Genomic DNA, 57671 nt, shown 5'->3' with positions numbered 1-57671 from the left:
TTTGTTAACGACACCAAAAAGGAAGAGCAGAAGAAAGTGGAGGCCAAAGGGAAAGACAATTCGGAGAATGATGAGAATATTGAAGAAGTTGAGATAAAATAGAGAAAGATGTTTGAAGGATTAACATTTAAAAACCCTGAACTGTTCCATATTTTATGGGTGCTTATACCCATGGTGGCATGGTATCTTTTCAGGCAGAAAAGATTTACCGCAAGCATCCAGGTTTCATCCACTGCTTCGGTATTAAAGGCCCCAAAAACTATCAGGCACTACTTACGCCATTTGGTATTTATCTGCCTGTTAATAGCCATTACATTTTTTGTGGTGGTGTTGGCGCGTCCGCAGTCGTCGAAAAACTGGGAAAAAAGCGAAACCGAAGGAATTGACATTGTTATTGCCCTTGATATCTCCAGCTCGATGCTGGCACAGGATTTTCAGCCCAACCGGCTGGAAGCAGCTAAAAATGTGGCAATGGAATTTATTTCGGGACGCGAATACGACCGCATGGGACTGGTAGTTTTCGCCGGCGAGGCATTTACACAGTGCCCGCTAACCACCGACCGCGCAGTATTGTTAAACCTGTTTAAAGATATTGAAAGCGGCATGATCGAAGATGGAACGGCTATTGGTAACGGACTGGCCACATCGGTTGCCCGCTTAAAAGACAGTGAAGCTATTAGCCGGGTAGTAATTCTACTAACCGATGGCGAAAATAACCGCGGAGAAGTAGCCCCGGTTACTGCAGCCGAAATTGCTAAAACATTTGGAATAAGAGTATACACCGTGGGGGTGGGAAGCATCGGAACTGCCCCGTACCCGGTTCAAACACAGTTTGGCGTGCAGCTGCGCGATATGCCCGTTAAAATTGATGAAGAAACACTGCAGGAGATTTCATCGTTAACCGATGGAAAATATTTCAGGGCAACCAGCAACACCAAGCTCGAAGAGATTTATAAAGAAATAGACGCTTTGGAAAAATCAAAAATAGAAGTGCGCGAGTTTAGCCGTAAATCGGAAGAATTTATGCCATTTGCCTTGATAGGGGCACTGTTTTTGATAATAAGTTTGTTTCTGCGATTAACAATTTTTAGAAGTATCCCATAAGAATGGAGTGAGTATGGAAATGTTTAGGTTTGGAAATATCGAATATTTATGGGGGTTGCTAATAATTCCACTGTTTGCACTGTTTTTTGCATGGTCGCGTATTGCGCGAAAACGGGCACTTAAAAAGTTTGGGCAGCAAGAAATCCTGCAACAGTTAATGCCCTACAGTTCAAGCAACAGGCCAGTTGTTAAATTTATTATTCTGATGCTGGCTTTGGCGTTTTTTATTGTTGGAATTGCACGTCCGCAATTTGGTTCGAAGTTAAAAACAGAAAAACGCGAAGGGGTGGAATTAATGATTGCCCTTGATGTTTCGAACAGTATGATGGCCGAAGATATTCAACCCAACAGGCTGGAGCGTGCCAAAAGAGCCATTTCGCGATTGGTTGACCGCTTAAAAGATGACAAAATTGGTTTGATTGTTTTTGCCGGCGATGCTTACACGCAATTGCCTATTACCAGCGACTATAACTCAGCCAAGCTTTTTTTAAACTCGGTAAACACCCAGATAGTGCCTAAACAAGGTACAGCCATTGGAGCAGCTATTGAATTGGCGCGTCGATCGTTTACGCCAAACGGCGAAGCCAATAAGGCCATTGTAATTATTACCGACGGAGAAAACCACGAAGACGATGCTTTGGCATCGGCACAGGCTGCCTTGGATGAAGGTGCCATTGTGCACACCATTGGAATGGGCCTGCCATCGGGCTCGCCAATACCGGTTTTCAGAAACGGCCAAACCGATTACCTGAAAGACAGGGACGGCAATGTTGTTGTTACCAAGCTAAACGAACAGATGCTGGAACAAATTGCAGCAGCCGGCGGTGGTATTTATGTGCGGGCAAACAATGCCCAGGTGGGGCTAAATGCCTTGTTCGACGAAATAAACAAAATGGAAAAACAAGAAATGGAAACACGTAGCTACTCCGAGTACGACGATCAGTTTCAGTATTTCTTTGCACTGGGGTTGTTTTTATTGTTGCTTGAATTTGTAATTCTTGAACGTAAAAACAAGTATTTGAAACATATTAAGTTGTTTGGATAAAAAAAGGAGAGCCGGAAGCCGACAAACAGAAGAGCAAAACAACCAATTACGAGTAAAAAAGTACAGGTACAATGAGAAAAATATATTTCATACTATTTCTGCTAACAATTTCAGGAATTGTTTTCGGACAAAACGAACGAAAGCATGTACGCAGTGGAAACAAACTTTTTATGGAAGCCGTGCGCGATACCATGCGTATTGATTCGGTAAAATTCAGTAATGCAGAAACCGAATACCGCAAAGCACTGGAAAAAAGACCTGAGGACTTAAAATGGAATTACAACCTGGCCGATGCCTTGTATAAACAACAAAAATTTGAAGATGCGGAAGGAAAATTCTCGGAACTGGCCGAAAAAATGGAAGATCCGCTGGAACGGGCACGGGCAAACCACAACCTGGGTAACACACAGTTAATGCAGGAAAAACTCGACGAAAGTATTGAATCCTACAAAAAGGCCTTGCGTGAAAACCCTGAAGACATTGAAACCAAATACAATCTGGCCTATGCACAAATGCTGAAAAAGAAACAAGAACAGCAACAACAAAACCAGGATCAAAACAAGGATCAGAATAAAGACCAGAATAAGGACCAGGATCAAGATCAAAACGATCAGAATAAAGATAACCAGGACCAAAACAAAGACCAGAACAAGGATCAAAATAAGGATCAGCAAGACCAGAACAAAAACCAGGATAAGCAAAATCAGGATCAAAACAAAAATAAAGACCAAAATAAAGACCAGCAGCAACAACAGCAACCACAGCAAAATAAAATATCCAAACAAGATGCCGAGCAGTTGTTACAGGCTTTGCAAAACGACGAACGCGATATTCAGGACAAAGTAAAAAAAGCCAAGGCAGCAAAAGCCAAACGTTCGCGATCGGAAAAAGAGTGGTAGCTAAACAGGATGATATTTAATTTAAGGATTGTTGATTAAAAGAATACGGACAGAAGCAATTAAACAAAAACAATAATTTTGTAGGCTTTGAAAGGATGATGAAAAAACTGATAACATATATATTTTTTGTTTGTGTGGCGATAGCTGCCCGGGCTGAACAAACCCGCTTTACCATGTCGGCGCCCAATGCGGTTGAAATGGGCCAGCAATTCCGATTAAGTTTTCAGCTTAACGACCGCGGAAGCAACCTGCAACTTCCGCCCGGATTGAGCGACAATTTCCAGATTCTGATGGGGCCAAGCACCGGCCAATCAACCAGTATACAAACTATTAACGGTAAAACCACCACCGAAATTACCTATTCGTACACCTATATCCTTCGTGCCAGGGCCGAAGGTAAATTCGAAGTCAGACCGGCCTCTGTGGAAGTAAACGGAAAGGTATTTGAATCAAACTCGCTAACTATTCAGGTGGTAAAAGCACAAGCTTCAACCCCGGCACAAAGTGGAACCAGCCAGGCAGAACAAGGAACAACTCAAAACATTGACCTGGACAAAGACAACCTTTTTGTACGTGTTGATTTGAGTAAGCGTAATGTTTATCGGGGCGAGCAAATTATTGCCACAGTTAAATTGTATGTCAATCCTAACGTACCCATACATGGTTTTGATGATGTAAACCTGCCTACTTATGAAGGTTTTTATACCCAGGACATTGAAATTCCGCAACAAATCAATTTTACACGCGAGGTATATAACGACAAGATTTACCAGGTTGGAATTCTGAAAAAAACCATCCTGTTCCCGCAACAAAACGGACGTTTAACTATTGAGCCTTTTAGCATGGCGCTGTTGGTACGCCAACGGGTAAAAGCCCGAAGCTTTTTTGATGATTTTTTTGATAACTACCGTACAGTTAAAGCCCGCGTAACCAGCGATGCAGTTGCCGTTAATGTTAAAGACCTGCCAACAGCACCAGCTCATTTTATGGGTGGTGTGGGGAACTTCCAGTTAAGCTCAGAAATAAGCAGCACCAATGTTTCAACCAACGATGCGGTAACACTAAAAGTTAGAATCTCGGGTAACGGCAACATTCGTCTTGTTCGTTCGCCAAAGCTTGAATTACCAAGCGATTTTGAAGTTTACGACCCGCGAACAACCGATAATGTTTCGGCAACAAACAATGGTGCTACCGGCACAAAAACCATCGAATACTTATTTCAACCACGTTTCGAGGGCGACTACACTATTCCTCCAATCCGTTTTGCCTATTTTAACCCGGCAACCGGGAAATACGACACCAAGGCTACCGAGTCTTATACCCTGCATGTTGAAAAAGGTACCGAAGAGCAAAATACAACCGTGGTTAGTTCGCTACGAAAAGAAGATCTTCAGCTCATCGGACAAGATATCCGCTATATTAAATCAGGCAAAGCGATGTTGCAGGTAAAAGGATATACTTTTTACGGAAGCACCATCTTTTATTTAATCTATCTGATTAGTGCCGTTCTTTTTGTTGTGCTGTATTTCGTGTACCGTAAAAAGGCCCGCGAGAACGCGAACATTGCACTGGTACGTAACAAAAAAGCCAACCGCGTAGCAACAAAACGTTTAAAAGCGGCTGCCACATTCATGAAACAGAATAATAATGAAGCATTTCACGATGCCATATTAAAAGCTTTCTGGGGGTACTTAAGCGATAAACTCAGCATACCTATTGCCGACCTTAACCGCGAAAATGCCGTATCAAAACTTAAAGACAAAAATGTTTCGGACGAAGTGATACAAGATTTTGAAGAAGTGGTAGAACAATGCGAATTTGCACGTTACGCCCCGGTAGGAGGCGCCGAAGCACGACACGATTTGTATAAGAAGGCCGAAACCACCATGAGCCGTTTTGAAAAACAAATTAAACGCTAGAAAACAATGAAAAAAATTATAATATTTCTGTTAATTATAGTTCCGTTTTTTGTTTTCGCACAGGAAACAAACGAGCAACTTTGGGAAAAAGCCAATGCATTTTACACCACCGAAGAATATCAGCAAGCCGTTTCATCGTACGAGCAGATACTGGCCACCGGTGAAGAATCAGCTAAATTATATTTTAACCTAGGAAATGCCTATTTTAAAACCGGTGACATAAACAACGCCATATTAAATTACGAACGGGCAAAGGTACTGGCTCCGCACGACGAAGATGTGGCTTTTAACCTGCAAATTGCCAACCAATACGTTGTAACTAAGGTTGAAGAGCTGCCAAAACCATTTTTTCTGCGTTGGAAAGAATCGGTAATAAATAAATATCCAACCGACACCTGGGCCTTCATAAGCATTGTATCTTTTGTGCTATTTTTATTGCTTTTGGGCGCCTTTCTATTTAGTAAACGGGTTGCTTTAAAACGCATCTCCTTCTGGATTGGTATTTTTTCTGTTCTGCTGTCAGGCTTTGCCTTTTCGCATGCCGCACAACAAAAAAACAAAATAAACAAGCGCAACCATGCCATTGTATTTTGCCCAAGGGTAACAGTAAAAAGTTCGCCCAGCGAAACCGGAACCGATTTATTCCTGATTTACGAAGGACTGAAGCTGGAAGTAACTGACCAGCTGAATAGCTGGACGGAAATAAAATTGGCCGATGGGAACCAGGGCTGGCTTCCTGACTCTTGTATTGTGCGGATTTAAAACGCTCAAGACCTACTTTAAGTCCAAATGACAGGATTTTTTCTTTAACAAAAGTGGTAATCCTCTGTTTTACAGCAGCGAGACAGGCTCTGGTAAATCCGGTTTCATTTTTCAACTTTTTGGATTGGATTAATATTGTTATATTAACAACATTAAACACTTAACCGTTTAATGTATGAGGTTCTACAATAAATGTGCATTTAATATCTCAAAAGTTGTTACAACTTCCTACAGTACTTCTTTTTCATTCGCAACAAATCTGTTACAAAAAGAGCAGCGCGATGCCATATACAGCATTTATGGATTTGTGCGGTTTGCCGATGAAATAGTTGATACCTTTCACGAATACAACAAGTCTTATCTCTTAGACCGATTTGAAGCAGATTTTAAAGAAGCCATTCAACGGGGAATAAGTTTAAACCCCATTCTTCAATCATTTCAGTTAACAGTAAAAAAGTATCATATTCCGCAGGCATATATTGATGCTTTTATTACAAGTATGCGTTATGATCTGGAAAAAAAAGAATACAAAACAAAACTGGAGGCGGAACAATATATTTATGGTTCGGCTGATGTTGTTGGGCTGATGTGTTTAAAGGTATTTTGCAACGGGAATAATAAAAAATACAATGAATTATTGCTTCCTGCAATGAAACTCGGCTCTGCCTTTCAGAAAGTAAATTTTCTGAGAGACCTGCGCGAAGACACTGAAACTTTGGGACGACATTATTTTTCGGAGTTGAGCAACAGAGAATTTTGCGAAGAACAAAAGAATAGAATTGTTAAAGATATTGAAGCAGACTTTGCAACCGCTTACAAGGGTATTAGAGAATTGCCCGGGAAATCGAAACTGGCTGTTCTGTTAGCTTATTATTATTACCGTTTATTGCTCAACAAACTACGAAAAACGCCTGCCGCAACAATTATGCAAAGCAGGGTTCGAATTCCGAATTATAAAAAACTTCTGATTATGCTAAAAGCACAAACACTTTATAATCTTCGACTTGTATGACGAATAAAAACAAAATGGAAAAGGTTATTCTGGTTGACAAAAACGACCAGGTGCTTGGCGAGATGGGAAAAATGGAAGCACATGTAAAAGGGGAGCTTCACCGGGCTATCTCTGTTTTTATCGTTAACACAAAAGGCCAATGGCTTTTGCAACAACGTGCCTTCAATAAATACCACTCAAGCGGACTTTGGAGCAACACTTGTTGCAGTCACCCTTTTCCCTCGGAAGATTCAATAGAGGCAGCCAACCGCCGCCTAAGGGAAGAAATGGGAATGGCAACCGGCCTAAAGAAGATATTTGATTTTACCTATAAGGAAGTACTGGAGAATGAACTAACGGAACACGAATTGGATCATGTATTTATTGGGCAAAGCGATGAAACTCCAACACCTGATGCCGACGAGGTTTTTGCGTGGAAATACATTGATTTCGATCAACTGGATAAGGAAATAATTCAAAATCCGGATAATTACACCGTGTGGTTCAGAAAAATATATAAACGTGTAAATGAATATTTAAATCAGTAGCAGTGAATATCGTAATTGCCATTATTGCTTTTTGTTTTATGGAATTTGTGGCCTGGTCGAACCATAAATATGTTATGCATGGTTTTTTATGGAAATGGCACCGCGATCACCATATAAACGATCATAAAAAAAATGCATCGCAAACCGAACTTTATAAACCGGGTTTCGAGAAAAACGACTACTTCTTCCTGGTTTATGCGCTTCCTGCAATTATTGTTTTGCTTATCGGCTTTTTATTTAACCTGCAGGCCTTAATTGCTTTGGGAATTGGGATTAGCGCCTATGGCCTCACCTACTTTCTGTTGCACGATGTAATGATACATCAACGGCTGCATATTCCGTTTCTTATTCACACCACAAACCGCTATTTAAAAGCAGTCCAAAAGGCACACCTTGCTCACCACAGGGGAAAAAACATACATGATTTTGATAATTATGGATTATTGCTCTTTCAATTCCGATTCTTAAAAAAATAAATGTCACTATATTTTATACTACTTACAGCTACAGGTATTTTTCCAATTGCACTGAGTTTTGATAAACGACTTCAGTTTTACAAACGTTGGAACAAGGTTTTGCCGGCAATTCTGCTTGTGGCTGGGCTGTATATTGCTTTTGATATACGTTTTACCAAACAACAAGTCTGGGGCTTCAATCCAAGGTATTTATCCGGCTCAAATTTATTCTCGTTGCCACTTGAAGAGATTTTGTTTTTTATTGTAGTTCCATACGCAAGCCTATTTTTGCACGAATCAATTCTCGAATACTTTCCAAAACTCAGGTTAAATTCGTATTTAACTAAAACCCTGATGGTGGCCTTTCTTCTTTTTTGCCTTGCAATTGCCATTATTAATACCGATAAAACCTATACCTTTTATATTGCTTTAAAACTGGCCGTTGTGCTCATATTGGCGCTAATAAGTAAGAGCGAAATACCCCGTTCATTTTTTATTACATTTCTCGTAATCCTGGTGCCATTTCTGCTGGTGAATGGAATTCTAACAGGTTCTTTTATTGCTGAAGAAGTGGTTTGGTATAATGACAATGAAAATATGGGATGGCGCTTTTTTACCATTCCGATTGAAGATTTTGCCTATGCTTTTAGCATGATTTTGTGCAACTTGCTACTAATTGAACAATTTTCTAAAATAGAAAAGCGGAATGATTAACCCAAAAAAAATAGCAGCAACAATACAATCACATTTTAACTATGTGGTATTCTTTTTAGTTGTATTTTATACCGTTGGCGTGCTTGGCTTGTCCCTTTCTGCTAGCCAGTCCTTTTTTATTCGTTTAACCCCGTTCGCCTTGTTATTAAGCAGCTTTTTTGTAGCGTTTTTTCATGCTACTTTTTCAAAAACAACGGTATTAATTTTCCTTCTCATTTATGTGCTCAGTTTTTTTATTGAATTAATAGGTGTACAAACCGGAATCATCTTTGGAGAATACAAATACGGACACGGCCTTGGTATAAAGGTAGCCAATACCCCGCTGATTATTGGGCTAAACTGGTTGTTGCTGGTTTATACATCAAACGCAATTATGCAACAAATCAATTGCCATCCGCTAATAAAAGTTACAGGGGCGGCATCTCTTCTGTTACTTTACGACATCTTATTAGAACAGGTGGCGCCCAAAATAGCAATGTGGAGTTTTTCAACAGCAAATATTCCACTACAGAATTACCTCGTATGGTTCTTATTAGGACTTTCTTTTTCCGCTCTTTTACACCTGTTTAGAATAAACACAAAAAATAAAATAGCACCATATGTATTTGTAATTCAGGCGGTATTTTTTTTACTGCTACTACTAACTTTAAATTAAAATTTTGATTATCAAGGCAAAACATCATTTTTTCCTCGATCCGTTTTTCAGGTATTATGTACTTTGGAAAATGAAACGAAGTTTTCAGTCCTTTTCTGTCGTTGGAAAGGTGCACGACAACGGGCTGCCTGTTCTGCTAATTTGCAACCATATTAGCTGGTGGGATGGCATATGGACCTTATACACCAATCAACAATTATTTAAAAGAAAATACCATTTTATGATGCTGGAAGAAGAGCTTCGAAAAAACTGGTTTTTTCAGTATACCGGTGGTTTTTCTGTAAAAAAGCAATCGAGGACAATTATTGAAACACTTGATTACACGGCCGAATTATTGGGCAATACAAACAACCTGGTGCTTATGTTTCCACAAGGAAAAATAAACAGCATGCACAAAAACAGCTTTGTTTTCGAAAAAGGTATTCAAAAAATATTGGAACGAACAAAAAATGAAATTCAGATAATATTTCAGGCCAACTTTGTCGATTACTTATCTACTGCCAGGCCTCAGGCTTATTTTTATGTCGGCACTTATTTGGGCACGAAAAAGGTAGAATTAATCGAAAAATCCTACAACCAATTTTATCAACAATGCCTGAATACGCAGGCGCAAAAATCCGAATAGCTAAATGATTATAGCAGCCTGGATCATATTAATTTTTACCGCATTACAACTTTGGGTTGTCTTAATTAATACCTTTTTCAGCCAGCCGTTAAGGGCCCAATCCGAACAAAACTATCCTTTGGTTTCTATTTTAATTCCGGCCCGCAACGAAGAAGAAAATATTGGCCTTTTGTTAAATGATATCCTGCAGCAGAATTATCAAAATTTTGAAATTTTGGTTTTTAATGACCAGTCGGTTGACAGGACGGCCGAACAGGTAAAAAATGCTGCACAGAATGACAAAAGAATTCATCTCGTGAATTCTTCAGGACTGCCCGATGGATGGCTGGGTAAAAATTATGGATGTTATAGTTTGGCACAAAAAGCAAAAGGAGACTATCTGCTTTTTCTTGATGCCGATGTGCGCATAGCTGGCAATATTCTCACTTCAACACTACAAAAAATGCAGAGGTACAAATTAGGGCTCCTATCAATTTTCCCAAAACAAAAAATGCGCACCTGGGGCGAATACATAACTGTTCCTAATATGACCTTCATTCTGCTGTCTCTTTTACCGCTAATTTTTGTTCGGGTACTTCCTTTTGTTTCAATGGCAGCGGCAAATGGCCAGTTTATGCTTTTTAACGCCCAAACCTATCGGAAGCACCAACCGCATGCTACTTTTTGTAATAACAAGGTTGAAGATATTGCCATTGCTCAGTATTTAAAACAGAACAAAATTAAAATTGCCTGTTTACAGGGAAACAACAACATTGCTTGCCACATGTACGGTTCTTTTTCTGAGGCGGTGAACGGGTTCTCAAAAAATGTTATCATGTTTTTTGGCAACTCAGCAGTTCTCGCTGTTTTATTCTGGCTTATTACCACCTTCGGATTTATTCCGGTAGTGCTTGCCATGCCCAAATCTTTGATGCTTACCTATTTTATTATTTTTCTATCCATTCGTATTTTGGTAAGTTTAACGAGCCGGCAAAATGCAGCAAAGAACGTACTGCTAATAATTCCGCAACAAATAAGCCTGGGTATATTCATTGCAACAGCATTTCGAAATAAAACAAATAAGTCGTTTACATGGAAAGGACGAAACATTTCATAGTAATTCTGCTCCTTATTGTTGCAATGTCTGGTTTTTCGAGGGCAACAAATAAAGATAAAATATACCGGGCTTATACAAGCAACCGCATGGATAACTGGAAAACCGTAATGGACAGTATGGAGTTAAATAAAAGCCGCGACACAACCTATCTTATCGAACTGGTTAACTACCAATACGGTTACATTGGCTATTGTCTCGGTATGCGAAACAAACAAGCCGCCAAAACGTATCTTGATCTGGCTCAAAACAACCTCGCCGTATTGGAAGAACAAAGTTTTCCCCCTGCTGTTATCCATGCCTACAAGGCTGCTTTTTACGGATTTAAAATTGGCATTCATCCATTTAAAGCACCGGTATTGGGTCGGCAGTGTGTAAAACATGTAAACCAGGCATTACAACTAAATAACAAGCTGCCTTTTGCACACATACAATACGGAAATACCTATTTTTATATGCCGGCAGTATTTGGCGGGTCGAAAAAAGTAGCCATCGAGCATTTTTTAATGGCTATAAAACTGATGGAAAAAGAACCTGATTCACTAAAAAACGATTGGAATTATTTGAGTTTACTTAGTACAACAGGGCAATCGTATGAAGAGATGGAAGAATACGAAAAAGCAAAAGCTATTTATGAAAAGGTATTAAAAATTGCCCCGGATTTTCAATGGGTGAAAGACGAACTATATCCGAATATAAAAACAAAACTGGCAGAAAAATGAAACGAGCATGAAAGGCATATTAAAATTCATCGCGCGTTTCATCTAATGCAACTGAAGAAAACAATTTTAACGAAATGAAAAAGAAGGTTTTGGTAGTTGGTGCAGGCATCGGAGGGCTGGCCACAGCAATCAGGTTGGTAAAAGCAGGTTATCAGGTTGAGATCCTGGAAAAAAACAATCAGCCAGGCGGAAGGCTCAACCAAATTAAAAAAGACGGGTTTACTTTTGATACCGGCCCCAGTTTTTTTAGCATGTCGTACGAGTTTAAAGAATTTGCACAGGATTGTGGTATTCAACTGCCATTTGAGTACGTAGAACTCGATCCGTTATACACGGTAAATTTCAGAGGCGACGATAAAACCTATTTTTTGTATAAAGATATTGACAAACTGGCTGAACAATTTGCAGACATTGAACCCGATTTTAAAGAAAAATTCGAGCGTTACATTAAAAAATCAGGAGCACTTTTTCACGATACCGTTGACATCGTTATCAAACAAAATTTCGATTCGCTGGCCGGATATGTATGGGCTTTAATGCGCGTAAACCCGGTGCATATCCCAGTGTTGTTCAAAAGTTTCTGGAAGCACGTAACCAACTACTTCTCCTCTGCACAAGCCCAACAAATCATATCTCTTGTTGCATTTTTCCTTGGGCGCACCCCCTTTGATACCATGGGAATTTATAGCTTGCTATCATACACCGAATTTCAACACGATGGATATTTCAACGTAAAGGGGGGAATGTATAAAATTATTGAAGGTTTTGTTGAAGTACTTAAAAACGATAATGTACACATCCATTTTAATACTGAAATTAAAGACTTTAAAAAGTCAAACGACACTTTGAAAGCATTAACCGACCAAAATGGCAAATCGTGGACAGCCGATTATTATGTTATTAACTCGGATGCTGCCTGGTTTAGAGGAAATATTTTTAAACGCAGAAAATATGCACCCGAAAAGCTCGATAAAATGAGCTGGACAATGGGTTACCTTACCTTTTACATCGGGTTAAATTGCAAGCTCCCACAAGTTAATCACCACAACTATTACCTCGGCACCAATTATAAAGATTACGCTGAAAATGTGATGAAAAATCCGGGTACACTGCAAAAACCTTACTATTATGTAAACGTTTTATCAAAACACAACGAGGAGTGCGCTCCCCAGGGTTGCGAGAGCCTGTTTTTTGTTTGCCCCGTACCCAACTTATATTTTAAACAAAACTGGTCTGATAAAGATGAAATTGTAGACAGTATACTACAGGATTTTTCTAAACGAATTGACAAAAACATTGAGAAACATGTTATTTCCAGAACCATTTATACACCATATGAATGGCAACAACAATTTAACTTACATCGGGGAAGCGGATTGGGCCTGTCGCACAGCATGAACCAAATTGGCATTATGCGTCCCCGTAATATCGATGAAAAATTTAAAAATGTTTTTTATGTGGGCGCCTCTACTGTTCCCGGAGCAGGTATTCCAATGGCCATTATCAGTTCTAAATTAGCCTATCAACGAATTGTAACCAACAACAAATAAAACACCATCAACACACTGGCTAAGTGAAATATACAAGTTTTGCACAATTTTAAAATGCAGTTTCTGGATTTAACCTTTTCAAAAAGCATTCTATTAAACAGTAAAAAATGGCTTGCCAATGTGATATTTATTACCAACTCACAGGAGATAAAATCTTTTATTTAATGCAACAGAATATCGATTTCAGTGAAACACTATAGTAATTTTCTATAGGAATTCATGCAACTTTTCACGATATTTATTGTTAGTAAAAGCGACATAATAATACGCCGACAATTTTCAAAAAAACTAAATTTCTTATGTTTGATTTAGACTTAGTAAAAAAAGTATATTCAGAACTCCCTGAAAGGGTTAGCAAAGCAAAAGCTGTTCTGAATAAGCCAATGACTTACGCAGAAAAAATTCTTTATTCTCACCTGTTTGCAGCGCAGGAATTAGCTGCTTTTAACCGAGGAGCAGATTATGTAGATTTTGCTCCCGACCGGGTAGCCATGCAGGATGCAACTGCACAAATGGCCTTGCTTCAATTTATTAACTCCGGGAAAAAACGAACTGCAGTACCATCAACGGTACACTGCGACCACCTCATTCAGGCGCAGGTGGAAGGAAAAACCGACCTGTCAGTTTCAAAAAATGCCAATAAGGAAGTTTTTGATTTCCTGGAATCCGTTTCTAATAAATACGGAATAGGTTTTTGGAAACCCGGAGCAGGAATTATACACCAAGTGGTTTTGGAAAACTATGCATTCCCCGGTGGAATGATGATTGGAACCGACTCGCACACCGTTAACGCGGGTGGCCTTGGAATGGTTGCCATTGGTGTAGGAGGTGCCGACGCCGTTGATGTTATGGCAGGAATGGCCTGGGAGTTGAAAATGCCCAAAATGATCGGAGTAAAACTTACCGGCAAATTAAGTGGCTGGGCAGCACCCAAAGATGTGATTCTGAAAGTGGCCGGAATTCTTACCGTTAAAGGTGGTACCGGGGCCATTATCGAATATTTTGGTGAAGGCGCAAAATCGCTTTCGGCAACAGGAAAAGGAACCATTTGTAACATGGGCGCTGAAGTTGGTGCTACCACCAGTATTTTTGCCTACGACGAAAGTATGGAACGTTACCTGCGGGCTACCGGACGTGCTGAAGTTGCTGAACTGGCCAATGGTGTAAAAGAACACCTTGATGCTGACCAGGAGGTGTATGCCAACCCTGAAAAATACTACGATGAAATTATTGAGATTAACCTCTCGGAACTGGAGCCACACATTAACGGGCCTTTCACTCCCGACCGTGCCACGCCTGTTTCAAAAATGAAAGCAGAAGCAGAAGCGAATGGTTGGCCAATGGAAGTATCGGTTGGATTAATTGGTAGCTGCACCAACTCTTCTTACGAAGACATTTCGCGTGCTGCATCAATTGCCAAACAAGCTGAAGAAAAAGGCTTGGTAACAAAAGCCGAATTTACTGTTACTCCCGGATCGGAACAGGTGCGTTACACCATCGAGCGTGATGGGTTTATCGACACCTTCGAGAAAATTGGCGGAAAGGTATTTGCCAATGCGTGCGGTCCGTGTATCGGCCAATGGGCACGCCCCGGAGCTGAGAAAGGAGAAAAAAATACAATTGTACATTCGTTTAACCGTAACTTCTCGAAACGGGCAGACGGTAACCCGAATACCCACGCCTTTGTAACATCACCCGAACTGGTAACTGCACTGGCTATTGCCGGACGTTTGGATTTTAATCCGGCAAGCGATACGCTTACCAATAAAGACGGAGTTGAAGTTAAACTCGACCTGCCTACAGGCGAAGAATTACCTTCAAAAGGTTTTGACGTGGAAGACCCGGGCTACCAGGCACCGGCAGCCGATGGCGCAGGTGTAGTTGTTAATGTTTCGCCCGAATCAAAGCGTTTGCAACTGCTGTCGCCTTTTGAAGCCTGGAACGGAGAAAATATAGCTGGAGCCAAACTTTTAATAAAAGCACAGGGGAAATGCACTACCGACCACATTTCGATGGCCGGACCGTGGTTACGTTTCCGTGGTCACCTCGATAACATTTCGAATAATATGCTGATTGGAGCTGTTAACGCTTTTAACGGCGAAACCAACAAGGTAAAAAACCAGCTTACCGGTGAATACGATGCGGTACCGGCCGTTCAACGCCAATACAAAGCAGAAGGTATTCCTACTGTTGTGGTTGGCGACCAAAATTATGGCGAAGGATCATCGCGCGAACATGCTGCAATGGAACCCCGTCATCTGGGAGTTAAAGCAGTAATTGTAAAATCATTTGCGCGAATTCATGAAACGAACCTGAAAAAGCAGGGAATGCTGGGTTTAACTTTCGATAACGAGAACGATTACGACCTGATTAAAGAAGATGATACGTTTAACTTTGTTGATTTAGTTGATTTTGCTCCGGGCAAACAGCTCACCCTTGAGGTAGTACATACCGATGGTTCATCAGATGTAATAAAGCTGAATCACACTTATAATCAGCAACAAATTGAGTGGTTTAAAGCCGGTTCGGCCTTAAATCTAATCAAAGAACAAAATCAATAAACAATAAATTTAGGTCTGGGCAAGGCAGTAAAACTGCTTTGCCCATTCATAATTTAATTATAACCAGTAAATTAATTTAATTCGACCATGCAAAAAATCAAAGTTCAAAATCCTGTAGTGGAACTCGACGGCGATGAAATGACCCGGGTAATCTGGGATTTTATCAAACAAAAACTTATTCTGCCTTATCTTGATATTGATTTAAAATATTACGATTTGGGAATGGAAAGCCGCGATGCCACCGACGATCAAATTACCATTGACGCAGCCAATGCGATAAGAAAATATGGCGTAGGTGTAAAATGTGCTACTATTACTCCGGACGAAGCCCGGGTGGAAGAATTTGGTTTGAAAAAAATGTGGAAATCGCCAAACGGAACCATACGAAACATTTTGGGCGGAACAGTTTTTCGCGAACCCATTATGATTTCGAACATACCACGTTTGGTGCCCGGTTGGAAACAACCCATTTGTATTGGTCGACATGCTTTTGGTGATCAGTATCGTGCTACTGATTTTCTGACAAAAGGAAAAGGGAAACTTACCATCACCTTCACACCAGAAGATGGCAGTGAACCCATTTCGCACGATGTTTACGATTTTGAAGGAAACGGTTTGGCAATGGCCATGTACAACACCGACGAATCGATTATTGGTTTCGCCCGCTCGTGTATGAATCAGGCGCTTGACAAGGGTTGGCCGCTTTACATGTCGACAAAAAACACGATTTTAAAAGCTTACGACGGCCGTTTTAAAGACCTGTTTCAAATGGTGTACGAAAATGAATTCAGAGAAAAATTTGAAGCCAAAAACATTTGGTACGAACACCGATTGATAGACGACATGGTAGCTGCTGCCCTGAAGTGGGAAGGTGGATTTGTTTGGGCCTGTAAAAACTACGATGGCGATGTGCAAAGCGACACCGTAGCACAAGGTTTTGGATCATTGGGATTAATGACCTCAACCCTGGTTACGCCCGATGGTAACACCATGGAAGCTGAAGCGGCACACGGAACGGTGACACGCCATTTCCGCCAGCACCAGCAAGGTAAACCAACCTCAACAAATCCAATTGCATCAATTTTTGCCTGGACACGAGGTTTGGCCTTCCGCGGGAAACTGGATGGGAACCAGCCCTTAATCGATTTCTCTCATGCACTGGAGAAGGTGTGTATTGAAACGGTAGAATCGGGAAAAATGACAAAAGACCTGGCGCTGATTATTCATGGAAAAGCTTTAAAAGAAGAACATTTTCTAACAACAGAACAGTTTTTGGAAGCTTTGGATGAAAATTTACAAGCCAAGCTGAATTAGGAAATTGCTCGCTGATTGCGCAGATAACGCAAATATTATCTCTGCGATAATCCGCGAAAAAAAGATACGAGGGACAAAATAACTAAAAGCAGAATGGAAAAAATTGAAAATCAAATTTCTTATGATGTAAGACAAGCGATTTTCAAAGTGTACAATTCATTGGGACCGGGACTTTTTGAGTCGGTGTACGAAACAGCTTTAAGTTATGAAATTGAAAAATTTGGATACAATGTAAAACGACAAGTGGCACTGCCATTTGTGTACGAAGAAATAAAGTTTGAGCAGGGATTCAGAATTGACATTTTGGTAGAAGATAAAGTTATTATCGAGTTAAAATCAGTTGAGGCTTTGACAGATGTTCATTACAAACAAGTTCTGACTTATCTGAAGTTATCTGATAAAAAACTTGGAATCTTGGTAAATTTCAATTCGGATCACATTTCAAACAATATTAAAAGGATAGTAAACAACTTATAAAGTAGCTGATAAAAAAATTACTGGCTGATTGCGCAGATAACGCAAATATTATTTCTGCGATAATCCGCGAAATCTGCGAGAAAAAATAAGTATATGACACAAAAAACCAAAATAATCAACGGGAAGCTGGTTGTACCGGATTATCCCACCATACCTTTTATTGAAGGAGACGGAATTGGAAAGGATATCACCGGTCCATCGCAACGGGTAATTGATGCTGCTGTAGCAAAAGCCTATGGCGATTCGAAAAAAATTACCTGGAAAGAAGTGCTGGCCGGAGAAAAAGCCTACCACCAAGTTGGAAGTTACCTTCCCGACGAAACAATTGAGGCTTTTAAAGAATACCTTATAGGAATAAAAGGTCCGTTACAAACACCGGTTGGCGGAGGTATACGTTCGCTGAATGTAGCTTTACGTCAAACGCTCGACCTGTATGTTTGTGTGCGCCCCGTACGCTGGTTTAAAGGCGTACCCTCGCCTATCCGTTACCCGTCGATGGTTGACATGCACATTTTCCGTGAGAATACCGAAGATATTTATGCCGGTATTGAATACATGGTAGGTGACGAGCAGACCAAAAAATTCCGCGATTTTCTGATTAATGAAATGGGTGTAGACCAGGTGCGTTTCCCTGAATCATCGTCGTTTGGCGTAAAACCCATATCAAAAGACGGATCGGAACGCTTAACCAAAGCGGCTATCGAATATGCTATTGATCGCCAGTTGCCATCGGTTACCATTGTTCATAAAGGAAATATTATGAAATTTACCGAAGGAGCATTTAAAAACTGGAGTTATGATTTGGCAGAAAGTGAATTTGCCGAACAAACTTTTACCTGGCGTCAGTATGAAGCCCTGAAAAAAGATAAGGGAGAACTGGATGCCAACAAAGCTTTGGACGAAGCCAAAAAGGCCGGAAAGGTAATTGTTAAAGACTGTATTACTGATGCATTTCTTCAGGAGTCGCTATTACACCCATGGGATCATTCGGTTATTGCAACCATGAACCTGAACGGCGATTACGTGTCCGACCAATTGGCAGCAATGGTTGGCGGTATTGGTATTTCGCCGGGAGCCAACATTAATTACCAAAGTGGTTATGCCATTTTTGAAGCTACCCACGGAACAGCTCCAAACATTGCCGGAACAGGTAAAGCAAACCCCGGCTCGCTTATCCTTTCGGCGGTTATGATGCTGGAATATATGGGCTGGCAAGACGCAGCAGAACATGTTTACGATGCCATGGAGCACGTGTTTGCCAAACGGAAAGTAACCAGCGACCTGCATGCGCAGATGGAGGGAGCTACCCTGCTGAGTACTTCGGAATTTGCCGACGCCATAATTAAAAATATGCATTAATAAAATAAATCAATAACTATAACAAATGGAATACATTAAGTACAGATTTTATCAGAAAGCGAATAAGTGCGCTAAGGAGTTCCAAAGGCTCAAAAGTGAGCATGCTGATGTGGTTTTGGGTGAAGTAACACTCGGACAAGTATTAACCGGAATGAAAGGTATACCTTTGCTGGTAACCGATACCTCGAAACTCGACCCGGAAGAGGGCATACGTTTTAAAGGTTATTCAATTCCTGAATTACAGGAAAAACTGCCAAAAATCAATCCGGATGGAGAACCACTTCCCGAAGGCTTGTTTTACCTGATGCTGATTGGCGAAATACCATCGCAGGATGATGCCATTAACTTGTCGAAAGACTGGTCGACACGTTCGCACGTACCTCAGCATGTTTTTGATGTAATTGATGCAATGCCAAAAACATCAAAACCAATGACTCAGTTTAGTGCGGCTATTGTATCAATGGCAACCGAATCAATCTTTCAGAAAGCTTACCGCGCAGGAGTTGGTAAAAAATTCTACTGGGATGCTACTTACGAAGATGTAATGAACCTGATTGCCCGTTTACCACGTATTGCGGCATACATTTATCGCCGTCAGTTCCACAACGGTCATCATATTGAACCAAATCCGCGTTTAGACTGGGCCGGTAACCTGGCGCACATGATGGGTTTTGACTCGGAAGATATTCGTCGCTTATTCCGTTTGTATATGATTATTCACGCCGACCACGAGGGAGGAAACGTATCGGCACATACAGCACACCTGGTAGGCTCGGCTTTAAGTAATCCGTACTACGCCTATTCCGCTGCAATGAACGGGTTGGCAGGTCCCTTACACGGTTTTGCCAACCAGGATGTAATTTTCTGGATGTTCCAGATGATTGAAGACCTGGATACCGATACGCCAACCGACGAGCAGGTAGCCGCTTACTGTAAAAAAACGCTGGAAGAAGGTCGGGTAATACCGGGGTACGGACATGCTGTTTTACGCAAAACCGACCCACGTTTTACCGCTCAGCAAGAATTTGCCAACAAGTACATCAAAGAAGATAAGATGGTTAACCTGGCTAACCAGTTGTACCGCGTGGTTCCACCAATTTTAGGCTCGGTAGGAAAAATTAAAAATCCATGGCCAAACGTTGATGCCTACAGCGGATCGTTGCTCTACCACTACGGAATTAAAGAATATACTTTCTATACCGTATTGTTTGGCGTATCGCGTGCACTGGGCGTTTTAGCCTCGTTAATTAACGACCGCATTTACGGAATGCCGATTGAGCGGCCAACCTCGCACCCTTTAAGCTGGTTTAAAGAACAAGCTGAAGGAAAAGGAACAGATTGCTGATAAATTGCAACGAGATAATGAAGAAAGCCGGGAAAACCCGGCTTTTTTTATGCAGTTTTGGTATTAAATATTTTTTCGAATGTACACCTTTTGTTGTAAACGTACAGCAAATCAGCTCTTTTACAGCCCACCCGATACTATCAGTCTCTTTTTTCAACTGAAGTTTTTTTGCCGCGAAGCCAGTTTAACGACACACGTACAAACACATTGTCGCTGTAGTCATCCTTTTCAAAAAATAGCCCAATGTCTCCATTGGCAAGAACGGTCATCGACGAATAAGCCGCACTTCCCTCGTAAATTGTTTTACCTTCCGACCAGCTAACTCCTTCATCATAGCTTATTCTTACGGTCAGGTTCTTTCGTTCGGTTTTATGGTTGGCATGGGCAAACAAAAGTATCTCAGTGCTATCTCCATCTATTTCAGCGTTGTATCGAATAAGGCTAGCATTGCAGCCGGGGTCGATTAACGAAGAGTCAGCCGTGCTTATCCAGGTTTTTCCTTCATCACCAGATCGGTGAATAAACCGCATACCGGCCTCATTTACCCTACTGTTTACCATCCAGCTACCATCACTTAATTCTACTATTTTCGATTCGTCGGCAGGTTTTAACGGTGTTTCAATCAGCTGCCAGCTTTTACCATGGTTATTACTTTCGAAAACAAACAAGCCTTTTTGCAAATTCACCAGGGTGTGCAATAATTTACCTGAACGGGTTTGAAAACCACGCCCCGATGTTATAAACTTAAAATCGGTATGCCAACCTGGTTTTGTTATTTGCGAAGTAATGTCCTCAGGTTCACTCCATGTTTTTCCGTTATCGGTACTCCGTGTTACTTTTAAATAATACACATCTTTTTCATGAGCCAAATCCATGTAATTAAAAAACAAAAAGATTTCACCGGTGCTCTTATCTACAAGCAAAGAAGGGTCGGAAGCCGATTGTCCAAACGGATAATCAACCACCCTTTCAGTGGCCAACCAGGTGTTTCCATTATCGGTACTGCGCCTGATGACAATATTAATATCCTTGCTCCATTTTAAATCGCCACACGATGGCACGCGCTCATCAATAGCTGCAATTACATCGCCATTGGGAGCTGTTGCCAGTGCCGGTATCCGGTAGCACGAAACACCTTCGTGCGGGTCTGCACGAAACAATCGGGTAAAATGCAGGCCTTTTTCTACCGTTGTTTCTTGGGCAGTTTGTCCGTAGCCTAATGCCCATAAAAAGCCGAAAAGAATAGAGAAGTATAGTTTCATGGTAGTTGTTTTTAGGTAAAAGGCGAGTTTCGTGCCTGTAATTTGATTTTACAAGTTATGTTTTTCAAAAAACACAGCCAAAATACCGGTCAATTTCTGCGGACTTTCAATGGCAGGACAATGGCCAACTCCGGGAATAATGTGCAACTCCTTTTTGTTATTTGGTAATCCCGTAAGGGCATTGTAGATTAATGCTGCATGCCCGGTACCAACCACGTAATCAAATTCTCCCTGAACCACAATGGTGGGTGTTTTTATCTGCTTCAGCTCCGGCTCGATATTCATAGTATTGTAAGATGGCGTATTTCGGAACGCAGCATTTACAATTTCGGCCTTTTCTGCAAGCCGGGCGTATTCTTCTTCCGAATAGTTCATCAGGCGCATTAAGGCAGTATCCTCAACAACATCCTGGTAGGAGATAATCCGCGAAGTATCGGCGAAATAAGCATTAAAGCCAAGTTTTGGCGGCACCTCATGTTTCATCCAGTTTACATCGGTATGAAAGCGCGAAAAGTTACTGTTTTTTATACGTTCCAATTCTGCCATAATAAGTTTCAACTCTGGTTTTTGTTCTTCAGAGTTACTGCTTAGAAGCAATTCTTTCGCTCTTTTTAGTTCGAAGTTAATTAGCGAGTGGTTTTGATAACGGCTATTCACTTTTCCATCAATACAAGCATAAGCCTGTACCTTATCTTGTTGGTTTAACAGGTACAAAAAACCGTACATCCCGCCCCATGAGGTTCCCATAAGATTTACTTTATCTTTCCGGTACCTGCTGCGCAAGGTATCAATCACCACATCCAAATCTTCAAGATATTGTTCGACGGTAAGCAATGAGGTATCTGAACAGTTCCACGATTTACCACATCCGCGCTGGTCTAAATACGCCACCAGAAACTTATCTTCCAATCCGGGTCCCATTAATTTTATGTCGATACCCGAGTAACCACCCGGACCGCCGTGCAAATTAACCAGCAAAGGTTTTTCAGGGTTTCCGCGTACACGAACATACAGCGCTGATTGAGGTACGTTAACCAGTAGTTCATCGTCGGTAGTTTTTGTTTTACTGCACGAAAAAAATACCAGTAGCAGAGCAATAGTACGAAGTAAGAACAGGAACTTAAATCTATTCATTTTATCTGTTTTTTATTTGCTGTTACCTTTTTGAACCCCGGTCTGTTACCCGTGTTGGAGTTTATAATGTATTCTTTATATCCTTGCTTGTTTTTTGAATTTAACGGTTGGCACATATAATCATTGCGGATTTCGGAGTGTCTTCCTGTCCGGCACGGAACGACGATGTGAGAGCCGCAGTTGCTAACCGCACCAACCCCGCTCTGAAATATGTACTTTGTTATGCCGTCGTGTTTTAATTTTGATTAAAAGTTTTTCTAATCATTGTTGCATATTTCTTTGTTTCTTCCAATTGAAGATGAATATCAAAAGCTTGATATAAAACTTCAGTCATAATTTTATTCACATAATTTACCGAAGATTTTTTATCAAGATGAAACAAAATGTCAATTGCTTCTGTCTCATAGTTGGCTAAATCCGAAACCTGATTAGCTCTTGCTCCAAGTGGATTCCAGTCAGTTAATATTTGTTTTACTTCCTCAATTTGTTTTTCATCCATTTTGAAAATTAATTTTTATACCAAATCAATTATTATCATTAAATTTTCTTTCACCTTTTCAATTAGGTTTTGTGGTAAATTTCCAACTTTCTTAACAAGTCGTTTATTATCAATTGCCCTAATTTGGTCAATCATTACATCGCAATTTTGATGTAAATTTGCCTCTCCTTTTTTTATATGGACTCTCAAGATTTCCGAGTCTTTTTTAACATTTGTTGTCAAAGGGCAAACAATTGTTGATGGATGTGGAATTTGATTTAATAGATTTGTTTGGATTGTAAGAACTGGTCTAGTTTTGCCAGGTTCTGTCCCTATTTGCGGATTTAAATCTGCAATCCAGATTTCGTATTGTTTAATCGACATAATCAATCTCCTCAAAATCTTTAAGTACAGTCATTGAATCTTTTTTTACCAAATCAGATTCTTTTTTTAGTTTTTCCTCCAACAGAGCGCGTCGTTGCAATCTATTGTAATATTCAATTGCCTCATTAATATACCTGTTTCTTGGTTTCTTAATTTTTGAAAGAATCTTTTCGGTTTCTCCAAAAATAGAATCGTCAATCTTTAATGATACTGTTTTCATAATTTACACTTTTAGTATTTCAAAAGTATATCATTTTAGTATATTTTACAAGTATTTAAATTCTTTCTTTTTTAACATGCGGCATAACGGTAAATTGTATGAGTAGTGGCAGATTGCGGGCTTCTTTCCTGTCAAACCGATACGCAGTTTGAGCGAGCTACAATCCTTGATATTTAGCACTTTGCCTGCCATTACTTATACAAAATGTTAGCCACTGGCATTTCTTCTACATTGTATTGAATTTCAGATATTTTTAATTTCAACCAAGTCCATTCAGTATCTTTTAATTTCCATGTAACTTTCATTTCAACCGGGATTTTTATACCATTTATAACTTTACTTTCGATAACTTCAGCTATCCACTCTTTAAGTTGAGCATTTTCATCTGTGTCTTTATATCTCATTGCACTGAACCTTACAAACTCCCAATTTTCATTAAAATAAAAAATTCCGGAACCGGTTGTGCCATTAAAAGTCATGGTAGCACGTGCTGAGTAGTTGTCAATACTTTCCCATGTAATATATCGGCTTAATGCGGCAGCAGGAAACCAAACAATCTCTGCCAAGTATCTTTGAAGCGCTGCTTGATTAATTTTGTCATTATCTTTTACGTTTACAACAGGGAAAATCGAATACAATTTAATTAACATTTCACCTTTACCATTTTCGAATTTGTCTCTACCAACAACTTTTATTAATGGATTCATGTCCAAAGCAACAGACCAATTGAATGCAGGTTGTTGTATGTTGAAATATTGAACTGCATGTCCTTTGTACCATATTTCTTGTTGGGGTTTCGTCTTCATTAAGACTTCCTGTTTCAAGTAAACATTTTTAATTATTTCATTTTCTGAAGATAAAAATCCACTGGAATTATACCATCTTTGAACAGGGAGTGGTAATTCTTGAATATTTCTGGAAGGTGAAGCCGCATATTTAGCTTCAATAAATAATTGCGATAGTTCTTCATTAACTTTTTGGTTAAAATAAAAGTTCGAACATGCAACAATACATGCTAATAGGATAATTATGTTTGGAATGATACCCAATTTAGCCTCTTGCCAAAATAATATGATTAATATTTGGGAAATAAATATTGCTATAAAACCAGCTAGCCACCAAAACTCACTTTTTAATATATACATTACACTTACCAGAATAAATAATAAAACACCAAGCAACCACATAATTCCTATAACTTTTGAAATTGGGTGATTTAACATTTTAAAATCTGTAATTTTAAAAGTCTGGATAAATCCAATTAAATGAATTAATCCATGTAGAGTGATTAAAATAATACACAATTTTCTCATTTTGTTTTTATTTGAATCTGTCCATGAATTTTTACAAATAATTATCTTGAAATAATAAACATTTGAATTACAGTAATTAAACCATCAGATGCTCCATGCGCTATAATAGGTCCTAAAAGGCTTTTAGTTTTGTCTCTCATTATTGCATAAAACAATCCAAGTCCCATAGTAAAAATTAATTGCAATGGAGATATACTACTTATGGTAAAACTTTCGTAATCAATACCGATATGAGCCAGGGTAAATAAAAATGTAGTAATTATCCCGGCTGGTGAAATTTGGAAATTACCGATATTAAGGTTCCCTTTACATGAATGCAATAAAACACCCATGATTAAACCACGAAATAAAATTTCTTCGGAGAAACCTGTTAAAATAAAGTCGAAAAACAAATCGAAAATTATGTTGGATGTAGTTGGTTCATAGTTCAGTTGCGATTGAAAGTTAAATATTAGGTTTAGTGACAGTGAAATGAAAAACCAAACTATTGCAAAGGATGATGCAGTTTTTAAAGACCATTGCCAATTGTTTAAGTTTAAACCCCAATCGTACATTTTTTTCTTTGATAAAAAGGTGATGAACAGAATGGTAACAATAGCCAATATCAATTGAACAAAATGGTGAATGTATAGCCAGCCAATGCCGAAACCTTGCACATAAGAGTTAGCCAAAACACATCCCATTTGCGGATAAGCAAGTGTAAAAAACAACGATGCTAGTATCCCGTAAATTCTTAACGTTTTATTTCTTGTTTTCATCATCTATTAACATTGGGTTCAAGAAATATCAGGGGTTTATTTATTCACTATTAACTGTGCTTTAAAATACAACAATGCCCCATTTTCTTGAGGTATCTTTTCAAACCTGAAGTTATTCTTTTCAAATACTTGTTTTAGCTCATCTTCAGAATATAGCGTGCCGCGAATTTCTACATTTGGTTTTTTCTTTTCAGATATTGGTACGCTACAAAAGAATATTCCACCTGGCTTTAATACTCTGTTTAATTCTTTAATAAAATTGCTGATACCATCAAAGAAGTTTAATGATAAATTACACAAGGCTAAATCAAAAAAGTCATTGTTGAATGGCATATTATTAGCATCTGTAACATAAAATTCGGCATCTTGAAATTTATTCTGGTTGAATTTTTTTACTGCAATTCTAAGAAGCCCGGAGCTAATATCAGTACCAGTGTACAAATTATCATTGTTCAGAAATTTAATTGCATTCCCACTTCCTGTTGCAATTTCTAATATGTTTTTATTGTGAATGTTTCGTAACTCACTCTTTAAAATCTCAAAATGCTTTTGAATAGAGCCATTAAATTTTTTAGGAAAAATAGACTTGCTCATTATTCTGTCGTACAAGAACGAAAACATATCACCAAGCCAAGGTTTATACTTTCTGATTTTTCTATTCTCATCCAGCAAATAATAAATCTTATCCTTCTGTTTTATTTTAATAGAATCCTTAAGCTTTTTCATCTTTTTTTTCATAATTTTTTTCGTTTGAAATGATTGAATTATTCTCTTTCATACTATTTGAATAAACTTTCATCAAAGGTTTTCATGCTTGTGGCTAACTACTGTGTATCATCATTGTTGTTATATCGCTTATAGCGTAATTTCTTATTGTTGTTATACACCCAAATAGGTGTGGAAAACACACCTATTATATTACAATTGCTTTTTCGCTTTATTTTAGGGCCGGTATACAATGCTTGTTTGTTTTTGGTGCTTTAAATGTAAACATCTTATGTTTAAAAAGCAAGGCAGCGCGAAACCCGGAAAGTGGTTTGTTTCAGTCTTTTGTTGCTCGTCCTCCTTTATTAAAAGGAGGTGGCTCCGCAGGAGTCGGAGGATTGAGATTGTAAAAACGTGTAAAATCAGTCAATCCCCCTTTTATTCCCCCTTCGCCAAGGGGGACGAAGAAAATCGAACCTGGGGCATGGCTTGTGCCCCTGTTTTTTTACTTTGCGCACCTTGGGGATTGGTCTGCGCCCCTTGGGGATAGCTTTGCGAAAACAGGGGATTGTTTTGCGCCCCCTGGGGTTCTTCCCGTTCCCCCAGGGGATGGTCTTGTGAAAATGGGGGATTGCTTCTTGCCCCTCGGGGATGGTTTCGTGCCCTCGGGGGATGGTCTTGTGAAAATGGGGGCGAATTTCGTGCCCCCTGGGGATAGCTTTGCCAAACTGAGGAAAGACGCTGTTCAAATAACTCCGAACAAACAGCCCAACGCTCCCCTTTCACCGACAAATCTCCCCTGTTCAGCAAAAAAATAATTTCATTTCCACCAACTTATCTACCTTTGTTTCAGCCAAAAACAATTAACAAAAAATGAAACGAGCATGTAAAATTATTACACCCAAAAACATAATTAAAACAAGCGAGTTCCATACTATACCTTTGAAAATAAACAATTTTAATAGTATGAAACGAACATGACTAATTTTATCATTAGCCAAAAACGACCATGATAAAATTAGTTTTGTGAGTTGCATCTGGCAATTGAAAAACTAATTATTAACAGATGAAAACACAGGAAAAAACAACCAAAACTGCCCGTTACGGCAGCCGCCGCGAGCAAATGCCCAATTTCTTTTTTCAACTCATGACCTTTTTAATGCGTATTTCGGATGTATTGGGAAAACAGTCGGAACGAAACTTTAAACGCCTGCCCATAAAAGCCGGACAAGTTGTTGTTGATTACGGTTGCGGACCGGCACGTTACATAAAAAAGGCCTCCGAAACGGTTGGCCCCAACGGCAAAGTGCTTGCGGTTGATATTCACCCTATGGCCGTAAAAATGGCTCACGAAAAAATTGAACAACACCAACTGCAAAATGTAGAAGTGTTCCAGGCAAAAGGGTACGCTTGCGCAATTCCCAACAATTCGGTTGATGTAATTTATGCCCTCGACATGTTTCATATGGTGGAAAAACCCGACGAATTACTTGCAGAATTTGCACGTATGCTAAAATTTCAGGGCTATCTTATTATTGAAGACGGGCATCAGCCACGAGCCAAAACGCTCGACAAAATTCATTACTCGGGGTTGTTTTCCGTATGCCGCCAAAACAAACATCACATTATTTGCCGTTTTAAAGAGACCAAATGTTTGCCACCGGTATAAAGGCACCCTGTAACCCTTATCACATAAAGTGCTCAACAACATGAAATTAGCAGTGCTAATTTTGAAACTTTCATAGATAACTTTTTGTTTAACTAGCAAAACTCAAAAATTCTGATCTTATGAAGGTAGTAGTCCTCGGTGCCGGAATCTCCGGACACACCGCAGCAGCATTTCTCAAAAAAAAACTGGGTAAAAAACACGATGTAATTGTAGTATCGCCCAGCCAGTATTACCAATGGATACCCTCGAACATTTGGGTGGGGGTTGGCCGAATGAGTGTCGACCAGGTACGTTTTAAACTGCAAAAAGTATATAAACGCTGGGGCATCAACTTTCACCAGGCCAAAGCAACAGCCATTCATCCTGAGGGTGATGCAACATCAAATACAGCCTTTGTTGACATTGAATATACCTCGGAAGACAAAAGGGGACAAAGCGGAAAAATAGAGTACGACTACCTGGTAAATGCCACGGGACCGAAATTGAATTTTGAAGCTACCGAAGGCCTCGGACCGGGGAAAAATACGGTTTCGGTGTGCTCGTACGACCATGCTGCACATGCCTGGGAGGAACTGGACAAAAGCATCGAAAAAATGAAAAAGGGCGAAAAGCAGCGCTTTCTGATTGGCACAGGACATCCCATGGCGACCTGCCAGGGTGCAGCTTTTGAGTACGCCCTGAATATTGCCTTTGAGTTGGGAAGAAGAAAATTGTTACACCTGGCCGAAATTACCTGGATATCGAACGAATACGAAGTGGGCGATTTTGGAATGGGAGGCGCCTTTGTAAAACGCGGTGGCTATGTTACCTCTACCAAAGTATTTACCGAATCGGTGTTTGCCGAAAACAATATTAAATGGATAAAACGCGCCGGAGTGTTTAAAGTAGAGCCAGGAAAAGCCATTTATGAAACACTTGACGGTGAAGAAAAATCGATTGAATTTGATTTTGCCATGCTTATTCCCGGTTTCTCGGGGCAACCTTTTAAGGCCTTCGACAAACAGGGCGAAGACATTACCCAAAAGGTTTTTGCGCCCAACGGTTTTATGAAAGTGGATGCCGATTATAATCCGAAACCATTTGAAGAGTGGAGCATAAACGATTGGCCACAAACCTACCAGAGTCCGGCTTACCCCAATATGTACGCCACGGGTATTGCTTTTGCACCACCCCACTCTATTTCTAAACCCATGAAAAGCCCCGGCGGACGTGCCATTTTCCCGGCACCACCACGTACCGGAATGCCATCGGGGGTTATCGGTAAAATTGTGGCTCAAAATATTGCCGAAGGAATTAAAAAAGGAACGTTTGAGCATAAACATACCGCTAACATGGGACGCATGGGGGCTGCCTGCATTGTGTCGGCCGGTTACAGCATGACCAAAGGACTCGGTGCTACAATGACGGTATCGCCGGTAGTTCCCGATTGGGAGAAATACCCGGAATGGGGTCGAGATATTAATTCAACAGTTGGCGAAATTGGTACTGCCGGCCACTGGATAAAACTCTTTCTGCATTACATGTTTTTGCATAAAGCCAAAGGTTATCCGTTTTGGTGGCTTTTGCCGGAATAGTTGAAGAACTCAGGGATTGGAGGACTGAAGGACTGAGTTGACCTTAAAAAACTGATAAAATGTAAAATTGCCGTTAAAGAATTATTTACAGGCAGGGCGCGCAGCTCGTAGCTGGCAACCCGAAACAAAAAAATAAATCATGGAAAAACAAAATAGAATTACTACCGCTTATAAAGATGAATTTTACCCGCCGGTTCCTACACGCTGGACACGTTTTTGGCGAACTTGTTTCCTCGTTCAGCTTTATAATTTTTTTCGACTGAACCTGAAAATAATGATGATTGTGGTTAAGGGACACTCGTAATTCACTTATACGGGGCGGAGTTGAGAGTTAGTAGCCAAAGTACTTCAAATCAAACGGTTTTCAGGGTCTTTGTTCTTAACTAAACAAGATACTGAATCAAGTTCAGCGTGCCATAAGCCAACTGTTTTCAGCTCCATCTCGTTTTGCTTAACTTATAGTTTAGTAACAAACTCCTCAAGCGCTTTTCGTGTACGTGGTGCTAACTCTCTCGAACGATAGGGTTCTTCCAAATCGTCGGGCTCGCCCAAATAGCCAAGCGCCCCCATACATACCGGACTAACATTCTCCTTCAGGTTTAATACCGTCGATAACTTTTCGCTGTCGAAACCGCCCATCAGGTGTCCGTAAATACCTTTGGCACCCGCCTGAAGTAAAAGCTGGGCATTGGCCATACCCACATCGTGCAAGGCAAACCTATTTGGTTTATCATTTTTCTCGTAGGTATTTCGTTGCAATGAAGCAAAAAGTGCGGCTGCTTTTTTTGCCCAGGGTTGATTTCCGGGCAGTAAACATGCCCATAAGGTATCGAATCCCGGAGTTCCGCGCAAGGCATACACATATTGCCAGGGCTGTTCATTCATGGCACTGGCCGCCCACGATGCCCCGGCAAAAATTTTGTTTACATCCTCCGCTGATACCGGCTCCGCTGAAAAGGACCGGGGGCTCCATCTTTTCTCCAAAAGCGGATGAATAGTATATTTCTTTTGATTTTCCATATTTCTGTTCTTTCCGGTTTATTTTACTTGCATAGGCAGATCCATTAATAAAATCCGTGCATCACTAGTAGCCTCCACCTCAATTTTATTCATTTCCCAAATCCCCAGTGCATCGCGAGCCGACAATTTATTTCCTGAAATGGTTACTTGCCCGTCAATCACCATAACAAACAGTCCGTTAACTTCGCGCTTCAGGGTATAGCTGTCGGTTTTTCCGGCCTCGAAATTCCCAAGGTAAAACCAGGCATCCTGATGAATCCACACCCCCTGGTCATCGGGATTTGGCGATAGTATCTGGTAAAGGCGGTTAGGTATTGCCACATCGCGAATAGAAATCTGATCGTAACGCGGTTGTACATTTTGCTTATTCGGGAACAACCAAATCTGGAAAAGCTTTAATGCTTTGTCTGGATTATGATTGTACTCGCTGTGGTAAACACCGGTTCCGGCACTCATCACCTGCACATCGCCCTCACGAATAACTGCCTCGTTGCCCATATTATCTTTATGCTCCAGGTCACCTTCAAGCGGAATGGTAATAATTTCCATGTTATCGTGCGGATGCATTCCAAAGCCTTGTCCGCCATCAATTTTGTCGTCGTTAAGCACCCGAAGTACCCCAAAATTCATACGTTCGCGGTTAAAATAATTCGCAAAACTAAAAGTATGCCGGGCCTCCAGCCAACCGTGATTGGCATAGCCCCTGCTATCGGCTCGGTATAAAACTGTTTTCATCGTTTTCTCTTTCTAATTTTTTAAGGTCTAATTTTTAATGAGGAAGTTGTTGCAATTTGGGTAAAAAAATACCGGTGCCTTGCAAGGCTTAAAAAACGTTTGCTGACACCGGCCAAGGTTCCCTCCCCCAAAGGTCTGTCCCTTTCGTCTCCTTCTTCTCCGAAACCTTGCTTATTGTTTTATGGCTTTATATTGTTGAACTGTTTAATTGGCTGCCGTAGCTTTCAGTTCAAACGTAATCTCGAAATTATCATTGATCATATTATCACCCAGGTCGCTGAAAAATTTACCAGAACCATAACGGATGTCATATTCGGTACGATCAATGGTTGCTGTACCCGTGGCACTTACCGAGCTTCCGTCAACTTTTACTTCTGCCGGAAAAGCTACCTGCTTGGTAATTCCTTTAATGGTGAGGTCGCCAACCACCTGGTAACCTTTATCTGTAGCGTCAACGGTTTTTATGGCAAATGTTGCTACCGGGTGTTTTTCTGCCGAAAAGAAATCGTCTGATTTCAGGTGGCCAACCAGCTTGTCTTTCCATTCGCCGCTCAGGTCGGTTACTTCAATTGATTGTACATCAATTTTAATCTGTGCACCTACAACTTTTTCGTCTTTAACATGTACCTCGCCACCTTTCAAATTCAGGTAGCCGGTATGTTCGCCTGTTACTTTTTTACCGGTCCAATACACCTTACTGGCATTGGTATCAACTTTATAAACCGATTTGTCGGCATTTGCATCGGCCGCAAAGGCCGAAGTTCCTATTGCAATAATAATTGCGAATACTGTTACTAATTTTTTCATTTTCAATTTCTGTTTAATGTTTACAACTAATTTTCAGTACAAACATACGGCGTATTGAAAGCGAAAAAAATAAACTAGTTTAAGAAAAACACTTATTAGTCTTTTTTACGAACACGACGGGCAATAATCTTACTTAAAAAAACAGGAGTTACCCCTAAATAAGAGGAAATGTGATATTGTGGTAAGCGTTGAATCAGTTCCGGATCGTTTTGAAGCAGCTCCTCGTAATTTTCTTCGGCAGTTTTTGATAAAATGGAAACAAAACGCTTTTGCAGAAAAACATATGATCTGCGAATATTTGAAGCCAGTTCAACATATTTTTCAACCAGTGACTGAAATCCTTCCTCATCAACGGAAAATACGCTGGTTTTTTCGAGGGCATCCATAAAATACGAAGTTGCAGAAGGTGTACCCAGGTCGCCTAACCACTGTCGCTCTTTCGCAAAAAGAATGTTAAACTCTTTACCACTTTGGTCGATGATATACATGCGCAGCAAGCCGTTTTCAATGTAATAGTGGCGGGTATTCAATTCTCCGGCACTCATAACGAGCTCTTTTTTCTTAAACTGTTCTTTTCTGAAAACTGCAGCAAGCTCCTGTTTCTCGCTGTTTTCAAGCGCACGTCCGGTAATTTTTTCAAAATAGTTAAAGAGAACCTGGTAATCTTCCATTTGTCTGATTGTATTGCGCAGCTAAGTTAATAATCAAACACGAAGAATTAAAACAGCTTTTTAGTTTCCTGTTGCCTCATCAAAAATGGCCTTCAATAAACTGTTTTCATCCTTGCTGTCGCTGCTCAGTTGCCAGAACATAATACCGCCCAGTTTGTTTTCAAGCACATATTTTGTTTTTAGCTTTACCGATGTAGTGTCGTCGAATGTTACAAAAACACTATCTCCCGGATGAAATAGAAAAGGAGCTTGTGCTACGGAATCCCAATGTTTTTCGTAACCTTGCTCCGGACTAAAATCAGTAAGCAGGGTAGCGTATGATGTTCCTCCGCTGACAGGTCCGGTATTAGGCTGGTACAAGCCATGGGTTACTGGCGGAACACCTTTCCATCCGCGACCATAAAAAGCGGCTCCCAACACGATCTGTTGCGGTTTAACTCCTTCCTGAATACAAAATCGAATTATCTCTTCTGCCGATTGAGGCTCCCATAGCTCAGCATCTTCGGGCAACTCTTTATTTCGCTGCTGCATGGCCTCGCCCAACGGTGTTTGGCTGATATCTTTTAAACTACGATGCCCGAGCGCCGTGTGATGATTGGTAAAACGATTTCCTCCTCCGGCCTGATCGTAGGTCATTACATTCATATAATCAACATATCTCATCACCTCGTTAAGCTCCACATTTTTGTAGTAGCGTTTCCAGCCGGCTGAAGCAAAAGTTAAGGTTTGAGGTTGGTCTAACTTATCCAAAGCTTCGCGCAGGCCTTTCATTAAAAGGGTAAAGTTTTGTTTGTCTTCGGGTCGGGCCTTAGTTCCTGCTGCGGCAATTGCCGGGTATTCCCAGTCGATATCTACGCCATCCAACTGGTATTTTTCAATAAAAGCAATGGTGCTGGTTATAAACTTATCCTGGCTTTCGGGTGTAAAAACCGCATCCGAAAAACCATCAGCTCCCCAGCCTCCGCATGCAATCATCACTTTTAAATTCGGATGATCGGCCTTTTGCGCCACCAATTGTTCCAGTATTTTCCCCGACTCCTCATTCCTGAACTTCATTTCGCCATCAATAACCTTACTAAAGCTAAAAATAATATGAGTAAGTTTCTCCAGCGGTAATTCAGCAGGCTGGTAACCATCACGCGGCATATAATAAGCCATAATGTTTGTTGCCGGCTCATCGGCCTCATTTCTTGAAGTTTTATCAGGAACACAAGCGATAATTAGTACAAACGCAGTAATAATTGTAATTAACTTATACATGATTATTTGTTTAATTGATTTATTAGGATAAAGATATGTTTATATTTGCACTTTATAAAATATTTAAAAACTGAGGTTGATAAATGAATATTCTAAGAAAGATTAACTACCATTGGCTGGCCCTTTTTGCCTGTATCTTTTTTCTAAACGCTGAACAAGGTGTTGCACAGTCGCCTGTTGAATGGGTAAATCCTTTTATCGGAACAACCAACTACGGAACCACTAATCCGGGTGCGGTAGTACCACGCGGAATGGTATCGGTAGTGCCCTTTAACGTAAGTGGCAACTCGCCTTTAAACAAGCGCGACAAAGACGATGGATGGTGGTCGACTCCCTACTCGTGGGATAACCGATATTTTTCCGGCTACTCGCACGTTAACCTGAGTGGAGTTGGTTGCCCTGAATTGGGAGTGATTCTTTTAATGCCAACTACTGGCGAGATAAATGGTAACCACCGGGAATATGGTTCTGAAATGAGCCAACAAGAAGCACATCCGGGCTACTATTCAACTTTCTTGAATAAATACAATATAAAAACCGAGGTATCGGCAACTGAACGCAGCGGAATCAGTCGTTTTACCTTCCCGGCCGGGCAATCAAATATTCTTATTGATTTGGGTAATGGCTTAACCAACGAAAGCGGGGCCTCGGTAAAAATTGTGAATAACCAGGAAATAGAGGGGTGGCGCATGACCGGAACTTTTTGTTACAACGACGGCACCGAGCGTCCGGTTTATTTTGTGGCCCGTTTTAACAAACCTGCGCAAGCCTATGGTGTGTGGAAAAAAATGCCAGAGATGGGCCCTGAGGCTGCCTGGTCGGCTACCAGCAACAAAATAAAATATTATAAAAATTACGGGGCAGAAATGTCGGGCGACAGCATTGGAAGCTGGTTTACCTTTACTACAAGTGCCAATGAAGAGATACTTGTAGAAGTTGGCATTTCATACGTTAGCATTGAAAATGCTCGGCTGAACCTGAATCACGAAACCTCTAATTTTGATTTTGAGGCCACTCGCAAACAGGCAAGCGAAAAATGGAATAATGCCCTCTCAACCATTACGGTAAAAGGTGGTACCGACGATCAGAAAACAGTTTTTTACACTGGTCTGTACCACATTCAAATACACCCAAATATTTTAAGTGACGTAAACGGGCAATATCCGGCTATGGAGTCGTTTGAAACACACATTCATCCTAATGGAGAACGTTACACCGTGTTTTCGCTCTGGGATACCTACCGTAATCTACACCCGTTTTTAAGCCTGGCATTTCCGCAGCAGCAATTAAATGTGGTGCAATCGATGATTGAAATGTACGACGAAAGTGGGTGGCTTCCCCGCTGGGAACTTAACAGCACCGAAACACATGTTATGGAAGGCGACCCCGCCATTCCGGTTATTGTTGACACCTGGTTTCGGGGAATTCGTGATTTTGATATTGAGAAAGCTTACGAGGCTATGTACAAATCGGCAACAACCACTGGTGCCGAGAACAAATTACGGCCCGATATTGATCATTACCACGCTCATGGCTATGTGCCTTTACAGGAAAAATACGACAATTCGGTGTCGCACGCCCTGGAATATTATATTGCCGACTGGAACCTGGCCCAGCTGGCAAAAGACCTTGGGAAAGAGGAAGATTACAAGCGCTTTTTAAACCAATCACGAGGTTACAAAAATTACTTTTGCCCCGATTTTGAAATGATCAGGCCAAAACTTGACAACGGGGATTTTTTGCCCGACTTTAATCCACGCCAGGGAGAAAATTTTGAGCCAAGCCCCGGATTTCACGAAGGAAATGCCTACCAATATACCTTTTGTGCACACCACGATATAGATGGCATGATAGCCTTAAACGGTGGAGAAAAAGAATTTGTAAAGAAACTGCAAGCCATTTTTGATGAAGGGCATTTTGACATGGCAAACGAGCCCGACATTCATTATCCCTGGTTGTTTAACTTTGTAAAAGGCGAAGAGTGGCGCACCCAGAAAGAGCTGAACCGGTTAATGGCCGCTTACTTTAAAAATACGCCTGACGGATTGCCCGGTAACGACGACACCGGAACCATGTCGACCTGGATTGTTTATGCCATGATGGGTATTTACCCGGTTTTACCCGGCGATATGAATTACGCCATTTCCTCTCCGGTATTTGAGGAAGTAAAGATTCAGCTTGATCCTGATTTTTACCCGGGCAGTGAAATTATCATTCGAAAAAGTGGCCCGGGCAAATCAATAAAAAACATCGTGTTTAATAATAAAAAACAAAAATCATTCTTTATCAACCATGCCGATTTGGTTAAAGGTGGAGTTTTGGAAATAAAGCAATAAAATGCAAATGTTGCTTACACCACAAAAGAAGGAAAATCATTTAAAGCAAAAACAGTATTTTGTTCGCGAACCAAGGATTAAACAAAAAAATGAAACAATGAAACAACTATTAATCATATTTCTGGCAATAACGGTATTCGCCTGTTCTAAAAGAGAAACGCAGGAAACTGAAAAACGAAACCATTACGTAAACACCTTTGTTGGCACCGATGGCCCGGGAAACACCTACCCCGGAGCAGTAGTACCTTTTGGAATGGTACAACTAAGCCCCGACAACGGATTACCGGGCTGGGATCGTATTGCAGGCTATTTCTGGCCCGACTCTACCATTGCAGGCTTTTCGCATACCCACCTGAGTGGAACAGGTGCCGGCGACATGTACGACCTGCTTTTGTTTCCAACCAACTCGCGTTTTACCAACGATTTGTGGCCCGATCAAAAAGCTTACCGCCCCTACTCCAAATTCAGTCACGAAAATGAAGAGGCCTCTCCCGGCTATTACAAAGTACTTTTGGAAAGTTCAGGCATTAAAGCGGAACTGACCACAACCGAGCGTGTTGGCATGCATCGGTACACTTTCCCGAAGGACAGCGCCAGTAAAATTATTCTTGACCTTGGTTATGCTTTAAACTGGGATGCACCTACAGAAACTGTAATAACAATTGAAAACGACAGCACCATTTCAGGCGTTCGTAAATCAAGGGGTTGGGCGCCGGTTCAACACGTTTATTATGTTGCCAAATTCTCAAAACCATTCAAAAATGCAGTACTCTCTCCGGCAACTGATCTTACTGCTGAAGAACAAACCGTAAATGGAAAAAGGGCACGTTTTGAGACCACTTTCAGCAACAATGAGGGCGAACAGGTTTTAATAAAAGTGGCACTGTCATCGGCATCGGTTGAAGGTGCACGTAAAAACCTGCAGGCCGAGTTAAATCATTGGGATTTTGATGCCGTAAGAAGAACTGCCGATCAGAAATGGGAAGAAAAACTGGCAACGATTACAATTGATGGAAGCGATTACCAGAAAGAAGTGTTCTACACCAATCTCTATCATTTATTTCTTACACCAAGCCTGTTAAGCGATATTGACGGAGAATACAAAGGTGCTGATCAAAAAATACAAAAAGCAAACGAATTTAAGCGCTACGATACTTTTTCGTTGTGGGACACCTACCGTGCTGCTCACCCGCTGTATACTATTATTTGCCCCGACGAGGTAACGAACATGGTAGAATCGATGCTTGCTCACTACGACGAAACCGGGTTACTCCCCGTTTGGTCGTTAGCCGGAAACGAAACAAATATGATGATTGGCTACCATGCCGTACCCGTTATTGTTGATGCCTATTTCAAAGGCATTCCGATGAATGCTCAAAAAGCTTTTGAGGCCTGCCTTGCCTCGGGAATGAACAATACCGAAGAAATGATTCAATACCGTGAACTTGGTTATGTCCCGTTTAATGAAGAAGGAGAAAACTGGTCGGTTTCAAAAACCCTGGAGTATGCCTACGACGATTGGTGTATTGCACAATTTGCAAAAGCACTAGGCAAGGAGAAAGATTACCAACTGTTTATGCAAAGAGCCGACAACTGGAAAAATCTTTACGATGGAAAAACAAACTTTTTCCGTGCAAAAGATTATGCCGGAAAATTCTTAGAACCGTTTAGCGCCAAAGCCTACACCAATGTTTATTGCGAAAGTAATGCCTGGCATTACCTGTTTGCTGCACAACACGATATCGAAGGCTTTCGCGATACATTGGGAACCGAACGTTTTACAAGCCTACTTGACAGCATGTTTACCTACTATCCGGAGCCGGATGATAAGCTGCCCATTTTCAGTACAGGGATGATCGGTCAATACGCGCATGGTAACGAACCCAGCCACCATGTACCTTTTCTGTATAATTTTACCGATGAACCGCAAAAAGGACAAAAATACATTCGCCAGATTATTGACACCCAATATTCCAATAAACCCGATGGTTATTGTGGCAACGAAGATTGCGGTCAAATGTCGGCATGGTATGTTTTTGCCTCCATGGGTTTTTACCCGGTAAACCCGGCAAACGGAATTTACTACCTGGGGAGTCCATCGGTACAAAATGCAACCATTAATCTGCCCAACGGAAAAACATTTACCATACAGGCCACAAATAATAGTGCTGAGAATGTATTGGTAAAATCAATAAAATTAAACGGAGAATTGCATACTGAGCCTTATATCACGCACGAACAAATATTGGCTGGCGGCAAGCTTGTTTTTGAAATGGCGGTGAAATAAATGTAATAAATCATTTGTTTATTTTACATTTACCTTCTTGCATAGTATTGGTTTTCTGTTTAGTTTTAGGCATTGAATTACAAGCCATTAAATCTGTTACAGTGATGTAATAGCTAAAAGTACAGAAAGCATGCTGAACTCCGCATTGAGAACATTTAGATCCCTGCATCGTTATCTGCTCATCCCGTTGCTGATAATTTTATTTTCGGTGGCCTACTTTATTGTTTACCGTGGCATAAAAGCACGTACCATAAACGAATTTAATAAAGAGCAACTTATTCTTGCGCAAACCGCATCGCAGGGTATTACCAGCTTTTTTCACCGATCAAAAGCCGATCTGTCATTTTTGGCAAAACTCGATGATATTATTCAATCGTCGGCAACGAGTGAAAAGATTCTGAAAGATTATTTTGAAACTCATGCCGACATTATTGCAGCCATTACCCGAATCGATTCTGCGGGAATAATTCAATCTACTTTTCCTTACAGTGAATCGGCAATCGGAAATGATATCTCTTACCAGGAGCATGTAAAGCAAATACTTGCCTCCCACAAGCCCGTAATAAGCGATGTATTTATGTCGGTACAAGGTTATTTAAGTATTGCCTGCCACGTACCTGTTTTCGAAAACAATACTTTTGCCGGGAGTCTCGCCATTCTTATTCCAATGAATAACCTGGGCGAACAATACCTGGGAAATATAAAGACCAGAGGCAACACGCAGGCCTGGCTACTTAGCGAAAACGGCACAGAAATTTACTGTTCTACATCCGGACATTTGGGCAGGCCCTTTCTTGAAAACATGCAGCATGATAAAATGGCAAAAGAACTGCTTGATGCCATTGCACAAAATAACAGCGGTGCTTTAAAAAGTATTCACCGGAAAAAAAATGGTAACGAGAAACCGGAATTTAGTGAGCAATACATCAGTTATTATCGTACACCACTTGAAAATACTTACTGGACTATTCTCATATCCTCGCAAGAGTCGGATATTTACTATGCACTTACACGTTTTCGCAACCGCATATTTATTGTTTTAATTATCCTGTTTATCGCATTTGCCTTTTACTTTTATTCGCTGGCACAAGTGCGCACGGTATTAAAGGAAGAAAACAAACGAAAAAAAGCTGAAAAAATATTGCAGCAAAGCGAAGAGAAGTTTCGCCGGCTTTTTGAGGATCACTCGGCAGTTAAATTGCTGATAGATGTAAATACCCGTAAAATTATTGATGCCAATAAATCGGCCTCTGCTTTTTACGGATGGTCTCGTGATGAATTAAAACAAATGAAGCTCGAAGACCTCAACACCCTATCGGCTAAAGAAATTAACCTCAAAATAAATCAGCTTCGCGAAAAAGGAAAAAATCGCTTTGAATTTAAACACCGTTTAAAAGATGGTACAATACGCGATATTGAGGTGTTTAGCAGTAAATTGCAAATTAACGACACAGAAGTACTACACTCGGTAATTCAGGATATTACCGAACGTAAAACGGCAGAAAAAGCGCTGATACTCGCCAAAGAACAGGCAGAAGAAAGCAACCGCTTAAAAACGGCATTCTTACAGAATATGAGCCACGAAATTCGCACACCAATGAATGCCATAATGGGCTTCTCGTCGTTAATGACAGATTTATACGACAACAAGGAACAGTTGCAACAATTCTCGGAGATTATTAACCAAAGCTGCAACAGCCTGCTAAAAATTATCGACGATATTTTGGATATTGCAAAAATTGAAGCAGGGCAGTTAACAGTTAAAAACGAATCCTTCAACCTGAGTGATCTTTTTACTGAACTTAAAATCTTTTTTATAGAGTACCAACGACACATCGATAAACACCACATTGAATTTAAGTTGGAAACAGTAGCCGACAACAATGCCCCAATTTTTACCGACAAAGGAAAACTGCAACAAATTTTAATAAACCTGATTAGTAACGCTTTTAAATTTACCGACGAGGGAAAAATTGAAGTAGGCTACACCATTACAAACAACACTATCGAGTTTTTTGTGAGCGATACAGGTATTGGTATTCCCCGGGAAAAGCAAGAGACCATTTTCGAACGCTTTACCCAGTTGCACAATGATAAGAAAAACCTTTATGGCGGAACCGGTCTGGGCCTCTCAATAGTTAAAGGCTTAACCAATTTACTAAACGGAAAAGTTTGGCTTGAATCAACTACCGAAGATGAAAAGAACGGAAAAGCAAGGGGTACCACTTTTTATTTTACCATTCCTTTGGTAAAGGGGGAAGCACCGAAAACCACGAAAGAATTGCTCGAAAAACAACAAGAATACCGATTTAACAAACACGCCATATTGTTGGTTGAAGACAACCTTGATAACGCACGTTACATCCAGCATATTCTTCGGGATAAAGGCTTACAGTTGTTCCACTCGAAAAATGGAGAAGAAGCAATTAAGCTGGTAAAAACCATGACACCCGACCTGGTTTTAATGGATATTGGCTTACCCGACATTGACGGCTATGAGGTTACTAGACGCATAAAATCCATTCAGGCCCAGCTTAAGGTTGTAGCCCAAACGGCCTACGTTACCAAACAAGACAAGGAAAAAGCGCTGGAAGCCGGTTGCATCGATTTTATAAGCAAACCGCTTACCAAAGAAATCCTGCTGGCAACCCTAAGTAAACATTTAAGCTAAACAAAACAGAGAGGCTAACTGCCGGACGGAATGTACCAACGGTTATTTTCACAGTCCACACCTCCATTCATTTCGTCCTGAACAACTCTGTCGATTACCCAAATGCCTTTACGCGCCATATTTTCAAAATTATCAATTCCGTTATTTTGAAGCCTACCCTGGTACGATGGATATTAAACTGGTTAGAAAACTTTCTGTCAAAAGCCTCTTCAATTGCGGTTTTCCCCATCATAAACCCGATTAGGCCACCCCACGTGGCCGTTGGATTATCTGAATCCCAACCGGCAAGGGTTCCTATTTTAATGGTTTCAAGTAAATCTCCTTCTCCATAAAACAAGCTCACTAAACTGGCGGCAAAGTTAATTCCCGCAGCAAAACAGGCATTACAGTATTTGTTTTGGGCGGTCATGTTATAGCCATCGAGCTGAGCAACCTGGTAACGGTAATAAACCGAATCGCGGGCTTGCTCCCAACTGATATTCTCGTTGTATTTTTGCAAAACATAATGATACATGGCATGGGCATACGAGGTGTCGGGCAGGCAGGTTTTGGCTTGTTCTGCCATCCAGAATATTTTTTCCTTCATTGTCCACGATTCATCAACTGCAGAAGCCAACGAAAACATCTTTACATAAAATTCTGCAATCCACTGGCTGTTTTCACGGGCTGTGGTTTGTATGGGCAGAAGCGCCATTTTTAAAGCAATATCGGGCCGGGCCGGTGCCAACAGCCCAAAAATTTCGGTTGTTAATTGTGCATCAATCATTTCATATTCCGGATTATTCTCAGGATTACCGGTAGCTGGTGGTACAAAGCCTTCCTGCATTAAATCAAAAGCCTTTTGATTGGCTACCCACAAAAAATTTTCTTCGTCGTGCTTTATGTGTGCCAACCACCCTTGCCTAATTTGTTTGCCCGTTAGCACCGAGTTTTGGTGTTTTAGCAGCAACTCCTGGTAGATATACTCAATGTCTGTATCATCATCGGCGCCCCAAATACTGTCAGGTTCAGCAAACACAAAATTTATTGTTGGCGAAAGGTTACTCGGAATGCCCGCTCCCCAAATACTTGGTTCATCGGGTCTTCCCCAGTGATGGCGGGTGTAGAAATCGCCGGTTTTTAATTCGCCAATGTTTCCAATCTTGTCCATCTCGGTAACTAGCCCGGTCCAGTTGGCAATGCAGGTACCCAGCCAAAAACCCTGCAATTTTTTATAATAATCGGCCCGGTTAATAATTTTATCCGATGATTTAGGAGTATAGGCTTTTATTTTTAACGATGGGTTGGGTTCAGGTTTTGTTTTGGGTACACAGCCAAAGGCACTTGCCAGCATGCACCCCATTATCACATACAAGAATGTAGTTTTCATTTTAGTTGAAATTTCAGGCTATTAAGTTCGTTAATTTCTGCCATCATTTATTGTCTTTTATCACATTCCGAAAATCTATTTTATAAAATTCCAGGTTGATCTTGGTAAAGAAATCGTCAGATGAGCCAGTGTACTGCCTTAGTTAATCAAACATTTTTTGCATTTTTCACTACCTGTACCACACTAAAAAAGGGGAAACCTTGCGGCCTCCCCGAAATCAAATTCTATATAAAATATAACTAAAGTATTCTACATTAAAAACGAAATAAGCACACCTGCAGCAACAGCCGAGCCAATTACACCCGAGATGTTACTGGCCATACAGTATTGCAAAATGTGGTTCTTTTTATCGTATCTCAGTGCCAGCTCGTTGGCCACGCGCGAGGCCATAGGCACAGCACTTAATCCGGTGGCACCAATAAGCGGGTTAATTTTTTTCTTACTGAACAGGTTGTACAATTTTACCGCAAAAATACCACCGGCAATCGAAATTGCGAAGGCTACAAAACCACCAACCACAATACCCAGGGTTTTAGCCGAAAGGAAAACTTCGGCAGTCATTGTAGCCCCTACGGTTAATCCAAGAAAAATAGTGGCAGTGTTCATAATCGGTCCTTGTGCGGCATCTGCCAAACGGCTTGTCGACGCCCCTACCTCTTTAATAAGGTTACCAAATAACAGCATACCCAACAGCGGCACCGACGACGGAACCAAAACAGCAGCCAGTGTTCCCAAAGCGATAGGGAAAATTATCTTGGCAGCTTTCATATTCTTGATCTCGTATTTTGCCGGGTACTTTTTTTCCATTTGTTTCATGTTGATGGTAAACTCCTTCTTCGTGATAAACAACTTTGAAACCAACGGAATAATTACAGGCACCAGTGCCATGTACGAATACGCGGCAATAGCAATAGGACCAAGCAAGTGCGGAGCCAGTTTAATGGTAGTGTAAATAGCGGTTGGGCCATCAGCACCTCCAATAATACCCAGCGAAGCAGCTTCCTGAGGTGTAAAACCAACAGCAATAGCCCCCAGCAAAATCGAAAAAATACCGATCTGTGCAGCGGCACCAAACAAGGCCAGTTTCAGGTTACGCAGCATGGGACCGAAATCGGTTAAAACGCCCACCCCCATAAAAATTACCGGAGGCAGCAAGCCGGTTTTAATTAACGAATAATACAGGTAATTCATAATCCCGTAATCGTGCGCAATTTCAAACAGGTTCATATACCGGTGTCCTTCCAGCTCAATCAGTTCGGGGTTTACAACCCCCATTTGTCCGCCCGGAAAATTGGCCAGCAACACACCAAAGGCAATAGGAATTAGCAACAGCGGCTCGTAGCCTTTTTTTATTCCAAGGTAAAGCAGTACAAACGAAATCGCCCACATTATTAAAGTTTGCCAGGTGATTTCGCCAAGCGCAGTCATGTTAAACAGTTCTGATAAAATATCCATAAAATAGTTTTATGCCAGTTGTACCAAAACATCGTCTTCATCCACATTGTCGCCGTTGGCCTTTAAAATACCAAGCACGGTACCATCGTTTTCAGCCACAACAGCATTGTAGGTTTTCATCGATTCGATATAGCAAATCAAATCACCTTCTTTAACCGTATCGCCAACTTTTAATGCTTTTTCCGATGTATCTTTTGTTAACATAAACTTTCCTTCAAGCGGGGCAATCACTTCAGCAGCCACATTTCTGTTTGCAGCTGGCGCAGCTTCTACTTTGGCTGCCTGGTTGCCCGCTCCATTTCCATTTGAACCTGCCGCCACTATATCGTTATAGCTAACGCCAACTTTAAATTTCTCGCCATTCACATCAATTACCATCGATTTTGGCTCGAAAGCACCTGCCGGCACCTCAACTTTCTGTAGTTTTGGATCTTTTGCAGCTTTCTTTTCTGCCAGATCGGCCTCAAAATCGGCTTTTGCTTTACCCGATTTGTAAGCACGATACTGCTCGGGGTGCATCGCTAATTCAAACAATTCTTCGTCGTCCTGACCATAATCCCAACCATTGTCGTCCATTTCTTTTCTGAACACGTCCAGGTTATCAGGATACTGCTCTTGCGGAACGCCGGTAAAAAATGCTTTTCCTTTTTCTTTGGCCAGCTCCTTAATTTCAGGAGCCAATTCTCCGGGTAGCTTTCCTGATTTACCGATAATCATATCCCAAATATTATCGGCAATCATACTCCAGCGCTCGCGGCCTTTAATTACCTGCAACACATTCATTAGTGCCAGGTTTTTAACGTACTGGCTAAATGGAGTTACCAAAGGCGGATAGCCCAGTTTTGGCCAGATATATTCTACTTCTTCAAACAACTTAATTAGCAGGTCGTCCTGGCTTAAAGTTGGTTTATTACGTTTAGTCAGCCACTTATTTAAACTCTCGAGGTTATTACCCAGGTCGGCCATTAAACTCCCCATCATTCCTCCGGGTAGTCCTGAGCCAATCAACAGGGAGTTCATATGGCGGTTTTTCGGGTTGATGTAGTAGCCCAGAAAATCGTCGATAAACTCCTGCGTCATCGCGCGTACCTCCATGTAAGCTTTCATGTTTACTTCTTTAACAGCAAAACCGGCATCTTTTAACATGCCCTGAACAGCCAATACATCGGCGTGGCCTGTACCCCACGATAGTGGTTCCATGGCTACATCAACATAATCAACCCCGGCACGTGCAGCCTCTAAAATGCTTGCCATTGAGAAACCCGGGCCTGAGTGACCATGGTACTGCACCGTAGTTTTTGGATGAGCTGATTTTATGTTTTTTATGATTTTACCGATAAACGCCGGACGACCAATACCGGCCATATCTTTTACACAAATTTCGTCGGCACCCATTTCAATTAAGGTATGGGCCAGGTTTGTATAATATTCCACCGTATGCACTTCCGAAATGGTTAAACTCAAAGCTGCCTGCGAAATCATTCCTCCTTCTTTGGCAAACTTAATGGAGTTCTCCAGGTTGCGCGGATCGTTCAATCCACAAAACGAACGGGCAATATCGGTGCCTTGCAATTTCTTTACTTTAAACATTAGTTTACGCACATCAGCCGGTACCGGGCTCATACGAATACCGTTTAAAGCACGCTCCAACATGTGCGTCTGAATACCTGCATCGTTAAACGGTTGTGTCCATCTGCGATTGGCAATATTCGGATTCTCGCCAAAAAGTAAATTAATCTGTTCAAATCCACCACCGTTGGTTTCAACCCTGTCGAAACACCCCATATCGATAATTGCTGGTGCAACTTTCTCTAACTGTTCTACTTTGGGAACATACTTCCCCGATGATTGCCACATGTCTCTATACAGCAAACTAAATTTAATCTCCTTGTTCATTACTGATTATTTTTGGTTTATGGAAAATTTTGAGGCACCATTTACTTCTAAGCCTTAATTATTTCTCCCGTTAACATTCTCAAAGTGGATCCCTTCTCCGGAAGTTGCTTAAAAAAGTAGCACCTGTTAACTTTACTTACAATTTTTCTACCGATGTTATTTTACCTTTTCCGCGGGTAGTAATTTCAACAGCCGAAACAATAGCGGCCAGTTTGTTGGCCTCAATTTCTGCCACAGTACTGGTTTGAACTGCCGATACTTTCGAAGGAACAGCCCAAAACCGGTTGGTAATTTGAATAATGAGCCGACCTAAAACCACTACCATAATGAGGATAAAAAACACGGTACTCATGCCCGTAAGCATTAATTTTAAAGCTTCGTTCATTTCTGGTTTTTATTTAAATTGATTTTTTAAAGCCTGCAAATATAAATTTCGTAATCACATAGAACCATTTTTAACTTTCGTTTTGATAGTTTTTAAAGCTTTTTTCTTTCATTTTGAAAGTTTTAATAAAGAAATAATTCTTTTTTATTACCCAACGAATTATTAGTTAACCAATTACACGAATGAAAAGAAACTTCATCCCCAAACCTGCTTTACAACATAAATATCAGATACTTAACATTAAGGTTAGATTGGAAGAGTGTTCTAATGCAAAAAACGAAGGCCTTGAGGCTAACTGAACTTAAGCTCTGTATGATAAAATTTCCGAAATCTTCGGATTGTAAAAGATAGCTAAAAAAGCGAACAGGTTTAAGAATTTTAGGCTTTTGTCAGCCAATGTATCGTGTAAACATTTGTTAGGGGCAAGCGCTTTAAAATCTTTAAAATTAATGTACCTTTGTGGCAGATTTTAGTTTTAGGTTTAGGAAAATAGCTCATATCTGCGAATCCCCCGGCTCTGGATACTTTGTCTTCTTTTTTTAAATCTTATCTTAAAACAACAACGCAATTTTTTAATAAGCTATTTGTGCATTTCTTATCTTTATGGCAAATTAGCTAAAATCATTATACAAATTATTACATGGCAAGATCAAAAGAATCATTTAACAAAAAAGAAGTAAGAAAAAAACAAGAGAAAAAGCGAAAAGAAAAAGAAGCAAAAAGACAAGCCCGCAAAGCAGGTGAGAGCAACTCGGGACTGGACGATATGATCGCCTATGTTGATGAGTTTGGAAACATTACCTCTACGCCTCCTGAACCTTCGGACAAAGAAGAAATTAAAGCGGAAGACATTGATGTGAGTGTACCAAAAGGAGGTTACGGAGAAGAAGAACCGAGCGAACAAAAAGGAATTGTATCGTTTTTTAACGAACAAAAAGGTTATGGTTTTATTCGTAACCTGCAAAACAATCAAAACCTTTTTGTACACATCAACAATGTAGAAGGCACCATAAAAGAAGGCAACCGGGTTAGCTTTGAAGTGGGTCAGGGCGATAAGGGCCCCATTGCGATGAATGTAAAATTATCGGATTAAAAGTTGACAAGAAAGCAACTTCGCAAAAAGCAAAACAGTTACCGCTATGGGAAAAGATTTGATGCTTGCAGTGCTGATTGACGGAGATAATATTCCTTCAGCTTACCTGAAAGAGATGATGGAAGAAATTGCCAAATACGGTAATCCTACCATTAAAAGAATATATGGCGACTGGACCAAGCCGGGTTTATCAAAATGGAAAAACCTGTTGCTTGAAAATGCCATAACTCCGATACAGCAGTACGGTTACACAACGGGAAAAAATGCCACCGACTCGGCCATGATTATTGATGCCATGGATATTTTATACAGCGAGAAAGTGAATGGTTTCTGTTTGGTATCAAGCGACAGCGATTTTACCCGCCTGGCAACTCGTTTGCGCGAAGCTGGCATGCATGTAATCGGGATTGGTGAGAAAAAAACTCCCGACCCGTTTATTGTTGCCTGCGACCGTTTTATTTATCTCGAAATTTTAAAAGGCAGGTCGAAAGAAATTGAAAATACAGTAGCCGACAAAACCGAGAAAAAAGGTAGCTTCGACAACATTACACCAAAAGTTATACGGCTTATCTCAACAACCATATCAGACCTGGCCGATGAAGATGGCTGGGCTTTTTTAGGCGATGTAGGCAGTTTGCTGCAAAAGAAACAAGCTAATTTCGACTCGCGGAATTATGGTTTTGAAAAACTAACCCCATTAATTGATTCGATTGGAAAATTTGAAATTGACCAGCGCGACAGTTACAAGGGTAAATTTAAATTGATTTACGTACGGAATAAAAAACGATAAGGGAAGGTAAGGTTTTCAATAAAAAGTTGGCACCCGGCTTATTTGTTTTACTGCAGTTTTGGATTCCTTACTTAAACAATTCTACAATGTCTTCCTGAGTAATCTGCTCAAAAGGATTATTAGAGTTTATAAATTTATCAGCCAGCGAGCTTTTCCGCTCTTTCAGCTTTTGTATTTTTTCCTCAATCGAGTTTTCGGTAATAAAACGGTACACAAAAACGTGCTTGTTTTGTCCAATTCGGTGCGCCCTGTTTATGGCCTGGTTTTCGGCTGCAGGATTCCACCACGGATCAATTATAAAAACATAATCAGCCTCGGTAAGGTTGAGTCCTACCCCACCCGCCTTTAGCGAAATTAAAAATATACGGTTATCCTCTTCTTCCTGAAAACGACTAATTACTTTTTCACGTTTTGTAGTCTGTCCCGTTAGCTTACTATATTTCCATTGTTCTTCGGCGATTCTTTTCTCCAGCAATTCAAGGTGCGTTACAAACGACGAAAATACCAATACTTTATGCTTTTCGGCTACCAGGTTGCGTAACATCCTGAATATTTCGTCGAACTTACCCGACCGGGCATCGCCAGTGGCTTCGGCCAGCGTAGGGTGATTTGCCAGCTGACGCAGCTTTGTTAAGCCCTGCAAAACCACAAACTGCGATTTTTTAACCCCTTCTTTTTCTATTGCTGAAAGGATGGTGTTACGAATAACCGATTTTTCCTGTTCATAAAGTTTTTGTTGATCGCCGGCCATGGGACAAATGCGTATTTCCTCCATTAAGGGAGGCAGGTCTTTGGCGACCTCGTCTTTTTTACGGCGTAAGACAAATGGCCTGATCATGAGCTGTAATTTATCCATTTGCTCTTCGTTGGCATGTTTTTCAATGGGCGTAATAAAGGCTCTTTTAAAAAACGAAAGGTTGCCCAGCATGCCCGGATTCAAAAAATTCATTTGCGACCACAAATCGGAAAGCGAATTTTCGATGGGAGTACCGGTAATAACCAGCTTATAACGGGCCTTTAAATCCATTACCGCCTTGTAGGTTTTCGAGGTAGAATTTTTTATCGACTGGCTTTCGTCTAAAATAAGGTAGAAAAACTCTGTCGCACGCATTAAGTCAATATCATTGCGCACCGTTCCGTAGGTGGTTATTACAATATCGTAGTATGGTGTTATTTTATCGAGCTGCTCGGCTTTCTTACGTTGTGTTCCCACATGCTGATAGATTTTTAAGGCCGGAGTAAACTTTTTAATTTCGTTACTCCAATTGTGCACCAGCGACGTTGGTACTACAATTAAACTTGCCGGTTGCACTACTGATTCGGTTTTAGATGCACTGGTAAACAAATTGTGCTGCCCCTTGGAATCAAAAGGATCCTGCACCACAATTCCCTGTTTCATTCGTTTTAACTTCGACAAAAGGGTAAGCGTTTGCAGGGTTTTTCCCAGGCCCATATCATCAGCCAGACAACCGCCCAAGCCATTTTTATACAAACCATACATCCAGTTAAAACCTTCTTCCTGGTAGCTTCGCAGTGTGGCTTTTAAATTCGTGGGTAAAACTGGCTGTTCCATGTCGGCATTAACCAGTTTCTGGTACTTCTGTTTAACCTCTTTATCTACCTCCTGAATTGAATTTTGCAAAAGTGTAAAATGGTGCTTTTCAAATTTAATATGCTCGCCTTGTTGTTTGCCAAAAGGTAAAAGCCCCTTGTAACGTGCAAACCACTCTTCCGGGAGTACTGCTACTTCACCATTAGGAAGTTCAAACTCCCTGATATCGTTTAAGATATATTTTTTTAATTGAATAAAGGGTATGCTAAACTGTCCGAATTTTACAACCGCATAAACATCAAACCAATCGCCTTTTGTTTGTGTTTTAAGCTCTAACTGCTGGGTGCCGGTGAAATATTTTTTCTCTAAATGTTGCTGTTGAACCCTAATGCCTTGTTTTTCAAGTTCCGGCCGTTTGTTGTTTAGCCAGTTTACAAAAAAATAGAGCGCATTTTGTGGCTCCAGCAAGGAAACCCCGTTTATGGTATACGAACCGTTATCTTCTTTTAGTCCTGTTTGGTGTATGCATTGCAGCACTTCTTTCTCCCATTCAAAATCGCGTGTAGTTTTTGAATACACAAAAGTATCCTTTTCCTTTTTAAGGCTTACGGCAATCCTTCTCCCCGATCCGGGTACAAATTTCTCATCGCCATATTCAAAAGTAAGCACCAAACAGGGTTGGTACTGCAAGTTATTTTCAAGCGATAAAACTGCCTTTTTTCCCGTTTCCGCATCAAGTATTTTAAATCCCCGGGCTTTTACGTGATAATCGCGAACGGTATTCAGCACAAAGCCCGAGTAGTATTTGTCTTCAATCGTATTTGGAACTGTTACAAAGTCTTTTTCAAAGAATGGTAGTAGCTTTTTTGCATTTAATTTTTCGAAAGCTACCAGTTGATTGCGGTAAAGTAATAAACAGGGGTCGTTAGTTACCACCTGTATGGTACGGGCTGAAAGCGTTATTTCATTTTCTTCAAGAAATATTCTCAGTTTATAACGGGTAGCTGATGCTGTACGTTCAAACTCGAATTCCGGACGCGCAAAAAGAGGAGGAACGGCAATTTCATCCTCATCATACAGATTCGAGTATTTTGCCTGTTTTCTGAAAAGCCGAACCGGACTCAGCATTAAAACGCTGCACACCTGCATCATACATTTTTCGATAAAAGGAGTTACCTGTTTTTCGAAATAGCCCTTTTTTAAGGTTGCAAAAAAGGCTGAAACACTTGCTGCCCGCGAGAATTTTTTGGTTAATACTTCGTCGCTGTATTTTTCTATTAAATGCACCAATTCCTTTTCGTAGGGCTTAAAATTGTAATCCGTACCACTTAAATCATGTGGTTTTACCAAACGCTCAACAGCATAAAACCGCTCTTGCTTTTCAATCAAAAAAGGTTGAAACACCATTCCAAGATAACGGTGTTCTGTTAATGCTATTACAAACTCAAACTGATCCATTAGGTTGATTCACAAAAAGCGGCATAAACTGCAGAACAAAATTTACTGCACTACACCTGTTAAAAGAACCCCAAATATACAAAAGCTGCCGGTTAGCATAAGAGTCTTATGCCGCAAAATTCAGAGAAAAATAACATCTTTACTGAAGAAAATTTTGAGCATGAAAAATCTGATTGTAAAAAAAATTGCAACTAATAATACACTGTCAATAGCCGAAGCAGCTAAGCTACTTGAAAAATACACCAGCCTGGAAGATATTGCCACTTTAAACTGGAAAAACACTTTTCCTTACCGGCCAAAGATTCAGTTCAGGATGGCCCATACCGGGAATGAGATTTGGCTAAAATTTTATGTACGGGAGAAAAATATTCTGGCTGAGACTACTCAAATCAACGGCGATGTTTATAAAGATAGTACGGTTGAATTTTTTATCTCGTTTGACAACCTTAACTATTACAATTTTGAATTTAACTGTATTGGCACACCCCACATTGCGTATGGTCTGGGGCGAGGCCAGCGTACTTTCATTTTGCCCGAAACCATTCGAAAGATTAAAATTGAATCGAGCCTCGGAACTCAGCCGTTCAAAGAAAAATCGGGTGATTTTTTGTGGGAAATGATGATTTGTATACCGATACAATGTTTTGCCTTTGACAAAATAACAAGTCTGGATGGATTGCAGGCAACAGCAAATTTTTACAAATGCGGCGACGCCACTTCCGATCCTCATTTTGTTACCTGGAACCCGATAGAGACTAAGAACCCCGATTATCACCGTCCGGAATACTTCGGGAAAATAATATTTGAGTAGTACTAAAGCAGAAACAAATGCCTCCAAAAGCCGTAATTAACAAAATTAGTTGCGGCTTTTTTTTAATCCCCATTAACGGCCACGCATAAATTAATACCAATTAGTTGTTATTTATCGCTTCATTTCATAACTTGTAAATCCAATTAATTTACAAGCCCGTAAGTTGTGACCCGGAATAATTATACAAACACAAATTATGATGTATACGCTGCTTTTTACTGGACGCATTTTTTTTAAAGCTCATGGCTTTCTGCAGAGATTAATAGTGCCTTCTCCCTCTGATTTTAATACAAACAAAACACATCAATAAATTCATTATTATGACTACTTATTACGACATTCACTGCCACATTTTTAACAAAGATGTTATTATTCGCAAACTGGTTAATGTGGTTCAATCGTTACTTGCCATTAAAGACCTGCTTGAGAAAGAAGCCACTTCGGCAGAATTAAAGTTTAAAATAGACGGGATTAACCGAACGCTGGAAGATGTAACCCAGGAAACAAGTGAAGATGTTTTTGAGGCACTTGACCAGGTATACCAGGGAAATGTGGTCACCACCCCCCTGATGTTCGACCTTACTTATGCCGACGATAACGATGATGATGAAAACCAAAACAAACGTTACCGACGCCGGATAAAAAGAATATTCTGGCTCATTTCGGTAGCTTTGCCTTTTATTAAAGCCCGCGTAAACCGTAAACTAAAAAGCCCCGAACTGGCCGAAGCCTTTGATAAGATAAAAAACCGCGTTAAAGAATTTGAGGAAAGTTTTGATAAAAAATCAGATGAAGAAGTGGAGATTTTTGACAATGCCAACTACGACCAGCAAATTGCAGACCTCGAATACCTGGCCTATAAATACGAAACCATTAAGCCATTTTTTAGTATCGATCCGCGCCGCGAATATAAAGGCAACGTAAAACTTACCGATAAACTCAAAGAAAAAATAATTGATGAAAACGGCCGGTTTGCCGGAGTCAAGCTGTATGCACCGGCCGGTTTTTCACCAACCGATCCTATTTTAATGGGCACCTCAAAAGAAGCAGGCATTTACGAATTATGCCAGCAACATAATATTCCCATTACTGTTCATAACTCCAACAGCGGCTTTGCATGTTTCTCTTCGGTGCTAAAAGTACGCGGCGATGTTTTACTAAATGGAAACATTGTAAAACCCAAAAAGCCTCTCACTTTTGACAATCGGTTTTTTAGCCGAAAGGTCAGCCACGCCATTGCCGAACGTGCAAAAAAGCTGAATCATCCAAAATTGTGGGAACTTGTAATGAAGAAATTTCCGGGGCTCACCATCAATTTTGCCCACTTTGGCGGCAGTGGCCAAATAATGGAATATGTAAATTACTCCATTCCGCACAAACGTATTGATGAAGATGAATTTGAAGATGCGATACTGCCCCTTTCAAACAAAGACAAAGACCTTATTCGCCAGGCCTATAAACTAAACCGCAGAAAAAGAATACTGCGCGATGATCTCAGCATTGCCGAACGTGCCGAGGTATGGAACGCTTTGTATCGTGCCGGATTTATTGATAACTGGGCAAAAGCAATTTTCGACATCATTAAAAATCCCAACTACCCCAACGCCTGCACCGATTTGTCTTGTTTTTCCGAAGGAACAATAATTGAATCTCCGGAAAATAACGAAGCAATATTCAGTATCAGAGAAGAATTAAAAACATTTAAAACAAGCTTTTTCGACAAGTTGAGCGATTACGAAAAATCTAAAATACTATACGGCTCTGATTACTACCTGACACAGTTTTTCGGGCCAAGTATGGAACAATATTTCAATGATTTTAAAGACGCTTTTGGCAACGATTTTGAAACCATTGCCAGCATTAATCCTAAACGTTTCTTAAACCTTTAACTCATAAAACAAATGGAAGATTTACTAAAAATAGCTTTTGCTGAACTTGGTACAGAAGAGATTGTTGGTTCAGAACATAATCCGGAAGTGCTGAAGTATGCCGAGGAAGCGGGTATTAAAGGCATTACCACCGACGAAATTCCATGGTGCAGCAACTTTGTTAATTGGGTAGCAATGAAAGCAGGCCTTGAGTTCTCTAAAAAACCCAATGCCCGCTCGTGGTTAAACATTGGCGTTAAAACACTAAATCCGGAACCCGGCGATGTGGTTGTTTTTTGGCGCGAGAGTCCGGAATCGTGGAAAGGACACGTTGGCATTTTTCTTGGCATTTCAACCGATAAAAAACGCGTATACTGCCTGGGCGGTAACCAGGGAAACCGTGTTTCTGTTTCGGCCTACCGAATTAATACTGTTCTTTCCTATCAGCGCCTGGCAGCACAGCAGCAACTTATTATTCCTGATCCCATTTTGCAGCGTGGCAGCAAAGGCACGGCGGTTGTAGCCCTGCAAAATGCGTTAAAACTGCTGAATATTAATGTGGGTACCTCTGATGGTGATTTTGGGCCAAAAACCGAAAACGGAATTAAAGAATTGCAAACCCGCAAACCCGAACTCGAGATTAATGGAATTTACAATGCTGAGACACGCAATTTATTAGAATCACTATTTCAGGCATAAACCATGGTTTGGCTGCCTGTTAAATCTATAAATCATTAAATCCAAAAAATTATGGCAACAAAAGTAGCAGATCTAACTACTGATGACTTTTTATTGCTCCTTGAAGATTTTCATGCTGAGCCTAAAAAGCGTAACAAAATGACCGAAGCCGAAATAAAAGATTTGGCCATGAGGTTAAACGAAAAAATTAATGTTCCTTTTATTGAAGAAACTGGTGAAGAACGGATTTTGATTAAAGTAATTTTCAAAATCGACACCTTTTTGTACGATCATCTACCCAACGAATTTTATGATGTTATAAGAAGTACCGACCGGGGCATTTCTGACAAAGAAGCACGGCGCCTGGTACGACGATTAACCCGACTGGCGAACCAAAAAATAGACATCCCGTATTTGCCGGAAGCCGTTGAGCATTACGCCATTAAGTTTGTTATCGGAATGTTTGTAAAAGCAGCCCGCAAGAAACTGAATTTTGATGAAGTTAGAGCCAGCTCTTTAGCATTGACTGTTCCCGAAAGCGATGAAGATATAGAAACCATTGTGGAAGACTAAAAAGATGGCCCCGGAGTAACAAAAAGTAAGTAACTTGGGGAAAATTTAAGACCATGACTGAAATTTTGTTACACCGGGGCGACATTACAAAGTTAAAGGTTGATGCCATTGTAAATGCTGCAAACCAAACCCTATTGGGCGGTGGTGGCGTTGATGGAGCCATCCACCGTGCTGCCGGCCCGGAACTACTTAACGAGTGCAAAACACTAAATGGCTGTAAAACCGGTCAGGCAAAAATTACCCAAGGGTATAAACTTCCTGCCAAACATGTGATACACACGGTTGGCCCGGTATACAAAGGTGGACGATTTCAGGAAGCCGAAAAACTTACAGCTTGTTATGAGAGCTGTCTGCAATTGGCCGCTCAACATAAAATTAAAAGCATTGCTTTTCCGAATATAAGTACCGGCATTTATGGCTATCCGAAAAATGATGCTGCAAAAATTGCCACGACTGTGGTTAAACAATTTTTTGCTGTTCCATCCAGCATCGAAAAGCTGATTTTTTGTGTGTTTGACGAAGAAAACTACACGATTTATAAAGAACTTTTAAAATAGTTTTAGATAGATTTTCAAATCCTACTCCTCGCCTACCCAAAACATCGAACGAACAGCACCTAATTTTAGCTTACATTTGGTTGTGTTCTGTTTTGCATCATTAGCCGACACAGTGTTTTCAAGCACTGAAATATTTCCATTGTACGGATTCCATTTCCGTAGTTTTAACTTAGTCTAACTCAAAAACTTCATCCTTAAATCTTCCACCTGTGCATCGTTAATAGGTATTAACTTGCCCAGCGAAGCTCCCATTGTCAACGATTTTGCACTAAATTCGGCAACTTCCAGTTTATCAAATGTTCCTAAAAGGTTATCGCCGGTTACCAAAACCGAATCGTTGTTAATAATTACGGCAGGTGTATTTTCCGAAAGAGTCTCAAGAATAGCTTCTTCTCCGGCAAAGTGCGAACCGAATGGCATGTTTGGAATATCTTGCAGGAAAATCCAACTTTCGGGGATAGTGCGTACATCTATTTTTTCACCCGTAACGCTGTAAGCCATTAAATACGGTGTTTGTGTTAGGATGATTGAATTTACATGCGGAAAACGTTTATAAATTTCCTGATGCAGCCAGGTTGCGCGACTCGGAATTTTACCGGGCTCGCGTTTACCATCTTTTATCTGAACGATATCGTCTAAGGTAATATCCCAACGTGCCACATTGGTTGGTGTAATCAGAAAATCGTTGCCTTTCCAACGTACGGAAACCGTTCCGTACGAACTTATCATTAATCCCTGGTCGCAGGCACGCAGTACAATTTTCCTGATTTGCTCGCGAATTGCACGTTCTTCTGAGCAATACTTAACATCCACCATTTCAGGCAACAAACGCGGAATTTGATTTTCAAATTCGTCAATTTGCTCATCGGTTAAATAATTTGGAGTGCCAATGGTTTTTCCATAAATGAGCGTACGTGCGCAAAACTCCATGGTCTCGAAACGTTGGTAGGCATCGTTTAAATCGCTACCTCCAACTACGGTGCCGTGGTTTTCCATAATAACGGCGTTAACACCTTTGTCAAATTCTTTTGCAATTACTTCGCCAAGTTCGTTGCTGCCAGGCAATGCATAAGGTGCGTAGCCAATCGGTCCACACACATTTTTAGCCTGAGGAAGTACGTTGGTATTTGGAATCTGGCGAACAATGCTAAACGAAACCAAAGCCGGAGGATGTGCATGGATTACCGCTTTAATTTCAGGGCGGCTTTTATAAATGGCAATGTGGAACGGGTATTCCGACGATGGTTTGTGCCGGCCCTCAATCGTTCCGTCTTTACGCACGCAAACCATATCGGTTGGGCGCAAAGTACCTTTATCAATTGCCGATGGAGTTACCCAAACATCGCCGTTATCGTCGATAATTGAAATGTTTCCTCCGGAAGTTGTTGTTAATCCGCTGCGGTAGATTTTATCGATTATCATTGTAATCTGATCGCGCGGATGCATCAATTTTGTGTCTAATTTTTTCATCGTTCCAATTTCTGTTTTTTATTCTATCACACCCAAATCCAGTTTTGCAACATCCACATCAGAGAACACATCAGCAATTACCATTGCGGCTCCCAATGCACTTGAGTTATCTATTTCCGATACCAGTACTTTTTTCGCCGGGAAATTTTTTTGCAGCAAGTGAATAAATATGGGATTGCGTGCAAAACCTCCTGAAACATAAAGGATTTCTGTTTCGTCGTTGGCAGGTATTACCAGCTTAAGCGCTGTTACACACAGCTCCGATAAATCAATCATTAATTTGGTGTACGCTTC

General features: G+C 40.7%; 53 protein-coding genes (2 of these 53 cut by a window edge). 33 read left to right on the top strand and 20 right to left on the bottom strand.

The window, feature by feature from the left end:
* From QZ574_RS13885 to QZ574_RS13790, 20 genes are all read left to right on the top strand, one after another.
* Positions 1 to 102: the 3' portion of a hypothetical protein gene (locus tag QZ574_RS13885; protein WP_297090515.1), read on the top strand. 906 nt of this gene lie to the left of the window's left edge; the window shows 102 of its 1008 coding nt (coding positions 907-1008); its start codon lies beyond the left edge, outside the window; the stop codon is at positions 100 to 102.
* A gap of 6 nt (positions 103 to 108) precedes the next feature.
* A complete protein-coding gene (locus QZ574_RS13880; protein WP_297090513.1) occupies positions 109 to 1104 on the top strand; it encodes a VWA domain-containing protein in 996 nt (331 codons plus the stop codon).
* A 13-nt stretch (positions 1105 to 1117) separates the two neighbouring features.
* Positions 1118 to 2149 (top strand): VWA domain-containing protein, encoded by a 1032-nt coding sequence (locus QZ574_RS13875; protein WP_297090511.1) that lies wholly within the window; start codon positions 1118 to 1120, stop codon positions 2147 to 2149.
* 71 nt (positions 2150 to 2220) lie between these two features.
* A complete protein-coding gene (locus tag QZ574_RS13870; protein WP_297090510.1) occupies positions 2221 to 3048 on the top strand; it encodes a tetratricopeptide repeat protein in 828 nt (275 codons plus the stop codon).
* Positions 3049 to 3143: 95 nt separating this feature from the next.
* Positions 3144 to 4967, top strand: a complete 1824-nt coding sequence (locus tag QZ574_RS13865; RefSeq protein WP_297090508.1) for a BatD family protein — start codon at positions 3144 to 3146, stop codon at positions 4965 to 4967.
* 6 nt (positions 4968 to 4973) lie between these two features.
* Positions 4974 to 5729 (top strand): tetratricopeptide repeat protein, encoded by a 756-nt coding sequence (locus QZ574_RS13860; RefSeq protein WP_297090506.1) that lies wholly within the window; start codon positions 4974 to 4976, stop codon positions 5727 to 5729.
* Positions 5730 to 5904: 175 nt separating this feature from the next.
* Positions 5905 to 6741 carry a squalene/phytoene synthase family protein gene (locus QZ574_RS13855; protein ID WP_297090504.1) on the top strand — a complete coding sequence of 279 codons (837 nt, stop codon included), beginning with the start codon at positions 5905 to 5907 and terminating at the stop codon, positions 6739 to 6741.
* Complete coding sequence (gene idi, locus QZ574_RS13850; protein WP_297090502.1) at positions 6738 to 7268, top strand: isopentenyl-diphosphate Delta-isomerase; 531 nt, start codon at positions 6738 to 6740, stop codon at positions 7266 to 7268. Before QZ574_RS13855 ends, idi begins: the two co-directional genes overlap by 4 nt.
* Before the next feature lie 2 nt (positions 7269 to 7270).
* Positions 7271 to 7744, top strand: coding sequence for a hypothetical protein (locus tag QZ574_RS13845; RefSeq protein WP_297090500.1), 474 nt, complete (start codon positions 7271 to 7273; stop codon positions 7742 to 7744).
* A complete protein-coding gene (locus tag QZ574_RS13840; protein ID WP_297090497.1) occupies positions 7745 to 8437 on the top strand; it encodes a lycopene cyclase domain-containing protein in 693 nt (230 codons plus the stop codon).
* Entirely contained in the window at positions 8430 to 9092 is a 663-nt protein-coding gene (locus QZ574_RS13835) for a carotenoid biosynthesis protein (protein WP_297090495.1), read from the top strand. Before QZ574_RS13840 ends, QZ574_RS13835 begins: the two co-directional genes overlap by 8 nt.
* A 4-nt stretch (positions 9093 to 9096) precedes the next feature.
* Positions 9097 to 9717 carry a lysophospholipid acyltransferase family protein gene (locus tag QZ574_RS13830; RefSeq protein WP_297090494.1) on the top strand — a complete coding sequence of 207 codons (621 nt, stop codon included), beginning with the start codon at positions 9097 to 9099 and terminating at the stop codon, positions 9715 to 9717.
* Between the two features lie 4 nt (positions 9718 to 9721).
* Positions 9722 to 10813 (top strand): glycosyltransferase family 2 protein, encoded by a 1092-nt coding sequence (locus tag QZ574_RS13825; RefSeq protein ID WP_297090491.1) that lies wholly within the window; start codon positions 9722 to 9724, stop codon positions 10811 to 10813.
* Complete coding sequence (locus QZ574_RS13820) at positions 10789 to 11532, top strand: tetratricopeptide repeat protein (protein WP_297090489.1); 744 nt, start codon at positions 10789 to 10791, stop codon at positions 11530 to 11532. The genes QZ574_RS13825 and QZ574_RS13820 overlap by 25 nt, the downstream gene beginning before the upstream one ends.
* 74 nt (positions 11533 to 11606) lie before the next feature.
* Complete coding sequence (gene crtI, locus QZ574_RS13815) at positions 11607 to 13082, top strand: phytoene desaturase family protein (RefSeq protein ID WP_297090486.1); 1476 nt, start codon at positions 11607 to 11609, stop codon at positions 13080 to 13082.
* Positions 13083 to 13381: 299 nt separating this feature from the next.
* Positions 13382 to 15643, top strand: coding sequence for an aconitate hydratase (locus tag QZ574_RS13810; protein WP_297090484.1), 2262 nt, complete (start codon positions 13382 to 13384; stop codon positions 15641 to 15643).
* A gap of 87 nt (positions 15644 to 15730) precedes the next feature.
* Entirely contained in the window at positions 15731 to 16957 is a 1227-nt protein-coding gene (locus QZ574_RS13805) for an NADP-dependent isocitrate dehydrogenase (protein ID WP_297090482.1), read from the top strand.
* 93 nt (positions 16958 to 17050) lie between these two features.
* Positions 17051 to 17434, top strand: coding sequence for a GxxExxY protein (locus QZ574_RS13800; RefSeq protein WP_297090480.1), 384 nt, complete (start codon positions 17051 to 17053; stop codon positions 17432 to 17434).
* A 93-nt stretch (positions 17435 to 17527) separates the two neighbouring features.
* Positions 17528 to 18793 (top strand): NADP-dependent isocitrate dehydrogenase, encoded by a 1266-nt coding sequence (gene icd / locus QZ574_RS13795; protein WP_297090478.1) that lies wholly within the window; start codon positions 17528 to 17530, stop codon positions 18791 to 18793.
* Between the two features lie 25 nt (positions 18794 to 18818).
* Entirely contained in the window at positions 18819 to 20138 is a 1320-nt protein-coding gene (locus tag QZ574_RS13790; protein WP_297090476.1) for a citrate (Si)-synthase, read from the top strand.
* 140 nt (positions 20139 to 20278) lie between these two features.
* On the opposite strand, the gene QZ574_RS13785 is transcribed toward QZ574_RS13790, so the two are convergent.
* The 8 genes from QZ574_RS13785 to QZ574_RS13750 form a co-directional block, all read right to left on the bottom strand.
* Entirely contained in the window at positions 20279 to 21400 is a 1122-nt protein-coding gene (locus QZ574_RS13785; protein WP_297090474.1) for a sialidase family protein, read from the bottom strand.
* Positions 21401 to 21448: 48 nt separating this feature from the next.
* The gene (locus tag QZ574_RS13780; protein ID WP_297090472.1) at positions 21449 to 22534 is read right to left on the bottom strand and encodes an alpha/beta hydrolase; all 1086 of its coding nucleotides are present in this window, start codon (positions 22532 to 22534) and stop codon (positions 21449 to 21451) included.
* A gap of 235 nt (positions 22535 to 22769) precedes the next feature.
* The gene (locus QZ574_RS13775; RefSeq protein ID WP_297090470.1) at positions 22770 to 23033 is read right to left on the bottom strand and encodes a DUF1871 family protein; all 264 of its coding nucleotides are present in this window, start codon (positions 23031 to 23033) and stop codon (positions 22770 to 22772) included.
* Positions 23034 to 23048: 15 nt separating this feature from the next.
* Positions 23049 to 23396, bottom strand: a complete 348-nt coding sequence (locus tag QZ574_RS13770; protein WP_297090468.1) for a type II toxin-antitoxin system PemK/MazF family toxin — start codon at positions 23394 to 23396, stop codon at positions 23049 to 23051.
* On the bottom strand, positions 23386 to 23616 hold the full coding sequence (locus QZ574_RS13765; protein ID WP_297090465.1) for a hypothetical protein: 231 nt from the start codon (positions 23614 to 23616) through the stop codon (positions 23386 to 23388). Before QZ574_RS13765 ends, QZ574_RS13770 begins: the two co-directional genes overlap by 11 nt.
* A 191-nt stretch (positions 23617 to 23807) precedes the next feature.
* Complete coding sequence (locus QZ574_RS13760) at positions 23808 to 24929, bottom strand: DUF6544 family protein (RefSeq protein WP_297090464.1); 1122 nt, start codon at positions 24927 to 24929, stop codon at positions 23808 to 23810.
* A 41-nt stretch (positions 24930 to 24970) separates the two neighbouring features.
* Complete coding sequence (locus tag QZ574_RS13755; RefSeq protein WP_297090463.1) at positions 24971 to 25690, bottom strand: type II CAAX endopeptidase family protein; 720 nt, start codon at positions 25688 to 25690, stop codon at positions 24971 to 24973.
* A gap of 33 nt (positions 25691 to 25723) precedes the next feature.
* The gene (locus QZ574_RS13750; RefSeq protein WP_297090460.1) at positions 25724 to 26425 is read right to left on the bottom strand and encodes a class I SAM-dependent methyltransferase; all 702 of its coding nucleotides are present in this window, start codon (positions 26423 to 26425) and stop codon (positions 25724 to 25726) included.
* 1033 nt (positions 26426 to 27458) lie between these two features.
* On the opposite strand from QZ574_RS13750, the gene QZ574_RS13745 reads away from it, so the two are divergent.
* The 3 genes from QZ574_RS13745 to QZ574_RS13735 all read left to right on the top strand — a co-directional run bounded on the left by QZ574_RS13745 (position 27459) and on the right by QZ574_RS13735 (position 29939).
* Positions 27459 to 28061, top strand: a complete 603-nt coding sequence (locus tag QZ574_RS13745) for a class I SAM-dependent methyltransferase (protein WP_297090458.1) — start codon at positions 27459 to 27461, stop codon at positions 28059 to 28061.
* A 119-nt stretch (positions 28062 to 28180) separates the two neighbouring features.
* Complete coding sequence (locus tag QZ574_RS13740) at positions 28181 to 29635, top strand: FAD/NAD(P)-binding oxidoreductase (protein ID WP_297090456.1); 1455 nt, start codon at positions 28181 to 28183, stop codon at positions 29633 to 29635.
* A gap of 139 nt (positions 29636 to 29774) precedes the next feature.
* Positions 29775 to 29939 (top strand): hypothetical protein, encoded by a 165-nt coding sequence (locus QZ574_RS13735; RefSeq protein ID WP_297090454.1) that lies wholly within the window; start codon positions 29775 to 29777, stop codon positions 29937 to 29939.
* Positions 29940 to 30091: 152 nt separating this feature from the next.
* Here QZ574_RS13735 and QZ574_RS13730 read toward each other — a convergent pair whose 3' ends face one another.
* The 5 genes from QZ574_RS13730 to QZ574_RS13710 form a co-directional block, all read right to left on the bottom strand.
* Entirely contained in the window at positions 30092 to 30655 is a 564-nt protein-coding gene (locus tag QZ574_RS13730) for a nitroreductase family protein (protein ID WP_297090452.1), read from the bottom strand.
* A gap of 18 nt (positions 30656 to 30673) precedes the next feature.
* Positions 30674 to 31390 (bottom strand): pirin family protein, encoded by a 717-nt coding sequence (locus tag QZ574_RS13725; RefSeq protein ID WP_297090450.1) that lies wholly within the window; start codon positions 31388 to 31390, stop codon positions 30674 to 30676.
* A gap of 204 nt (positions 31391 to 31594) precedes the next feature.
* Positions 31595 to 32197, bottom strand: a complete 603-nt coding sequence (locus QZ574_RS13720; protein WP_297090448.1) for a YceI family protein — start codon at positions 32195 to 32197, stop codon at positions 31595 to 31597.
* A gap of 95 nt (positions 32198 to 32292) precedes the next feature.
* Positions 32293 to 32868 carry a Crp/Fnr family transcriptional regulator gene (locus QZ574_RS13715; RefSeq protein WP_297090446.1) on the bottom strand — a complete coding sequence of 192 codons (576 nt, stop codon included), beginning with the start codon at positions 32866 to 32868 and terminating at the stop codon, positions 32293 to 32295.
* Positions 32869 to 32928: 60 nt separating this feature from the next.
* Complete coding sequence (locus tag QZ574_RS13710; protein WP_297090443.1) at positions 32929 to 34128, bottom strand: glycoside hydrolase family 18 protein; 1200 nt, start codon at positions 34126 to 34128, stop codon at positions 32929 to 32931.
* 83 nt (positions 34129 to 34211) lie between these two features.
* Between QZ574_RS13710 and QZ574_RS13705 the strand changes: the two genes are divergently transcribed.
* The 3 genes from QZ574_RS13705 (at position 34212) to QZ574_RS13695 (ending at position 41422) form a co-directional block, all read left to right on the top strand.
* On the top strand, positions 34212 to 36464 hold the full coding sequence (locus QZ574_RS13705) for a GH92 family glycosyl hydrolase (RefSeq protein ID WP_297090441.1): 2253 nt from the start codon (positions 34212 to 34214) through the stop codon (positions 36462 to 36464).
* 97 nt (positions 36465 to 36561) lie between these two features.
* On the top strand, positions 36562 to 38751 hold the full coding sequence (locus QZ574_RS13700; RefSeq protein WP_297090439.1) for a GH92 family glycosyl hydrolase: 2190 nt from the start codon (positions 36562 to 36564) through the stop codon (positions 38749 to 38751).
* Positions 38752 to 38881: 130 nt separating this feature from the next.
* On the top strand, positions 38882 to 41422 hold the full coding sequence (locus QZ574_RS13695) for an ATP-binding protein (protein WP_297090438.1): 2541 nt from the start codon (positions 38882 to 38884) through the stop codon (positions 41420 to 41422).
* Between the two features lie 94 nt (positions 41423 to 41516).
* Here QZ574_RS13695 and QZ574_RS13690 read toward each other — a convergent pair whose 3' ends face one another.
* The 4 genes from QZ574_RS13690 to QZ574_RS13675 form a co-directional block, all read right to left on the bottom strand.
* Complete coding sequence (locus tag QZ574_RS13690; protein ID WP_297090436.1) at positions 41517 to 42791, bottom strand: ADP-ribosylglycohydrolase family protein; 1275 nt, start codon at positions 42789 to 42791, stop codon at positions 41517 to 41519.
* 249 nt (positions 42792 to 43040) lie between these two features.
* A complete protein-coding gene (locus tag QZ574_RS13685; RefSeq protein WP_297090434.1) occupies positions 43041 to 44246 on the bottom strand; it encodes a sodium ion-translocating decarboxylase subunit beta in 1206 nt (401 codons plus the stop codon).
* A 9-nt stretch (positions 44247 to 44255) separates the two neighbouring features.
* The gene (locus QZ574_RS13680) at positions 44256 to 46142 is read right to left on the bottom strand and encodes a biotin/lipoyl-containing protein (RefSeq protein ID WP_297090432.1); all 1887 of its coding nucleotides are present in this window, start codon (positions 46140 to 46142) and stop codon (positions 44256 to 44258) included.
* A gap of 136 nt (positions 46143 to 46278) precedes the next feature.
* Entirely contained in the window at positions 46279 to 46527 is a 249-nt protein-coding gene (locus tag QZ574_RS13675) for an OadG family protein (RefSeq protein WP_297090430.1), read from the bottom strand.
* Positions 46528 to 47167: 640 nt separating this feature from the next.
* Between QZ574_RS13675 and QZ574_RS13670 the strand changes: the two genes are divergently transcribed.
* Together QZ574_RS13670 and QZ574_RS13665 are read left to right on the top strand one after the other, a co-directional pair.
* A complete protein-coding gene (locus QZ574_RS13670) occupies positions 47168 to 47620 on the top strand; it encodes a cold shock domain-containing protein (RefSeq protein WP_297090428.1) in 453 nt (150 codons plus the stop codon).
* A 46-nt stretch (positions 47621 to 47666) separates the two neighbouring features.
* On the top strand, positions 47667 to 48410 hold the full coding sequence (locus tag QZ574_RS13665) for an NYN domain-containing protein (RefSeq protein WP_297090426.1): 744 nt from the start codon (positions 47667 to 47669) through the stop codon (positions 48408 to 48410).
* Positions 48411 to 48477: 67 nt separating this feature from the next.
* Here QZ574_RS13665 and QZ574_RS13660 read toward each other — a convergent pair whose 3' ends face one another.
* Positions 48478 to 51420, bottom strand: a complete 2943-nt coding sequence (locus tag QZ574_RS13660) for a DEAD/DEAH box helicase (protein ID WP_297090424.1) — start codon at positions 51418 to 51420, stop codon at positions 48478 to 48480.
* A gap of 160 nt (positions 51421 to 51580) precedes the next feature.
* On the opposite strand from QZ574_RS13660, the gene QZ574_RS13655 reads away from it, so the two are divergent.
* The 5 genes from QZ574_RS13655 (at position 51581) to QZ574_RS13635 (ending at position 55907) form a co-directional block, all read left to right on the top strand.
* Positions 51581 to 52231, top strand: a complete 651-nt coding sequence (locus QZ574_RS13655; RefSeq protein ID WP_297090422.1) for a carbohydrate-binding family 9-like protein — start codon at positions 51581 to 51583, stop codon at positions 52229 to 52231.
* Positions 52232 to 52551: 320 nt separating this feature from the next.
* Complete coding sequence (locus tag QZ574_RS13650) at positions 52552 to 54120, top strand: hypothetical protein (protein ID WP_297090420.1); 1569 nt, start codon at positions 52552 to 52554, stop codon at positions 54118 to 54120.
* Positions 54121 to 54132: 12 nt separating this feature from the next.
* Positions 54133 to 54798, top strand: a complete 666-nt coding sequence (locus QZ574_RS13645; protein ID WP_297090418.1) for a TIGR02594 family protein — start codon at positions 54133 to 54135, stop codon at positions 54796 to 54798.
* Between the two features lie 51 nt (positions 54799 to 54849).
* Positions 54850 to 55350: a hypothetical protein gene (locus QZ574_RS13640; RefSeq protein WP_297090416.1), complete on the top strand. Its 501-nt coding sequence runs from the start codon at positions 54850 to 54852 to the stop codon at positions 55348 to 55350.
* Between the two features lie 53 nt (positions 55351 to 55403).
* On the top strand, positions 55404 to 55907 hold the full coding sequence (locus tag QZ574_RS13635) for an O-acetyl-ADP-ribose deacetylase (RefSeq protein ID WP_297090414.1): 504 nt from the start codon (positions 55404 to 55406) through the stop codon (positions 55905 to 55907).
* A gap of 174 nt (positions 55908 to 56081) precedes the next feature.
* Here the strand turns inward: QZ574_RS13635 and QZ574_RS13630 are convergent, their stop codons facing one another.
* Complete coding sequence (locus tag QZ574_RS13630; RefSeq protein WP_297090412.1) at positions 56082 to 57377, bottom strand: class II aldolase/adducin family protein; 1296 nt, start codon at positions 57375 to 57377, stop codon at positions 56082 to 56084.
* 18 nt (positions 57378 to 57395) lie between these two features.
* Positions 57396 to 57671, bottom strand: partial view of an FGGY family carbohydrate kinase gene (locus QZ574_RS13625; RefSeq protein WP_297090410.1) — the 3' portion only. The gene runs 1086 nt beyond the window's last position; 276 of the gene's 1362 nt are visible here — the last part of the coding sequence; the start codon falls outside the window, past its right edge; its stop codon occupies positions 57396 to 57398.

The sequence above is a fragment of the uncultured Draconibacterium sp. genome, from assembly GCF_913063105.1.
Lineage (GTDB): Bacteria > Bacteroidota > Bacteroidia > Bacteroidales > Prolixibacteraceae > Draconibacterium.
This window is presented reverse-complemented; position numbering and strand designations above follow the sequence as displayed.

Excerpts from the sequence above, each read along its gene's own strand:
- QZ574_RS13730 (WP_297090452.1), bottom strand. The coding sequence starts at position 30,655 with ATGGAAAATCAAAAGAAATATACTATTCATCCGCTTTTGGAGAAAAGA.
- QZ574_RS13790 (WP_297090476.1), top strand. The coding sequence starts at position 18,819 with ATGGAATACATTAAGTACAGATTTTATCAGAAAGCGAATAAGTGCGCT.
- QZ574_RS13660 (WP_297090424.1), bottom strand. The coding sequence starts at position 51,420 with ATGGATCAGTTTGAGTTTGTAATAGCATTAACAGAACACCGTTATCTT.
- QZ574_RS13675 (WP_297090430.1), bottom strand. The coding sequence starts at position 46,527 with ATGAACGAAGCTTTAAAATTAATGCTTACGGGCATGAGTACCGTGTTT.
- QZ574_RS13800 (WP_297090480.1), top strand. The coding sequence starts at position 17,051 with ATGGAAAAAATTGAAAATCAAATTTCTTATGATGTAAGACAAGCGATT.
- QZ574_RS13700 (WP_297090439.1), top strand. The coding sequence starts at position 36,562 with ATGAAACAACTATTAATCATATTTCTGGCAATAACGGTATTCGCCTGT.
- QZ574_RS13780 (WP_297090472.1), bottom strand. The coding sequence starts at position 22,534 with ATGAATAGATTTAAGTTCCTGTTCTTACTTCGTACTATTGCTCTGCTA.
- QZ574_RS13750 (WP_297090460.1), bottom strand. The coding sequence starts at position 26,425 with ATGAAAAAAAAGATGAAAAAGCTTAAGGATTCTATTAAAATAAAACAG.
- idi (WP_297090502.1), top strand. The coding sequence starts at position 6,738 with ATGACGAATAAAAACAAAATGGAAAAGGTTATTCTGGTTGACAAAAAC.
- QZ574_RS13635 (WP_297090414.1), top strand. The coding sequence starts at position 55,404 with ATGACTGAAATTTTGTTACACCGGGGCGACATTACAAAGTTAAAGGTT.
- QZ574_RS13745 (WP_297090458.1), top strand. The coding sequence starts at position 27,459 with ATGAAAACACAGGAAAAAACAACCAAAACTGCCCGTTACGGCAGCCGC.
- QZ574_RS13670 (WP_297090428.1), top strand. The coding sequence starts at position 47,168 with ATGGCAAGATCAAAAGAATCATTTAACAAAAAAGAAGTAAGAAAAAAA.
- QZ574_RS13810 (WP_297090484.1), top strand. The coding sequence starts at position 13,382 with ATGTTTGATTTAGACTTAGTAAAAAAAGTATATTCAGAACTCCCTGAA.
- QZ574_RS13820 (WP_297090489.1), top strand. The coding sequence starts at position 10,789 with ATGGAAAGGACGAAACATTTCATAGTAATTCTGCTCCTTATTGTTGCA.
- QZ574_RS13805 (WP_297090482.1), top strand. The coding sequence starts at position 15,731 with ATGCAAAAAATCAAAGTTCAAAATCCTGTAGTGGAACTCGACGGCGAT.
- QZ574_RS13690 (WP_297090436.1), bottom strand. The coding sequence starts at position 42,791 with ATGAAAACTACATTCTTGTATGTGATAATGGGGTGCATGCTGGCAAGT.
- QZ574_RS13835 (WP_297090495.1), top strand. The coding sequence starts at position 8,430 with ATGATTAACCCAAAAAAAATAGCAGCAACAATACAATCACATTTTAAC.
- icd (WP_297090478.1), top strand. The coding sequence starts at position 17,528 with ATGACACAAAAAACCAAAATAATCAACGGGAAGCTGGTTGTACCGGAT.
- QZ574_RS13725 (WP_297090450.1), bottom strand. The coding sequence starts at position 31,390 with ATGAAAACAGTTTTATACCGAGCCGATAGCAGGGGCTATGCCAATCAC.
- QZ574_RS13760 (WP_297090464.1), bottom strand. The coding sequence starts at position 24,929 with ATGAGAAAATTGTGTATTATTTTAATCACTCTACATGGATTAATTCAT.
- crtI (WP_297090486.1), top strand. The coding sequence starts at position 11,607 with ATGAAAAAGAAGGTTTTGGTAGTTGGTGCAGGCATCGGAGGGCTGGCC.
- QZ574_RS13740 (WP_297090456.1), top strand. The coding sequence starts at position 28,181 with ATGAAGGTAGTAGTCCTCGGTGCCGGAATCTCCGGACACACCGCAGCA.
- QZ574_RS13650 (WP_297090420.1), top strand. The coding sequence starts at position 52,552 with ATGACTACTTATTACGACATTCACTGCCACATTTTTAACAAAGATGTT.
- QZ574_RS13785 (WP_297090474.1), bottom strand. The coding sequence starts at position 21,400 with ATGAAACTATACTTCTCTATTCTTTTCGGCTTTTTATGGGCATTAGGC.
- QZ574_RS13655 (WP_297090422.1), top strand. The coding sequence starts at position 51,581 with ATGAAAAATCTGATTGTAAAAAAAATTGCAACTAATAATACACTGTCA.
- QZ574_RS13735 (WP_297090454.1), top strand. The coding sequence starts at position 29,775 with ATGGAAAAACAAAATAGAATTACTACCGCTTATAAAGATGAATTTTAC.
- QZ574_RS13765 (WP_297090465.1), bottom strand. The coding sequence starts at position 23,616 with ATGAAAACAGTATCATTAAAGATTGACGATTCTATTTTTGGAGAAACC.
- QZ574_RS13640 (WP_297090416.1), top strand. The coding sequence starts at position 54,850 with ATGGCAACAAAAGTAGCAGATCTAACTACTGATGACTTTTTATTGCTC.
- QZ574_RS13705 (WP_297090441.1), top strand. The coding sequence starts at position 34,212 with ATGAATATTCTAAGAAAGATTAACTACCATTGGCTGGCCCTTTTTGCC.
- QZ574_RS13865 (WP_297090508.1), top strand. The coding sequence starts at position 3,144 with ATGATGAAAAAACTGATAACATATATATTTTTTGTTTGTGTGGCGATA.
- QZ574_RS13860 (WP_297090506.1), top strand. The coding sequence starts at position 4,974 with ATGAAAAAAATTATAATATTTCTGTTAATTATAGTTCCGTTTTTTGTT.
- QZ574_RS13680 (WP_297090432.1), bottom strand. The coding sequence starts at position 46,142 with ATGAACAAGGAGATTAAATTTAGTTTGCTGTATAGAGACATGTGGCAA.
- QZ574_RS13770 (WP_297090468.1), bottom strand. The coding sequence starts at position 23,396 with ATGTCGATTAAACAATACGAAATCTGGATTGCAGATTTAAATCCGCAA.
- QZ574_RS13755 (WP_297090463.1), bottom strand. The coding sequence starts at position 25,690 with ATGATGAAAACAAGAAATAAAACGTTAAGAATTTACGGGATACTAGCA.
- QZ574_RS13855 (WP_297090504.1), top strand. The coding sequence starts at position 5,905 with ATGAGGTTCTACAATAAATGTGCATTTAATATCTCAAAAGTTGTTACA.
- QZ574_RS13825 (WP_297090491.1), top strand. The coding sequence starts at position 9,722 with ATGATTATAGCAGCCTGGATCATATTAATTTTTACCGCATTACAACTT.
- QZ574_RS13630 (WP_297090412.1), bottom strand. The coding sequence starts at position 57,377 with ATGAAAAAATTAGACACAAAATTGATGCATCCGCGCGATCAGATTACA.
- QZ574_RS13695 (WP_297090438.1), top strand. The coding sequence starts at position 38,882 with ATGCTGAACTCCGCATTGAGAACATTTAGATCCCTGCATCGTTATCTG.
- QZ574_RS13645 (WP_297090418.1), top strand. The coding sequence starts at position 54,133 with ATGGAAGATTTACTAAAAATAGCTTTTGCTGAACTTGGTACAGAAGAG.
- QZ574_RS13870 (WP_297090510.1), top strand. The coding sequence starts at position 2,221 with ATGAGAAAAATATATTTCATACTATTTCTGCTAACAATTTCAGGAATT.
- QZ574_RS13720 (WP_297090448.1), bottom strand. The coding sequence starts at position 32,197 with ATGAAAAAATTAGTAACAGTATTCGCAATTATTATTGCAATAGGAACT.
- QZ574_RS13715 (WP_297090446.1), bottom strand. The coding sequence starts at position 32,868 with ATGGAAGATTACCAGGTTCTCTTTAACTATTTTGAAAAAATTACCGGA.
- QZ574_RS13665 (WP_297090426.1), top strand. The coding sequence starts at position 47,667 with ATGGGAAAAGATTTGATGCTTGCAGTGCTGATTGACGGAGATAATATT.
- QZ574_RS13775 (WP_297090470.1), bottom strand. The coding sequence starts at position 23,033 with ATGGATGAAAAACAAATTGAGGAAGTAAAACAAATATTAACTGACTGG.
- QZ574_RS13880 (WP_297090513.1), top strand. The coding sequence starts at position 109 with ATGTTTGAAGGATTAACATTTAAAAACCCTGAACTGTTCCATATTTTA.
- QZ574_RS13840 (WP_297090497.1), top strand. The coding sequence starts at position 7,745 with ATGTCACTATATTTTATACTACTTACAGCTACAGGTATTTTTCCAATT.
- QZ574_RS13710 (WP_297090443.1), bottom strand. The coding sequence starts at position 34,128 with ATGTATAAGTTAATTACAATTATTACTGCGTTTGTACTAATTATCGCT.
- QZ574_RS13875 (WP_297090511.1), top strand. The coding sequence starts at position 1,118 with ATGGAAATGTTTAGGTTTGGAAATATCGAATATTTATGGGGGTTGCTA.
- QZ574_RS13685 (WP_297090434.1), bottom strand. The coding sequence starts at position 44,246 with ATGGATATTTTATCAGAACTGTTTAACATGACTGCGCTTGGCGAAATC.